General features: G+C 39.0%; 42 protein-coding genes and 9 pseudogenes (1 of these 51 running past the window's edge). 8 read left to right on the top strand and 43 right to left on the bottom strand.

Annotated features, from left to right (window positions below; translation table 11 throughout):
* Window positions 1-241: 241 nt before the first annotated feature.
* The 13 genes and pseudogenes from lplA to trpX form a co-directional block, all read right to left on the bottom strand.
* Window positions 242-1,231 carry a lipoate--protein ligase gene (gene lplA, locus AT575_RS04490; protein WP_102777349.1) on the bottom strand — a complete coding sequence of 330 codons (990 nt, stop codon included), beginning with the start codon at window positions 1,229-1,231 and terminating at the stop codon, window positions 242-244.
* Between the two features lie 257 nt (window positions 1,232-1,488).
* Window positions 1,489-4,252 (bottom strand): annotated as a pseudogene (locus AT575_RS04495) (cation-translocating P-type ATPase).
* Between the two features lie 127 nt (window positions 4,253-4,379).
* Window positions 4,380-6,134, bottom strand: coding sequence for a dihydrolipoyl dehydrogenase (gene lpdA / locus AT575_RS04500; RefSeq protein WP_102777350.1), 1,755 nt, complete (start codon window positions 6,132-6,134; stop codon window positions 4,380-4,382).
* Between the two features lie 103 nt (window positions 6,135-6,237).
* Window positions 6,238-7,656, bottom strand: a complete 1,419-nt coding sequence (locus tag AT575_RS04505) for a dihydrolipoamide acetyltransferase (protein WP_102777351.1) — start codon at window positions 7,654-7,656, stop codon at window positions 6,238-6,240.
* Between the two features lie 113 nt (window positions 7,657-7,769).
* On the bottom strand, window positions 7,770-8,768 hold the full coding sequence (locus tag AT575_RS04510) for an alpha-ketoacid dehydrogenase subunit beta (RefSeq protein WP_102777352.1): 999 nt from the start codon (window positions 8,766-8,768) through the stop codon (window positions 7,770-7,772).
* A gap of 61 nt (window positions 8,769-8,829) precedes the next feature.
* The gene (locus tag AT575_RS04515) at window positions 8,830-9,798 is read right to left on the bottom strand and encodes a thiamine pyrophosphate-dependent dehydrogenase E1 component subunit alpha (protein WP_071792928.1); all 969 of its coding nucleotides are present in this window, start codon (window positions 9,796-9,798) and stop codon (window positions 8,830-8,832) included.
* Between the two features lie 220 nt (window positions 9,799-10,018).
* Window positions 10,019-11,929 carry an ABC-F family ATP-binding cassette domain-containing protein gene (locus AT575_RS04520; RefSeq protein WP_102777390.1) on the bottom strand — a complete coding sequence of 637 codons (1,911 nt, stop codon included), beginning with the start codon at window positions 11,927-11,929 and terminating at the stop codon, window positions 10,019-10,021.
* A 60-nt stretch (window positions 11,930-11,989) separates the two neighbouring features.
* On the bottom strand, window positions 11,990-12,712 hold the full coding sequence (locus AT575_RS04525) for a matrixin family metalloprotease (protein WP_102777353.1): 723 nt from the start codon (window positions 12,710-12,712) through the stop codon (window positions 11,990-11,992).
* Between the two features lie 14 nt (window positions 12,713-12,726).
* On the bottom strand, window positions 12,727-13,512 hold the full coding sequence (locus AT575_RS04530; RefSeq protein WP_102777354.1) for an alpha/beta hydrolase: 786 nt from the start codon (window positions 13,510-13,512) through the stop codon (window positions 12,727-12,729).
* A gap of 137 nt (window positions 13,513-13,649) precedes the next feature.
* Entirely contained in the window at window positions 13,650-15,311 is a 1,662-nt protein-coding gene (locus tag AT575_RS04535) for a ribonuclease J (RefSeq protein WP_102777355.1), read from the bottom strand.
* A 181-nt stretch (window positions 15,312-15,492) separates the two neighbouring features.
* Window positions 15,493-16,251, bottom strand: coding sequence for an ABC transporter ATP-binding protein (locus AT575_RS04540; protein WP_102777356.1), 759 nt, complete (start codon window positions 16,249-16,251; stop codon window positions 15,493-15,495).
* Window positions 16,248-17,116 (bottom strand): annotated as a pseudogene (locus AT575_RS04545) (ABC transporter permease). Before AT575_RS04545 ends, AT575_RS04540 begins: the two are co-directional and overlap by 4 nt.
* Window positions 17,117-17,125: 9 nt before the next feature.
* Window positions 17,126-18,123, bottom strand: a pseudogene (gene trpX / locus AT575_RS04550) (tryptophan ABC transporter substrate-binding protein).
* A 960-nt stretch (window positions 18,124-19,083) separates the two neighbouring features.
* Here trpX and AT575_RS04555 point away from each other — a divergent pair.
* Complete coding sequence (locus tag AT575_RS04555) at window positions 19,084-20,742, top strand: Rqc2 family fibronectin-binding protein (protein ID WP_102777357.1); 1,659 nt, start codon at window positions 19,084-19,086, stop codon at window positions 20,740-20,742.
* A 75-nt stretch (window positions 20,743-20,817) separates the two neighbouring features.
* Here AT575_RS04555 and budA read toward each other — a convergent pair whose 3' ends face one another.
* The 5 genes from budA to AT575_RS04580 all read right to left on the bottom strand — a co-directional run bounded on the left by budA (window position 20,818) and on the right by AT575_RS04580 (window position 26,256).
* Window positions 20,818-21,534, bottom strand: coding sequence for an acetolactate decarboxylase (budA, locus tag AT575_RS04560; RefSeq protein ID WP_102777358.1), 717 nt, complete (start codon window positions 21,532-21,534; stop codon window positions 20,818-20,820).
* Between the two features lie 12 nt (window positions 21,535-21,546).
* Window positions 21,547-23,223, bottom strand: coding sequence for an acetolactate synthase AlsS (gene alsS, locus AT575_RS04565; RefSeq protein ID WP_102777359.1), 1,677 nt, complete (start codon window positions 23,221-23,223; stop codon window positions 21,547-21,549).
* 108 nt (window positions 23,224-23,331) lie between these two features.
* Window positions 23,332-24,564 (bottom strand): tetratricopeptide repeat protein, encoded by a 1,233-nt coding sequence (locus tag AT575_RS04570; RefSeq protein WP_102777360.1) that lies wholly within the window; start codon window positions 24,562-24,564, stop codon window positions 23,332-23,334.
* A complete protein-coding gene (locus AT575_RS04575) occupies window positions 24,554-25,735 on the bottom strand; it encodes an AI-2E family transporter (protein WP_102777361.1) in 1,182 nt (393 codons plus the stop codon). The genes AT575_RS04570 and AT575_RS04575 overlap by 11 nt, the downstream gene beginning before the upstream one ends.
* Window positions 25,735-26,256, bottom strand: a complete 522-nt coding sequence (locus AT575_RS04580) for an NUDIX hydrolase (protein ID WP_102777392.1) — start codon at window positions 26,254-26,256, stop codon at window positions 25,735-25,737. The genes AT575_RS04575 and AT575_RS04580 overlap by 1 nt, the downstream gene beginning before the upstream one ends.
* A gap of 85 nt (window positions 26,257-26,341) precedes the next feature.
* Between AT575_RS04580 and AT575_RS04585 the strand changes: the two genes are divergently transcribed.
* Both AT575_RS04585 and AT575_RS04590 read left to right on the top strand, forming a co-directional pair.
* On the top strand, window positions 26,342-27,355 hold the full coding sequence (locus AT575_RS04585) for a lactonase family protein (RefSeq protein ID WP_102777362.1): 1,014 nt from the start codon (window positions 26,342-26,344) through the stop codon (window positions 27,353-27,355).
* A 69-nt stretch (window positions 27,356-27,424) separates the two neighbouring features.
* On the top strand, window positions 27,425-27,616 hold the full coding sequence (locus AT575_RS04590) for a hypothetical protein (RefSeq protein WP_102777363.1): 192 nt from the start codon (window positions 27,425-27,427) through the stop codon (window positions 27,614-27,616).
* 139 nt (window positions 27,617-27,755) lie between these two features.
* Here the strand turns inward: AT575_RS04590 and rfbB are convergent, their stop codons facing one another.
* The 16 genes and pseudogenes from rfbB to miaA form a co-directional block, all read right to left on the bottom strand.
* Window positions 27,756-28,802 carry a dTDP-glucose 4,6-dehydratase gene (rfbB, locus tag AT575_RS04595; protein WP_102777364.1) on the bottom strand — a complete coding sequence of 349 codons (1,047 nt, stop codon included), beginning with the start codon at window positions 28,800-28,802 and terminating at the stop codon, window positions 27,756-27,758.
* A 45-nt stretch (window positions 28,803-28,847) separates the two neighbouring features.
* Window positions 28,848-29,441, bottom strand: coding sequence for a dTDP-4-dehydrorhamnose 3,5-epimerase family protein (locus tag AT575_RS04600; protein ID WP_102777365.1), 594 nt, complete (start codon window positions 29,439-29,441; stop codon window positions 28,848-28,850).
* A pseudogene (rfbA, locus tag AT575_RS04605) lies at window positions 29,441-30,309 on the bottom strand (glucose-1-phosphate thymidylyltransferase RfbA). The gene AT575_RS04600 and the pseudogene rfbA overlap by 1 nt, the downstream one beginning before the upstream one ends.
* A gap of 54 nt (window positions 30,310-30,363) precedes the next feature.
* On the bottom strand, window positions 30,364-31,464 hold the full coding sequence (locus tag AT575_RS04610; protein WP_102777366.1) for an NAD(P)/FAD-dependent oxidoreductase: 1,101 nt from the start codon (window positions 31,462-31,464) through the stop codon (window positions 30,364-30,366).
* A gap of 9 nt (window positions 31,465-31,473) precedes the next feature.
* Window positions 31,474-32,293, bottom strand: a pseudogene (locus AT575_RS04615) (ZIP family metal transporter).
* A gap of 14 nt (window positions 32,294-32,307) precedes the next feature.
* Window positions 32,308-33,096: a Nif3-like dinuclear metal center hexameric protein gene (locus tag AT575_RS04620; RefSeq protein ID WP_102777367.1), complete on the bottom strand. Its 789-nt coding sequence runs from the start codon at window positions 33,094-33,096 to the stop codon at window positions 32,308-32,310.
* Window positions 33,093-33,770 (bottom strand): tRNA (adenine(22)-N(1))-methyltransferase, encoded by a 678-nt coding sequence (locus AT575_RS04625; RefSeq protein WP_102777368.1) that lies wholly within the window; start codon window positions 33,768-33,770, stop codon window positions 33,093-33,095. The genes AT575_RS04620 and AT575_RS04625 overlap by 4 nt, the downstream gene beginning before the upstream one ends.
* Before the next feature lie 490 nt (window positions 33,771-34,260).
* Complete coding sequence (gene nth, locus AT575_RS04630) at window positions 34,261-34,965, bottom strand: endonuclease III (RefSeq protein ID WP_102777369.1); 705 nt, start codon at window positions 34,963-34,965, stop codon at window positions 34,261-34,263.
* Window positions 34,965-35,645, bottom strand: a complete 681-nt coding sequence (locus AT575_RS04635) for a DnaD domain-containing protein (RefSeq protein WP_102777370.1) — start codon at window positions 35,643-35,645, stop codon at window positions 34,965-34,967. The genes nth and AT575_RS04635 overlap by 1 nt, the downstream gene beginning before the upstream one ends.
* A 54-nt stretch (window positions 35,646-35,699) precedes the next feature.
* On the bottom strand, window positions 35,700-36,218 hold the full coding sequence (locus tag AT575_RS04640; protein ID WP_071792904.1) for an adenine phosphoribosyltransferase: 519 nt from the start codon (window positions 36,216-36,218) through the stop codon (window positions 35,700-35,702).
* 126 nt (window positions 36,219-36,344) lie between these two features.
* Window positions 36,345-38,552, bottom strand: coding sequence for a single-stranded-DNA-specific exonuclease RecJ (gene recJ / locus AT575_RS04645; protein WP_102777371.1), 2,208 nt, complete (start codon window positions 38,550-38,552; stop codon window positions 36,345-36,347).
* A complete protein-coding gene (locus tag AT575_RS04650; RefSeq protein WP_102777372.1) occupies window positions 38,549-39,313 on the bottom strand; it encodes an SDR family NAD(P)-dependent oxidoreductase in 765 nt (254 codons plus the stop codon). Before AT575_RS04650 ends, recJ begins: the two co-directional genes overlap by 4 nt.
* Window positions 39,313-40,242 carry a ribonuclease Z gene (gene rnz / locus AT575_RS04655; RefSeq protein ID WP_102777373.1) on the bottom strand — a complete coding sequence of 310 codons (930 nt, stop codon included), beginning with the start codon at window positions 40,240-40,242 and terminating at the stop codon, window positions 39,313-39,315. Before rnz ends, AT575_RS04650 begins: the two co-directional genes overlap by 1 nt.
* Window positions 40,243-40,247: 5 nt before the next feature.
* Entirely contained in the window at window positions 40,248-40,889 is a 642-nt protein-coding gene (locus AT575_RS04660) for a cystathionine beta-lyase (RefSeq protein WP_102777374.1), read from the bottom strand.
* The gene (hflX, locus tag AT575_RS04665) at window positions 40,882-42,120 is read right to left on the bottom strand and encodes a GTPase HflX (protein ID WP_102777393.1); all 1,239 of its coding nucleotides are present in this window, start codon (window positions 42,118-42,120) and stop codon (window positions 40,882-40,884) included. The genes AT575_RS04660 and hflX overlap by 8 nt, the downstream gene beginning before the upstream one ends.
* A gap of 85 nt (window positions 42,121-42,205) precedes the next feature.
* On the bottom strand, window positions 42,206-43,099 hold the full coding sequence (miaA, locus tag AT575_RS04670) for a tRNA (adenosine(37)-N6)-dimethylallyltransferase MiaA (protein ID WP_102777375.1): 894 nt from the start codon (window positions 43,097-43,099) through the stop codon (window positions 42,206-42,208).
* 131 nt (window positions 43,100-43,230) lie between these two features.
* Between miaA and AT575_RS04675 the strand changes: the two genes are divergently transcribed.
* Window positions 43,231-43,407 carry a DUF3042 family protein gene (locus tag AT575_RS04675; RefSeq protein ID WP_102777376.1) on the top strand — a complete coding sequence of 59 codons (177 nt, stop codon included), beginning with the start codon at window positions 43,231-43,233 and terminating at the stop codon, window positions 43,405-43,407.
* Between the two features lie 20 nt (window positions 43,408-43,427).
* Here AT575_RS04675 and AT575_RS04680 read toward each other — a convergent pair.
* From AT575_RS04680 to trhO, 3 genes and pseudogenes are all read right to left on the bottom strand, one after another.
* Window positions 43,428-44,337 (bottom strand): annotated as a pseudogene (locus AT575_RS04680) (TDT family transporter).
* Between the two features lie 12 nt (window positions 44,338-44,349).
* The gene (locus tag AT575_RS04685; RefSeq protein WP_102777377.1) at window positions 44,350-45,153 is read right to left on the bottom strand and encodes a cation efflux transmembrane domain-containing protein; all 804 of its coding nucleotides are present in this window, start codon (window positions 45,151-45,153) and stop codon (window positions 44,350-44,352) included.
* Between the two features lie 77 nt (window positions 45,154-45,230).
* On the bottom strand, window positions 45,231-46,217 hold the full coding sequence (trhO, locus tag AT575_RS04690; protein ID WP_102777378.1) for an oxygen-dependent tRNA uridine(34) hydroxylase TrhO: 987 nt from the start codon (window positions 46,215-46,217) through the stop codon (window positions 45,231-45,233).
* A 172-nt stretch (window positions 46,218-46,389) separates the two neighbouring features.
* Here trhO and AT575_RS04695 point away from each other — a divergent pair, with 172 nt between their 5' ends.
* Entirely contained in the window at window positions 46,390-46,695 is a 306-nt protein-coding gene (locus tag AT575_RS04695; protein ID WP_102777379.1) for a hypothetical protein, read from the top strand.
* A gap of 114 nt (window positions 46,696-46,809) precedes the next feature.
* Here AT575_RS04695 and glgP read toward each other — a convergent pair.
* The 3 genes and pseudogenes from glgP to AT575_RS04710 all read right to left on the bottom strand — a co-directional run bounded on the left by glgP (window position 46,810) and on the right by AT575_RS04710 (window position 51,715).
* Window positions 46,810-49,074: pseudogene (glgP, locus tag AT575_RS04700) on the bottom strand (glycogen/starch/alpha-glucan family phosphorylase).
* 20 nt (window positions 49,075-49,094) lie between these two features.
* A complete protein-coding gene (malQ, locus tag AT575_RS04705) occupies window positions 49,095-50,597 on the bottom strand; it encodes a 4-alpha-glucanotransferase (protein WP_102777380.1) in 1,503 nt (500 codons plus the stop codon).
* 82 nt (window positions 50,598-50,679) lie between these two features.
* A pseudogene (locus tag AT575_RS04710) lies at window positions 50,680-51,715 on the bottom strand (LacI family DNA-binding transcriptional regulator).
* A gap of 208 nt (window positions 51,716-51,923) precedes the next feature.
* Here AT575_RS04710 and AT575_RS04715 point away from each other — a divergent pair.
* The 3 genes and pseudogenes from AT575_RS04715 (at window position 51,924) to AT575_RS04725 (ending at window position 55,606) form a co-directional block, all read left to right on the top strand.
* Window positions 51,924-53,174, top strand: coding sequence for an extracellular solute-binding protein (locus AT575_RS04715; protein ID WP_102777381.1), 1,251 nt, complete (start codon window positions 51,924-51,926; stop codon window positions 53,172-53,174).
* A gap of 235 nt (window positions 53,175-53,409) precedes the next feature.
* Window positions 53,410-54,771: a carbohydrate ABC transporter permease gene (locus AT575_RS04720; RefSeq protein WP_102777382.1), complete on the top strand. Its 1,362-nt coding sequence runs from the start codon at window positions 53,410-53,412 to the stop codon at window positions 54,769-54,771.
* Window positions 54,771-55,606 (top strand): annotated as a pseudogene (locus AT575_RS04725) (sugar ABC transporter permease). The gene AT575_RS04720 and the pseudogene AT575_RS04725 overlap by 1 nt, the downstream one beginning before the upstream one ends.
* A gap of 106 nt (window positions 55,607-55,712) precedes the next feature.
* On the opposite strand, the gene dltD reads toward AT575_RS04725, so the two are convergent.
* The 3 genes in view from dltD to dltB are tightly spaced (at most 15 nt apart) and all read right to left on the bottom strand, a layout consistent with a single transcriptional unit that may run on beyond the window.
* Entirely contained in the window at window positions 55,713-57,002 is a 1,290-nt protein-coding gene (gene dltD, locus AT575_RS04730) for a D-alanyl-lipoteichoic acid biosynthesis protein DltD (RefSeq protein WP_102777383.1), read from the bottom strand.
* Window positions 56,995-57,234: a D-alanine--poly(phosphoribitol) ligase subunit DltC gene (gene dltC / locus AT575_RS04735; protein WP_071792887.1), complete on the bottom strand. Its 240-nt coding sequence runs from the start codon at window positions 57,232-57,234 to the stop codon at window positions 56,995-56,997. The genes dltD and dltC overlap by 8 nt, the downstream gene beginning before the upstream one ends.
* A gap of 15 nt (window positions 57,235-57,249) precedes the next feature.
* Window positions 57,250-57,671, bottom strand: partial view of a D-alanyl-lipoteichoic acid biosynthesis protein DltB gene (dltB, locus tag AT575_RS04740; protein ID WP_102777384.1) — the final stretch only. The gene runs 838 nt beyond the window's last position; the window shows 422 of its 1,260 coding nt (coding positions 839-1,260); the start codon falls outside the window, past its right edge; the stop codon is at window positions 57,250-57,252.

Here is a 57,671-nt window from a genome sequence, read left to right on the forward strand (position 1 = left end):
ATGAGGTAGCCTTTCTAAAGTGTTTTTAGACAATTCTATTTTATCAAGACTATCGCAACCATGCAAAAAGCAACGGCAAAAACCGTTGCTTTTTTGTTATAGTCGTGTAGACTTTTGTCCCAGACTCCTCTTAAATTTAGGCATAGAATCCTGAAAGGAGTCGCTGCCGTCCCAAGCACTCAAAAAAGTATTTTAACAATAAAGCCCCGAAATCAAATGATTTCAAGGCTTTATTTAATATTTAAGCAACAATTGCTTTAGTAATTTCTTCTACAGTCATGCCTGAGAAGTATTGAGCTGTGTCGATGCCTTGTAATTTTTCAAGAACATCTTTATAGTCGTATTTAGAGCCAATAAGGATTTGTTCAATGTCTTGCACATCTTTAATTCCGAAGAAATCTCCGTAAATTTTGATGTTTTTGATGATAGAATTTTCAACATTAGCAAAGGTATTGATTTTACCTGCTGAATAACGAACATTGCGTTCGATGGTATATTCAGGAGCTTTGCCATATGTCCAGTCCCAGCTTCCAAATTGCTCGTCAGCAGATTTTTGGATTTTCGCCAATTCATCTTCAGAAAGCACGTACTCAGTCATATCTGGGTAAGTTTCTTTCATTTTCTCTAAGATTTTATCTGAGAATTCGTTAACCGTGATTTTTTCTGGCAACTCGTTAAGGATGTTGGTTACGCGAGCACGCACTGATTTAATCCCTTTAGATTCGATTTTATCCTTGCTGACTTTAAGGGCATCGCCCAGCACTGTCATGTCAACATCGAAGAGGAGACAGCCGTGGTGCATCATACGGCCTTTGTAATAGGCTTGCGCATTCCCACAGAACTTTTTACCATTGATTTCCAAGTCGTTACGACCTGTAAATTCTGCTTTTACCCCAAGATCAGCTAGCGTTTCAATAACAGGTTGTGAGAAAGTTTTGAAATCAAAGGCACCCTCAGCTGATTTGTTAGAAATGATGGTGTAGTTAAGGTTGTTGAGGTCATGGTAAACAGCCCCACCTCCAGAAAGACGGCGTACCACGTGGATACCGTGCTCATCAGTATATTCTTTGTTAATCTCTTGGATTGTATTTTGGTGTTTACCAATGATGATGGCTGGCTCATTGATCCACAAAATGAAGATTTCATCTTCTGAAAGTAATTCTCTGAAAGCGTATGCTTCTAAGGCAATGTTATAAGCTGGGTTGTTACTTTTGTTAACAATGTATTTCATTTTTTTCTCCTGTTTTTTTACGTTTGATTACAGTCTCTATTTTAAGCCAAAAACCCCTAAAAAACAAGCCTTTGGCTCTTTAATAGAGCTGACCTTAGGCTTGTTTTTTCTTTGTCTGCTATAAGTTTTAATAATAGACCAAAAATTGGTTAAACTGGCAATTTTTGAATGCAGTCTTTTTTCATGCTGTATTGTAATCTTGAGAATTTTTCATTTCTAGTCTTAGAATATCTAAAAATGTTATCTCTACAAACTTTTTATTTCTTCTTCAACCTTAAGCGAGTCTCTTCCATAGCCATCATCAGGAATGGACAAGTTAACAGATAGAGCCAATGAATTGGTGCTAATGGGGCTGTGTTAAAGATACCATGTAAAAATGGCAGATAGGTCAAGCATAGGAAGAGGATTATTTCCAGGATAATACCTGAATTGATGAGCCGGTTGGCGAAGAATTTAAGACTAAAAATTGATTGTCCATCTGCCTGGCAATCATAACCATGCCCATTTGAGCAAAGATAATAGCTCCTAGAGTAATGGTTGTCGCTTGGTGGTATAGGAGACCGTGATTGACGAAATGATTGAGATGGCCTTGTCTAGGTAATAGACAAAGAAGAATCCCAGCATGGCAATCAATGATTCCAGCAGACCATACCAGCAAAAGGCTTTGATGATCAAGCTGCGATCCAGTAGCCGGTCGGTGATTAACCGAGGTGGTTTATCCATGACTCCTTCAACTGGTGGCTCGATACCAAGCCCCAAAGCCGGTAACATATCTGTTCCCAAGTCAATGGTCAAGATTTGCATAACGGTTAGAGGAAGGGGAATAAAACCTTTGGAGAAGAGGAAGAAGGCTGATGGGACTGCTTCTGGCCCATTGGAGGTAATAATGTAGGACAAAAATTTTTGAATGTTGCGGTAAACAGCCCGACCTTCTTCAACCGCATGAACAATAGATGAAAAGTTATCGTCAGTCAAAATCATATCGGCAGATTCTTTGGCCACATCGGTACCGGTAATGCCCATGGCAACCCCGATATCAGCTTTTTTCAAGGCTGGGGCATCATTGACCCCATCACCTGTAACAGCCACCACTTCGCCCATTTCTTGCAAGCTTTTAACCACTCGGAATTTCTGTTCAGGTGCCACCCGAGCAAAGACCACTTCACCTTGCAAGGCTTCTTTAAGCTCTTGATCGGAGAGATGAGCCAGTTCTGAACCTGAAATCACACGGGCTTGGTCGCCTTTAACGATACCAATTTTTTTGGCAATACTCAAGGCGGTGATGCCGTAATCTCCAGTTACCATAATGATGCGGATAGAGGCCTTATGGCATTTTTCAATGGCCTCAATAACCCCTTGACGCGGTGGGTCACTCATGGAGATTAATCCGATAAAAATTAGTTCCTCTTCCACATCTTGCAGGGACAGTGAATGCTTGTCAGTCTCTGCTGGCCAGTCTCGGTAAGCAATTGCTAAGACGCGGAGCCCCTCTTGAGCGAATTGGTCATTGGCAGCTAGACTGGCTTGGAAATAAGCGTCTGTCATGGGATGGACACCATATTCATCACAATAAAAAGCAGCTTTTTCTAAGATCTCTTTGGGAGCTCCTTTGGTAACGGTGAATAATTTATCCTGCTCAGCTGATTGGTGGAGGGTGGTCATCCGCTTACGAACGGAATCGAAGGGAAATTCCCTCAGTCTTGGGTTGGCTTTTTGGAGAGCATCCAGTTGGAAGCCAGCCTTTTCAGCAAGGACATTGAGGCAGGCTTCGGTGGGGTCACCAAGGACAGTGTAGTTAGCATTTTCAGCATTGGGGGCAAGGACTTTGGCATTTGAGCAAAGGTAAGCATAAGTCATTAAGTTAGTCAGTAGTTGGTCTGACTCTGGCTTAATGGGTTCACCTTCTTCTTGCAGTTCGCCGTGACTATCATAGCCGAGACCAGTAACATCAATTTGACGACCTGTGGTCCAAAGATGGTTGACGGTCATTTCATTTTGGGTTAGTGTCCCTGTTTTATCGGAACAAATGACTGAGGTGGCCCCTAAGGTTTCCACTGAAGACAGTTTCTTAACCAAGGCATGTTCCTTAGCCATTCTTTGAACGGCCATAGCAAGAGATAAAGTAACTGTCGGTAAAAGCCCTTCTGGAATAAAGGCCACAATCATACCTAGGGCAAAGATAAAGGCTTGGGCGAAGGGTTGGCTAACTAAGAACATTGAAGAAATGAGGAAGAAAAGTCCGATTGATACAGCTATTAAGGAGATTTGTTTTGTCAAAAGGTCTAATTCTTTTTGTAAAGGACTCTTTTCTTCCTGCATTTCTTGGGTAAGGTGGGCAATTTGACCAAATTCAGTAGCCATAGCTATGGCAGTTACGATAAATTTACCAGATCCGGCTGAAACACTGGTTCCGGCAAAGACCATATTATCAAATTCTAATGATGTTTTATTAGAATCAAAATCAGCGGCTTCTGATTTTTCTATGGGATTGGATTCACCCGTTAGAGCTGATTGGTTAACTTTTAAGTCATTACTTTGAAGAAGTCGTCCATCGGCTGAGATTTTATCTCCTTCTTCAATTAGGACCAGGTCACCAATTACCAAGTCCTCGGCTAAGAGTTTACTTTCTTGTCCATCTCTGATGACACGACAATAGGAGGGCAACATCCGTTTGAGGGCTTCGGTCGCCTGACTAGCCCGATGTTCCTGGACAAAGCTAAAAAGTCCGTTGATCACATTAACCATCCAAATGGCTATGCCCAGTTCCGGACTATGTGAGAAAATGGCAATAGCCCCTGCAACCCATAAGAGGATTGCCATGAGGCCAGTAAAATTCTTAATAAAAGTGACAAAAAGAGACTCTTTCTTTTCGGCAGCTAAAATGTTCTTACCAATCTTGGCTTGGCGGGCAAGTGCTTCTTGATTGCTCAAGCCTTCTTGGCTTGTTTCTAAGAGGTCGTAAAGGCCTTGTTCATCTGCTTGGTGGACTTCTTCTAAGTTCCCATTATTCCAATTTTTCATGATCAAACCCTCGCTTTCGAAACGTTTACATTTTATGATTATATTATACTCTTAATTGAAAAAAAGAGAACAAAAAAGTTTAGGAAATCCTAAACTTTTTTGATTATTTCATTTTAATAAGATCTTCTTATTTGCGTTTTGGTGGGTTATGGATAGCTTCACCTAATACATCAGCGAATGCTTCGTACATAACTTCTGAGAATGTTGGGTGACCGTGGATTGAAAGTAACAATTCATCAACTGTTAATTCTGCTTCCATGATTGTTGCTGCTTCGTTGATCATTTCAGCGGCAGCAGGTCCAACGATGTGAACACCGAGGATTTCGTGGAATTTAGCATCAGCGATAACTTTTACGAAACCTTGGTCTTCGTTAGAAGCGATGGCACGTCCGTTACCTGTAAAGCTGTTTTTACCGATAAGAACATCACCGTATTTAGCACGAGCATCTTCTTCTGTCATACCAACCATTGCCACTTCAGGGTGAGTGTAAACTGCTGCTGGAGTGAATTCAAGGTTAGCTTTACGAACGTTTCCATGCATTGCATTTTCAGCTGCAACTTCACCCATACGGTAAGCAGCGTGGGCAAGCATTTTAGTTCCGTTAACATCACCAGGAGCGTAGATACCTGGGATTGAAGTTTCTTGGTATTCGTTAACTTTGATACGGTTACGATCCATTTCAAGGTTAAGGTTTTCAAGTCCATTCATTTGTGGTACACGACCGATTGAAAGAAGAGCTTTTTCAGCAACAACTTCTTCACCATTGTTTAATTTCAATGTTAATTGGTTGTTTTCTTCAACAATTTCAGATACACCAACTGATGTTTTGATCTTCATACCTTTTTTAGAAAGGATTTTTTGAAGTTCAGTTGAGATTTCTTTATCCATTGCAGGGATGATGCGGTCAGCCATTTCAATAACGGTTACGTCAACACCGTAAGATGCCCAAACAAGACCAAGCTCGATACCAACAACACCACCACCCATAACTGCAAGTGATTTAGGCATTTCACGTAAGTCTAAGATATCATCTGAAGTTAATACTAATTTAGAATCAATACCTGGGATGTTGATACGTGAAACTTTAGATCCAGTCGCAAGGATAACATTGCGTCCTTTGATTGTTTCTGAACCAATTGTAACTGTCTTATCAGGGTTAACTTGAGCAAGACCATTGTACATTTTAACTTTGTTAGCACGAAGAAGGCCAGATACACCACTTGTCAATTTCTTAACAACAGTGTTTTTGAAGTCTACTGTTTTATCCATGTCGATAGTATAGTTGGTTGAAGCAAGATTAATACCACGACCTGCTGCATGTTTGATACCATCTAGGATTTCAGCATTTTTAAGGTAAGTTTTTGTTGGGATACAGCCGACGTTTAGACATGTTCCACCAAATTCAGATTTTTCAACAATAGCGATTTTTCCGCCAAGTTGTGCACCACGGATAGCAGCGTAGTAACCAGCTGGTCCACCACCAACAACGATAATATCATATTCGTCATCAGCAAGTGGCGCTTTGTCAGCTTTTGGAGCTGCTGCCGCTTCTGGAGCTTTAGGAACTTCAAGACCAGCTGCTTCTAAGTCAGCAGTTGCTTTTTCAGCAGATGCAGGAGCTGCACCTTCTTCAACCACTTCACCTTCTGCACCTAAGTAACCAATAACTTCAGTTACAGGAACAACATCACCAGCTTGGCGAACGATTTTGATGAGGACACCAGCGTCTTCAGCTTCGATTTCCATGCTTGTTTTATCTGAATTGATTTCAAGAAGGATGTCACCAACGTTTACAGTTTCACCTTCTTGTTTTTTCCACTCGATGATTTCACCTTCTTGCATGTCAACACCAAGTTTAGGCATAATAATTTCAACAGCCATTATATTCTCCTTTTTAACTTTACCATAAGCAGATTTCTAACTTATGAACTAATTCTATTATAACTCTTATTTATAAAACTTACTGATTATTTGTTGCTCTAGATCAGATTAATAGACCAAATGGATTTTCCATTAAGTTCTTAAGATCAACCATGAATTTAGCACCATTCATACCATCAACAAGACGGTGGTCAATGGTTAAGCACATTGCCATGATTGGACGAGCCACAATTTCACCATTAACAACTGTTGGTGTTGGAATAGTTGCGCCGACACCTAAGATTGCTGAGTTTGGTTGGTTGATGATTGGGTTAAATGTTTTTGTTCCAAACATACCAAGGTTAGTGATTGAGAATGTTGAACCAGACATTTCAGCTGCTTTCAATTTACCAGCCTGTGTTTTCTTGATGACATCTTTAGATGCAACAACAAAGTCAGCAAGGGTCATTTGATCTGCATTGTGAACAACTGGTACGATCAGTCCATCGTCAAGACCAACGGCGATACCGATGTTAACGAATTTATGCAATTCGATTTCAGTTGCGTCGTTGATTAATGAAGCATTCATGTAACGGTGTTCTGGTTTCATCAATGTTTTAACAACAGCCATACCGATAAGGTCAGTAAAGGATACTTTAAGACCAGTTTTTTCCATGATTGGATCGATTAATTTCTTACGAAGAGCCATCATCTCTGTCATGTCAATATCATAGTTAAGTGTGAATGACGGAGCTGTTAAGTATGAGTTCGTCATACCTTTAGAGATTGCTTTACGCATAGCTGACATCTTGATGATTTCAACACCTTCAGGTAATTCAGCTTTTGGTTTTTCAGCTTCAGCTGATTTGGCAGCAGGTGCTTGAGCAGGTTTGCTTGCTTCGATAGCCGCAAGAATGTCTTCTTTCATAACCTTGCCATTGAAGCCACTGCCATTTACAGCAGCTATATCAAGACCAGCATCTTCAGCCATTTTACGTGCCAATGGTGATGCTTTAGGTTGGGCATTCTTGAAGTTCTCAACGTCTTCGGCATGAACACGGCCTTTTGGACCCGTACCAGGTACTTGTCCTAAGCTGACGCCCATTTCACGAGCCATTTTACGAGCAGCAGGTGTCGCGCGGACAGAAGAATCGTCACCTTGAGGTGCAGCCGCTGTAGCTGGAACTGGAGTTGCAGGACGTTCAACATCTTCTTTTGGTGCTACTGTTGGAGCAGCATCTGCAGAATTTGGAGCAGGAATTTCTGTTGTTTTTTCGCTTGAAGCAATGTTATCAACATTTTCGCCTTCAGCTCCGATGTAACCAATAACTTCTGTTACTGGAACAACATCACCTTCTTGACGAACAATTTTCAAGAGAACACCAGCATCTTCTGCTTCGATTTCCATGTTTGTTTTGTCAGAATTGATTTCAAGAAGAATATCGCCTTCGTTGACGGTATCACCGACTTGTTTTTTCCACTCGATGATTTCGCCTTCTTGCATATCAACACCGAGTTTTGGCATAATGATTTCGACAGCCATAATTTTCCTTTCGATTTCACTTTTCTAAAAATAACAGGGCCATAATGGTCAGATATTTTTATCACGGAATAGACGGAAGGAAGCCTCAGAGTTGAGACTTCATTCTTTATCTATTAGTTACCTTTTTTTGCCATTTTGATAATAGCAGCTTTGATTTTTTCAACATCTGGTAAGATAGCTTGTTCTAAGACACGTGCGTAAGGAACTGGCACATCTTCACTTGCTAAACGAACAATTGGATGATCAAGATAATCAAATGCTTCGCTTTCAGTAATCATCGTTGCGATTTCACCTGTGTAACCACCAGTTTTGTATGCGTCATTGACAAGCATTACTTTACCAGTTTTCTTAACTGATTCAATAATCAATTCTTTATCAAGGGGAACTAAAGTACGAGGGTCAAGAACTTCAACATTGATTCCTTCTTCTGCAACTTCTTCAGCAGCTTGCAGAACACGCTCTAACATACGACCGTAAGAAACGATTGTTAGATCAGTACCTTCACGTTTGATTTCACCTTTTCCAAGTGGAATATAGAAATCAGGGTCTTGGTTAACTTCTTCTTTTTTACCATAAAGCGCTTTTGGCTCCATGAAGATAACAATATTATTATCTTGGATTGCAGATTTCAAAAGACCTTTAGCATCGTTAGCGTTTCCTGGTGCAACAACTTTAATTCCTGGAATATGTGTCATCCAAGCTTCAAGTGATTGCGAGTGTTGAGCTGCTGAACCGATACCAGAACCTGAAGCCACACGGAAAGTAACCGGTGTTTTAAGACCGCCACCAAACATGTAGTTATTTTTAGCACCGTTGTTAACGATAGCATCCATCATGATTGTAAGGAAGTCCATGAAAGTTACGTCAACAATTGGACGTAGACCTGTGATGGCAGAACCGATAGCAGCACCAGAGATAGCAGCTTCAGAAATTGGCGTATCTTTAACACGTTTTGGTCCAAATTCTTCAATCATTCCTACTGATGTACCAAAGTCACCACCATAGACACCAACATCTTCACCCATAAGGTAGATATTTTCATCCTTGCGCATTTCTTCAGTCATGGCAAGATTTACGGCTTCACGCAAAGCCATTAATTTTGTTTCACTCATTATTTACTCCTAGTTTTAATCGTATTTTTGTTAGTTTAAACGTTTACGGCTAAATCCGAACTTAGTCTACCCAAATGTCTTCAAAAGCAACTGAAAGCTCAGGGTCTGGACTATTTTGAGCATATTCATAAGCATCATCAATTTCTTTAACGACTTGTGCTTGAATAGCATCCAACTCTTCGTCAGTAGCGATACCTTCTTTAGTAAGGTAAGCTCTGTATTTGATCATTGGATCTTTTTCTTTCCAAGAAGCAACTTCTTCTTTAGAACGGTATTTACCAGCATCTGCTGTTGAGTGACCGAACCAACGGTATGATTCCACTTCAACGATTGCAGGTCCGTTTCCACCACGTACATGTTTAACAGCTTCATCCATTGTTTCATAAACAGCCATTAAATCATTTCCGTCTTCACAATAGAAACCAGGGATTCCATAAGCTTCTGCACGCGTGTACAAGTGAGGAGTGTTTGTCGCATTGTTAATGCTCATTGAAATACCATAACGGTTGTTGATGATAAAGAAGATAACTGGTAATTTCCAAGTTGCTGCCATGTTAACAGACTCATGGAAAGAACCTTCGTTAGTTGCACCGTCTCCAGAGAAGGCAACAACGATGTTGTTAGTTCCTTTATATTGTTGTGTTAAGGCTGCACCAACTGCAAGTGCATAGCCACCACCAACGATACCGTTAGTTCCGTAGTTACCTTTTTCAAAGTCAGCTAAGTGCATTGAACCACCACGACCTTTTGAGACACCAGTAGCTTTACCAGCTAACTCAGCCATCATTTTGTTAAGGTCCATATCTTTAGCGATTGATTGTCCATGTCCACGGTGATTTGAGAAAATAATATCATCATAGGTTAAATGTGCTACTGCACCAACATTGGCCGCTTCTTCACCTACTGAGAAGTGAGTCATACCTTGTACAAATCCACGACGTACAAGTTTGTTAATACGTGAATCAAATTCACGGATACGTTCCATTTTTAAAAACATATCCAAATGTTGTTCTTTAGAAACTGTTACCATTTTGGCCTCCATTTTTTCATTTTACTCATCCATATTAACCTATTTTGTGATAAGATGCAAGTTTTTAAACCGCTTTCTACGCTTAAAAATAAGCATTTTGCGCCAGTTTATAGTTTGTGAAACGACTAACAATATCTGTTACACTTTTATACCCCATAATATATAACAGATTAAAAAAGAGGATTGCTTTCGCAATCCAATTTCTGAGACTTTATGACAATTAGATGTCAAGTTGTGTACCAATTTCTTCCCATTCTTCCATCAGCATCATTTGTTCTTCTTCTAACTGATCCAATTCTTTTTGACTATCAATCAATTGACTTGGATCATTTATTTGAAACATTTTTTCATTTATAGCGGCCTGCGATGCTTCGATTTCCTCTAAGCGTGCTTCCACTTCTTGCAAACGGCGTGTCAACTTGCGGACTTCTTTTTGGTTTTCTTTTTGCTTTTGGTAATCGTTGGCACTTTCAAGCTGGTCTTGCTGGCTCTCTTCTTCAGGTTGCGTTAGGGCCGCTAATTCTGCCAGCTCAGCTTTTTTCTCAACATAATAATCGTAGTCGCCCAAGAAAAGGCTAGACCCGGTCTCTGTAATTTCTAATACCTTAGAAGCTACGCGATTGATAAAATAACGGTCATGACTAACGAAGACTAAGGTCCCATCATAATCAATGAGGGCATTTTCCAATACTTCTTTACTGTCGATGTCCAAGTGGTTGGTCGGCTCATCCAGAATCAAGAAGTTATTGTTTTCCATTGAGAGTTTGGCCAAAAGCAAACGGGCCCGCTCACCACCTGAGAGCATTCCAACTGTCTTTTTGACATCTTCGCCAGAAAAGAGAAAGGCACCTAGTCGGTTTCTGATATCCAATTCAGGCGTGGTCGGAAAGTCGTTCCACAATTCATCCAAAACAGTATTGCTTGGTGATAAGCGTGATTGGGTTTGGTCATAATAACCCATGGTCACATTGGCACCATATTTGACTTGACCTTTGATGAAGGGAATTTGTTGAATGATGGATTTGATAAGCGTTGATTTTCCAATTCCGTTGGGTCCGACAATGGCGATGGCATCATATTTTTTGACTTCCATTTCAATGGGTTCTGATAGCACCTCATTGTCGTAACCAATGGCCGCTTCTTCAACCATTAAGACCTGATTGCCGGAAGGCTTTTCAGATTGGAAGGTCATATTAGCGGATTTTTTAGAGGCGGTCGGTTTATCCAGTCGCTCTATTTTAGCCAATTGTTTGCGTCTTGCTTGGGCCCGTTTAGTAGTTGAGGCTCTAACAATATTTTTTTGGACAAAATCTTCTAACTTAGCAATCTCTTTTTGTTGCTTTTCATAGTTCTTTTCTTCACTGGCAATTTTGACTGCCTTTAAGTCAACAAACTGTGAATAGTTGCCCACATAACGGTCAATACCATTAGGGCGTAGATCAAAGGTTACAGTGGCTACTTTATCTAAGAAATAACGGTCATGGCTGACAATTAAAAGGGCGCCTTGATAATTGGTCAGGTAATTTTCTAACCAGGCTATGGTTTCAATATCCAAGTGGTTAGTTGGCTCATCCAGTACCAACAAATCAGGTCTCTCTAAGAGCATCTTAGCCAAGGCTAAACGGGTATTTTGTCCTCCTGAAAGGGATTCAATAGGCATGGTCCACATCGATTCGTCAAACTTAAAGCCGTTGAGGATAGCTTTAATATCTGATTCATAGGAAAAACCATTACGGAGACGGAAAGACTCTGTTAATTGGTCGTAAGTTTTCATGAGCTTTTCTAAGTCTTGACCAGTTAGTTGGCCCATTTCCATTTCCATTTGGCGCAATTTAGCTTCGTCCTGACGCAGATCAGCGAAGACAGCTAACATTTCCTCGTAAATGGTTTTTGAGGACTCAAAACGGCTATCCTGAGCTAAATAGGAGAGACTCATGTCTTTTTTCTTGTTGATTTCGCCACTGGTTGGCGCTTCTTCACCGACTAAGATTTTTAAAAGGGTTGATTTACCTGCCCCATTGGGACCAACTAAGGCAATCCGGTCTCTTTGGTCGATTTGTAAATTAATATTTTGAAAAAGAACCTGCCCTGAAAAGGAGCGTTCTATTTTATTAGCTTGTAAAATAATCATACTGTCATTGTAGCAAAAAAATGCCCCTGATAGGAACATTTTTGCCATATTTCTTTCCGCTTAGTTTTGATACAAGTCCTTAGCAGCTTTTACATCAGTGGCAGTAATGCCATAGAAAGAGCCTGCCGACTGCATAACCGATTCCTCATTATCATTGTGGTCTAAGCCCACCGCATGGCCTAACTCATGTTCAGCCGTGTGGACAATTCGGTCTGTGCCATAACCATATTGTTTATCCAAGAGATAATAGCCATTTAAATAGACTTTGGCACTGGTAATCTTTTTGGTTAGAGTCTGGCTCTCAACATTAGCTAAGCCTGCTGCGCTGACACTTTTGTCATTGGATTCATCAGCGATGATATCTGCTTTACTGCTATCATTGACAACAGTAAAGTGAAAGGCACCGGTCTGATTCCAATTATTAATGGCTGCTTGATAAGCATTTAGAAAAATGGGATTAGTGGTTTTGATGAAGACAGTTGCTTCATCCTTTGACCATTTAATACCATGGCTATGCTGGTAATTGTCAGATGCTAAAGCCTGGCTATTCTTTTCAGAATGTGATTCTGAATTTTTCCAAAGATTATAAATCGTCACAATTTGATTGCTGACATTAGAAATCTGATTGGCAAAGGCTGAATCACTATGATTAGAATAATAAATCAATCCAAAAATAATGATGGCCAAAACCAGGATGGTTTGAACAAAGCCCCAAATAATGCGCCAAATCAACTCTAAGATTTTGGTTGGCAGCCAAAGTAAGGCTTTAAAAAATTTTTTCATTTATAACTCCTTAATTAAGAAAGTCTTTCTTCCTTAACATAATTGATTGGCAGCCAGTCTAGCAGCACTTCCAATTGTTGATTCCAATAATACCATTCGTGAGTCCCATGATCTTTCTTATAGATGATATCCATGCCTAAATCCTTGAACTCTGCCACTGCTGATTCATTAGCCTCAAAAAGAAAATCTTCAAAACCGCACCAAGCATAGAATTTCGTCTGACCATCAGCCTCAGGGACCATTGACCGTAGTTGATGTTGCTCAATTTCAGTTGTCTGGAAATCCCCGAAAATACCCTGCCAATATCTCATGGTATTAGGATCCATATCATCAAAGCCATTAGTCGGTGTGGTCAAAGCGCCGGAGAATGAGGCAGCATAGGAAAAACGGTTGGTTTTAAGAGCCAATTTGAAGGCGCCATAGCCACCCATCGAAAGGCCAGCGATAAAGGTTTTTTCACGTTTTTTGGTCATATTTGGGAAAAAGCTGCGCAACACCTCAGGCAATTCCAGGGCTAGCGCTTGGTAATAAGGAAGACCAGAAGCCGTGTCTGTGTACCATCCTAAATCTGTTGAAGGCATAACAACAATCAGATTAGTATGTCTGATAAGGCGCTCAATGTTGGTCCGTTTTTGCCAAGAATTCTCATTGCCACCCATCCCATGCAGTAAATATAAAACAGGAATATCGGTGTCGCCCTGCTCCACCTTAGCCAAAGATGACTGGTCGGGATAAATAACATTGACTTGACGCTCCATGCCCAAAACTTCTGAACGGTATTCAATATTTAAAGTTGCCATAAAACTTCCTTCTCTTTCTAGTGGTAAAAAAGAGCGAGAAGAGCGATTATGAAGAATCGCAGCCTTCCCGCTGCCTGTTTGTCAATTACTTTAATAGTTCTACTATTTAATAGTATAACAAGCCTCTTAAATGAAACTTAACGGACTTCCATGACTACTGGAAGAATGGCTGGGCGACGTTTGGTTTGTTCGAACAAGAATTTTGAAAGTTCATCGCGGACAGAACCTTTTAGTTCCCCCCAATCAAAATTATCTTGAAGCAGGTAGTTGCCAACTGTCTCATTCACTAACTCAGCGCTTTCGCGTAAAATATCACGGCTCTTCTTAACATAGACAAAACCACGAGTATTGACTTTAGCTTTTGAAACAATCTTCTTCTCACGTTTATTAACTGTGATGACAACAATGAAAATACCATCTTCAGATAAGACCTTACGGTCACGAAGAACGATATTACCAACATCACCAATCGCATTACCATCAATCATGACATCAGAGGCAGGAACCCCACCTTCATGTAAGAAACCTTCTGGATTGAGGATCATAATATCGCCACGTTTCATGATGTAGATATTTTCTGGGTAAAGACCTACTTCTTCCGCTAAGTCTGCATGTGCTGCTAAATCACGGTATTCCCCTTGAACTGGGAAGAGGTATTTAGGTTTGATCAAATTGAGCATCAATTGTAAATCACGACCATTAGCATGACCTGAAACGCGAAGGTTTTGAGTAATCAATTTTACACTTGCGCCTGCTTTGTAGATCAAGTTTTCAACACGCGCCACCATTGCTTCTTTCGAAACATTTGGTGTGGTTACTATATAGACCAAGTCACCTTTTTTGATTTCCACATAACGGTGACGGCCCGCTGCCATTTTTTGCAAGCTGTTAATGGGTTCACCCATTTTACCAGCTTCTAAAATGATCAACTCATGGTCTTCATACTTAGCCATATCTTTTGGTTTAATTAATAATTTTTCATCAATAATCATTAATTTTTTCAGACGAATGGCTGTCCGAACAACGTTTTCAACGTCGCTTCCCGTTAAGACAACACGACGACCAAAAGCTGCGGCTGAATCAAAGACTTGTTGAATCCGAACCAAGTTGGAAGCAACGGCTGCTACGATAACGCGACCTTCGGCATCGCCAATGACTTGATTCATCTCTTCGCCAACTTCTGACTCAGAAGCGGTTTGCACTACTGAAGTGGCATTTGCTGAAGCTGAAAGCAAGGCTAAAGTGCCTTCTTTACCAATTTCTGCCAAACGGGCTAAATCAGTTTGGTAGCCTGGACGAGCTGCCTGGTCAAATTTGAAATCACCAGTATAGACAATATTACCTTGGTCAGTCCCAATCACAATTCCTAAACTTTCAGGAATGGAGTGGGTTGTTTTAAAGAAAGAAATCAGTCCATCTTTAAATTCAATTTCGGTTTCACTATCAACCACATGGAAATTGTTAAATTTCTTAGTGGCATTGTTCATTTTGACATAGAGTTTAGCCAATTCAATGGTCAATTCTGACCCAAAGACTGGTACTGGTACTTCTGCCAAGAGATAAGATAAGGCACCAATGGCATCGGCGTGTCCATGGCTAAGGAAAACCCCTTGAACCTTCTCTTTATTTTCAATCACATAATCCAAGTTGGGGATGACTAAATCGACCCCTAATTGTTCATTTTCAGGATATTTTAATCCTGCATCCAAAATAAACATTGATTCGTTGACTTCGACCAAGTAGAAGTTCTTACCATATTCACGAACTCCTCCCAAGGCGATAATTTTTATATCACTCATGTTACTCCTTTAAATTAATTTATTACAAACGGTCCTTACTTTGTAAGTCGAATTACTGCTTTGTAGCTCTGCTACACTCCATATAAGTATAGCATATTTTTGGCTGTTCGTCTTATCTCTCAACCTCTTAGAGCCACAATTTTCCAAAAAAAAAGGCTGAAAAAATTCAGACCTTATCCTTCTATTCAAATAAGAGGTAATAATCAGCAATACTAAGTTGCGATTTGCTGGCCCCATCCAAGTCTTTGACAATTTTGCCGTCCTTCATCACAATCAGGCGATTGCCGTAGGTTAAGGCGTCTTCCATATGGTGGGTAATCATCAAGGCTGTCAGTTGGTCCTCACGAACGAAAGTGTCCGTTAAGATCATTAGAGACTGAGAAGTTTTGGGATCCAGAGCTGCCGTGTGTTCATCCAAAAGCAAGAGATCAGGCCGTTTAAGGGTTGCCATCAAAAGACTTAGTGCCTGTCGTTGTCCACCAGACAAGAGGCCCGTTGGTGTTTCCAAATGTTTTTCCAAGCCATTGCCCGTTTTTGCTAAAAGTTCCGTGAAATGTTGCTGGCGTTCGTTAAGGGAACGGCGTTTCAGCTGACGTTTGTCCCCCCGTTTTTCCGCAATCAAGAGGTTTTCCGCAACCGTCATCCGAGGGGCTGTCCCCATTTTGGGATCCTGGAAAACCCGAGCTAAGTACTTGGCCCGACGCTCAGCACCCATTTTGGTCACGTCGACACCTAGAATCTTAATCTGACCACTGCTTAGAAGTAAGTTTCCAGCAATGACATTGAAAAGGGTTGATTTTCCAGCACCGTTACCACCCAAGATCGTAATGAAGTCATGTTCATAAATGGTGAGAGAAACATCATCCAAAATCGTTTTATGGTCATCAAAACCATTGTTAACGACTACTGAGGCATTGATTAATTCAATTATTTTAGTCATCGTGATAACCTCACTTCCTTAAAGAATCGCTTGCGCAAAACTGGCAAGACTAAGCACATGGCAAGGACAAGTGCACTAAAGAGTTTCAAGTAGTTGGTATTGAAGCCTAAAGCAATAACGGCAGCAATCAGAAATTGGTACAAGATAGAACCCACGACGATGGCCACTAGCCGCTCAAAAAGGGTTAAATTGATAGAATATAAGACTTCACCAATAATGATTGAGGCAAGCCCGATAACAATAACACCAATTCCTTTAGAAACATCGGCATAGCATCTTGTTGACTAACTAATGCCCCAGAAAGACCAATAAGTCCATTAGAAACTACTAGTCCCATTAACTCCATGCGATCCGTATTAATGCCAAAACTTTTCGCCATATCACGGTTATCACCAGTCGCAATGTAAGCTTGACCCAAATCAGTATAGAGGAAGTAAATCAAAAGACTGATTATAATAGTCACAGCCAAGAAACCTAGCAAGAGGTTATTAACATGTGGCGCAAAAGGGAGGTAATCTTGCAGTCTTTTTAAATCCTGCAAGCCAAGATTGGCCCGCCCCATCACCATTAACATTATGGAATTACAAGAGGTCATGACCAGAATACCTGCTAAGATAGTTGGAATCTTACCCTTTGTATAAAGAAGACCTGTCGCTAGCCCAGCTAGTGCTCCTGCCATCATTCCTAAAAAGGTGGCTAAAAAGGGATTAAGCCCCAAATTGATAGCCGTCACGGCAACAGCTCCGCCAAGTGGGAAAGAACCCTCCGTGGTCATATCAGGGAAATTTAAAATTCTGAAGGTCAAATAGATTCCTAAACCTAGGATAGCCCACATGAGACCTTGTGAAACAGATGAAATAATCATAATGACCTCCTACTTCTTACCAACAATTGTTGCTGACTTCTGATATTTTTCTGGAATGCTGATGCCTAGACCTTTGGCAGCTTCCTTATTAATCATGGGCTTACCAGTGTCGATAATCTTAACCGGCACCTGACTAACCGAACGACCAGCAATCAAAGCTTGGACTTGCTTAGCCGTCTCAACGCCCAAATCATACTGACTTTGCGAAATAGACCCTAAACTACCTTGCTCCACCATTGTATCCACACTTGAGTAGACAGGTATTTTGGCAGAATTGCTGGCGCTAATAACCGACGAAAAGGCTGAGGCAATGGTATTATCTTGGGGTACAAAGATAGCGTCAACTTTGCCGGTCATAATTGACATGGTTGAGGGAACCTCATTGGTCGATGGTACCGCATATGGAATGACCTGATAACCTTGTTTCTTAGCTAATTTTGTAAAATCCCTAACCTGAGAAACCGAATTGTCTTCATTGCTAGCATAGAGGATCCCAATCCTTTTAACGTAAGGAGTTAAGTCCTTAATTAAGGTCAATGTTTGTTTTAATGGCACATGATTGGACAAGCCTGTGACATTTGCTTCAGGTTGCTCTAAATCTTTAACCAACTTAGCACCAACGGGATCCGTAATGGCTGACATCACAACTGGAGTGTCTTTAGTAGTTGCTGCTAAACCTTGCGCAGCCGGTGTCGCAATCCCGACAACAATATCATTGCCACCGGCCGTTAATTGGCGGCTCATGGTTTGAATTTTACTTTGGTCGCCTTCTGCGTTCATAAGAGTGATTTCAATTTTTTTGCCAGGAAGGGATTCTTTCTTCAGTTGATCCTCAATCCCTTTTTCAATTTGGTCTAAAGCCTCATGGGTTACTAACTGTAAGATGCCAACCTTAATGACAGGCTTCTGCGCTAAATTGTTTTGCTGCTTGCTTTTTTCCATAAATAAGGAAAAGAAAACCAAACAGAAGATGAGGCGATAGTCGCCATTAAGGGTTTATTTTTCATATGTATTCCTCTTCATTTTCATTTTTTTGCCAAAAGAAAAAGCACTCATTCGGGTATCCCTGAGCGCTTTAATTTTTGAAATCTTAGCGCATAGATAGCTTTTTAGAAGTGCTCTAAAAGTCGTATCTATGCCAATCCATAAACACAACTTACCTATGCCAGCTTTGCCATTTAGTCATTACTTGAGTGTGAGTCATTTTATGGATTTCCTTTCGTGTTTTTTTATATTATAGCTTATCTTCGGAAAAATGCAAGAAGAATTTGCTGAATTTTGGGGATAATAAGAATTGAGTTGACTTAGAATAACTTATTTTTATCGTTTTTAAAGAGTTCTAGAATGTTTTCTTCAACAACTTTTCAAAATTAAGTAATATTTTAAAAAGTTTGCACCATTTATGGACTTAAATCTATAAAAAAGGCAAAATTTTAAAAAGTTCAACTTATTAACTAATAATACTTCAAAAGTTTCCTCTGTTTTCAGAAAACACTAAACAAAAAATGAGGTAAAGGCATTTAGCCTAAACCTCATGAGTTGGTTACCCTTGGGGTACCGTTCATAATGAATATTGTTATTTTCTATTTTTCATCAGTATTTGTCAAGGGAATTATCAATTTATAATTTAATTTTTTTTTAATAAAAAGAAGAGATAAATGTATATTTTTAATATTGAAATTTTAATACTTTTCAATAGTGGTAAAAGTGGCTAAAAATTATTTTTAGTCACACGGAAATCTTGAGACTCAGACTCAAGATTTAGGCATGGAATTCTAAGAGGATGTCGCTGCCTTCCGTAACCACCATTGAAAAGTATTAAATTTAAATTTATGTCTATAATTCTTAAGGGACATAGATTCACTTGATATAAAATAAGTCAGATTATATGCTTAATATAACTTTTTTTCCTATTGCTTGTCTGCTATGATATAATGGTTAAATCAAGCAGACAGAAAGGAGAAACCATGTCTTTTGATGGCTTTTTCTTACATCATCTCACTCAAGAATTATCCGATAAATTAGTCAATGGTCGCATTCAGAAAGTTAATCAACCTTTTGACCGGGAACTGGTTTTGACTGTTCGTAATCATCGCCAAAATTTCAAGCTACTACTTTCAGCTCACCCTGTTTTTGGGAGATTACAAGTTACTGAGGCCGATTTTCAAAACCCGCAATTTCCAAATACCTTTACCATGATTATGCGTAAATATTTGCAGGGGGCCTTGATTGAATCTTTTAAGCAGATTGAAAATGACCGAATTATTGAAATTGGGGTTTCCAATAAAAATGAAATTGGAGATGCTATTCAGGCAACTCTAATTATTGAAATTATGGGTAAACACTCTAATATTATTTTGGTTGACCGAGCTCAGGATAAGATTATTGAATCCATTAAGCATGTTGGTTTTTCACAGAATTCCTATCGAACCATTCTACCGGGTTCAACATACATTGCTCCTCCAAAAAATACTGGCGCAAATCCTTATAGCGTCACTGATGAAAAATTGTTTGAAATCTTGCAAACCAACGAGCTGACACCTAAACAGTTACAGGGCTTGTTCCAAGGCTTAGGTCGTGATAGTGCTCAAGAGTTGGCTAAACAATTAGAAAATGGTCAAAAGTTACCTACTTTTCGTCAATTCTTCGCAGTCCCTACTTGTCCGACTTTGACTGAGAAAGCTTTCGCAGCGGTAGCCTTTTCTGATAGTCAGGAGCAAGCCTTCACAGATCTTTCAAGTTTACTGGACTTCTATTACCAAGACAAGGCTGAACGCGATCGGGTCACTCAACAAGCTAGTGATCTTATCCACCGGGTTCAAAATGAACTAGATAAAAATATCAAAAAATTAGCAAAGCAAGAGGCTGAATTGGCGGCTACTGACAATGCGGAAGATTTCCGACAAAAAGGGGAACTGCTAACGACCTATTTGAGCTTGGTTCCTAATAATAAAGAATCAGTCGTCCTAGACAACTATTATACCGGTGAAAAAATTGAAATAGCTTTGGACTTGGCCTTAACTCCCAATCAAAATGCCCAGCGCTATTTTAAAAAATACCAAAAATTAAAAGAAGCCGTTAAACATCTTTCGGGTTTGATTGCCGAAACAAAGCAGAGCATTGCTTACTTTGAGAGTGTTGAATACAATCTGTCGCAAGCCAGCCGAGACGAAATTGAGGATATCCGAGAAGAATTAATTGAAGCTGGCTTTATGAGGCGCCGTTTAACGGACAAGCGCCACAAACGCAAAAAGCCAGAGCAATATCTGGCTAGCGATGGTAAAACCATTATCATGGTGGGCCGCAACAATCTTCAAAATGAAGAATTGTCCTTCAAGATGGCCAAAAGGGGTGAACTCTGGTTCCATGCTAAGGACATTCCAGGAAGCCATGTCATCATTAAAGACAATCTCGATCCTAGTGATGAGGTGAAGACTGACGCAGCCGAATTAGCGGCCTATTACTCTAAAGGTCGCCTATCTAACTTGGTTCAAGTGGACATGATTGAGGCTAAAAAGCTTCATAAACCAAGCGGTGCTAAACCAGGGTTTGTCACCTATACTGGACAGCGGACCTTGCGGGTAACGCCTGAAAAAGACAAGATTGAAGCTATGAAAATCAAATAAAAAAAACTGAGCTTAATGCTCTCCACTGGCTAACTTCTAGCTGCGGTGAGGAAATACATTATACTCAGTCTTTTTTTATTCTGATGCTGCTATATCTTGACGCAATTGGTCAACATCAAAGTTAGCTTCTTTAAAGGCTTGGCTATTCTTTGGAAAATCCTGAACCAAGGCATCAATTTGAGCAATCTCAACTTGTCCTTCTTGGATTTGGAAGTCCATGACGTGACCACCGAACTGCTTGTCATCGGAAAGAAAATGTAGGTGGTAACCGGCAACACTGACGCCGTGGAAAAGTTCTGGTGTCCAGAATCCAACTAGGGTTCCTTCTACCTCTTCTTCTGTGTATTCAGGTTGGTTTTTGGCAACTTCCGCAAAAGCTGGGCCAATATCCGATTTTTGAATCATGCGGACGTGCATCTTTTTGAAGCGGCCTGTGATTTTAAGTGATTGGAAGAGATTTGCTGTGCCAAAACGAGCTTCTAATTTTTCTTTCAAGTCTAAATCAGACATTTCCTGATTTATGGCAAAGCTTTGGTCAGCGACATGCTTAACAATTGCTGCATAAGGTACGGTTTGACTGCCGTCCAATTCAATAACTTGGGCTTTATCTCCTGTACCAATGGCTTGGTAGGCTTTACCATCTAGAATAATCAATTCGCCATCGATATAATCGAGAGTACCAATACCCAAATCTCCATGCTCCAACAATTGGCTGAGAGGCATGGTCCCGCGATACAAACCTGCCATCAATGAGGCCAGGGTATTATGTTGAAAAAGAACTTTTTCTGCCATTTGGTCACCTGCTTAATAGAATTCGTCTGGTAAAATGGTTTCGCCTAATTGTCCATTATCTTTGTAATCGATTGGAATATCTATCAGAACTGGACCATTTTTAGAGTCTTTAATGGCTTGTGCTAGGGTTTCTTTAAAGCTTGCTTTACTATTGACACGGTATCCTTTAGCACCAAAAGCTTCCGCATACTTAACAAAGTCAACTTCGCCTAATTGAACCCCTGATGAACGACCATATTTCATTTCTTCTTGGAACTCAACCATATTATAACGGCCGTCATTCCAAATCATATGAACGATTGGTAATTTAAGACGTACTGCCACTTCTAATTCTTGAGCTGAGAAGAGGAAGCCACCGTCGCCAGAAACAGACATCACCGTTTTATTAGGACGTACTAATGCTGCCGATATTGCCCAAGGTAAAGCAACACCTAGCGTTTGCATCCCGTTTGAGAAGAGCAAATGACGGGCTTCATAAGATTTGAAGTAGCGGGCCATCCAGATATAATGGCTACCAACGTCAACCGTTACAGTCATATCGTCTTCTGTTTGTTCTTGCAAGACATCCATAACATCTAATGGGTGAACCAATCCTTCTGCAGATTGACGATCAAATTTAAGGTCGCCATCTAGGTTTTTCTTAAGGTTTTGCAAATACTCCACTGAACCTTGAGGAAGGGCATAGCCATTAACTGCTGGTAAAAGCAAATCAATGGTATCAGAAATACTACCGATCAATTCACGTTCTGGTTGGAAGTAAGTATCGATTTCAGCTTGAGCCACATCAATAACAATGACACGCGCCGAAATTTCCGCATTCCAGTTACGGGCTTCGTATTCAATTGGGTCATAACCAATAGCAATCACTAAGTCTGATTTCTTCAATAGCATATCGCCTGGTTGGTTACGGAAAAGACCGACACGACCAAAGAAAGTTTCTTCTTCTAATTCACGCGAAACGATACCAGCCCCTTGGAAAGTCTCAACAACTGGCAATTTCACTGATTCAAGCAAGCGACGAATAGAAGCCGTTACTTTTTCGTCTGATGCGCCATTGCCTAATAGTAGAACTGGTAAAACAGCGTTACGAATGGCTTGCGCTAAATAATTAATATCTTCCACCGAAGCAGATCCAAGTTTTGGAGCAGTCAATGGCTTAATCGCATTGACCTTTACAGGACTGTCAGTGACATCTTGAGGAATGGAAATGAAACTTGCACCTGGCTTACCAGATTTAGCCTTACGATAAGCATTAGCAATGGTTTCTGACAGTGTATCAGCATCATGGACTTCAGCTGAGTATTTGGTGATTGGCTCTAACATTGCCACATTGTTCATGGATTGGTGAGCTCTTTTTAAAAGGTCACTTCTTTTAACCTGACCACCAATTGCTAAAACTGGGTCACCTTCAGCCGTAGCAGTTACAAGACCAGTTGCAAGGTTAGAAATACCAGGACCACTTGTCGCGATGACAACACCTGGTTTACCTGTAATTCGGCCAATCCCTTGCGCCATAAAAGTAGCGTTTTGCTCATGGCGAGAAATGATAAGTTGTGGCCCTTTGTCTTCTAAAGTATCAAAAACACGGTCAATCTTAGCTCCCGGAATCCCAAATACATACTTAACGTCATGATTAATGAGGCTGTCAATTACTAAATCAGCCCCATACATTTGTTTTGAATCTGTCATTTTTTTACTCCTCATTCACAATATGACTTTATTATAGCACTTCAATTTTCAAAGTTCTTGAAATTAATTTGTGAAATTTTTCATGTTTTCTGAAAAACGTTTGCAAAATCACTGGAGTTCTTCTAAGAATTCTTGCATATTAAGATCATCTGGTACCAGATTTATATAAAGCTGACACATTTGTCTTGCTTTCTCGCTTTGACCAAAATCCCTTAAAATATAGGCATAATCATGCAAGAATTCCGGATTTTCTTTTAATTCTGCTTCTAATTCTTGGTAAATGGCCATTGCTTTGTCATCTTCTTCTAAAGCCTGATAACCCTTAGCAATATTCCACTTGCTCAAAAGATTGTCCAATTGGTCATTATCCAAGGCGACTAAATCACTATAGCGCTGACTATCAAGGTAAAGGCTTGATAAACGCATAATAACTTCTTCGGTATCTTCAGCCATGACTTTTGCTTCTAACAGGTATTGCTCTGATAAGTCTGCATCGTGTTCTTCAAAGGCCAATTGCGAAGCTAATAGGAGAAGTTGACTGTCATAAGCATTTTTCCGAATAGCTTGTTGGGTTAAGCGTAGCGCTTCTGCAGTTTTATGTTCTTCATGAAGACTTTGAGCATAGGCATATTCATAGCCTTCATAATCCGGATTCATGGCTTCTAGCTGTTTGAAATAGAGATTAGCTTTTTGATACTCTTCTTGGTCATAAAGTATGGTTGCTAACTCATAGACAGTGTCATCGTCATAAGAAATCTCAACAGCTTTTTCTAAAAACTCAAGAGCAGCTTCAAATTTTCCCAAGCTAGCATAGGCACGACCGATCCGTTGGTAGGTTGAGACACCAGTGCTTTCTAGAAAATCACGATTATCCAGTTGGGCGTAATGGTTAATGGCTTCTTGGAATTGACCTAGGTCCATTTCTAATTCTGCCAATCCATAAATGATAAGTGGGTCATCACTTAAATTTTCTGCTTCTAATAACTTTTCGTGGGCAACATCGGTCAAGCCTTCCATATCATAAAGATCAGCCATAATGATTAAGGCATGCAGATAATCCGGACTATCGCTTGGAATTTTGTCTAAATAGAGGAAAGCCTCTTCGATGAGGCCATCTTCTGCTACTATCTGGGCTAAGTTTAAATTAACTTCTGGATAATCTGATTCAATTTGAGAATAAAGGCGTTTAGCATGTGGTAAAAAGCCAATGCCTTCTAAGTATTGACCAAGAGCCAAAAGACTTTCAGAGTCATCATATTTCAAGGCTTTTTCAAAATACTTTTCAGCATGCTCTAGATCACCTTGATCAATAGAGGCTATCATTTTTTCACTATTTAACACGGTCTTTTTTCTCCTTCACAATAATTTTGTTGTCGACATAGAGGTTACTTACTGATTTGTACCAATCAAAGAGTTCTTTTACGACAACTTTCAAGGAGGCATAAATCGGAATAACTAAGAAGACTCCCCAAACACCAAACATGGCGCCTGATGTTAATAAGAGGAACATGATGGTAATTGGGTGAATACTTAATTTATTCCCTAATACTAATGGGGTGACAAAACGCCCTTCAATGGTTTGTTCGACCGTAAAGACCATTAACACTTTAACGAGCATGAGTGGCCCTTGAACCATGGCCATGATAATAACTGGCACCATGGCTAGAAATGACCCTAAATAGGGAACCATATTCAAGAAACCTGCGACAATAGCGAAAGTTATCGAATATTTTAGACCAACCATGCTAAACATGATGGCAAACATGAAACCAACGATGATGGCAACAGTTACTTGTCCCTGAACATAGCCAGAGAGCTGTTTATTGATATCCCCAAGAACGCGGGCAATTGGGATTCTTAAACGTGTCGGTAAAACATTAACCAAACCATCTTTCATCTTGCCACTATCTCTGAGGAAATAGAAAACAATGAAAGGTGAGATGATAATGGAAACAGCAATTCTGGCAATGGCACTAGCAAAAGTACCAACCCAATCAAGAGCATTCTTAGAGAAGCTTTCCGCATAATCCAAGGCTTTCTTGCTGACATTTGTCAGCATGCTTTGCAATTCTGAACGGTAACTAACCAACCAATCATTTTCCAAAAGTTTATTAGCCTCTTTATTAACAGTCTCAACGTATTTAGGAAGGTCTGAAATAAAGGTCGTTGTCTGTTGACTAATCATTGGAATCAATCCTGAGAAGGCCCAAATAAGCATCAATAAAATCAATGAGAAGACTATAAAGATGGAAACTGTTCGGTTAGGTCCCAGGGCTTCAATGCGGTCAACTAATGGTTTGGTCAAATAATAAAGAAGTGTTGAGATGACCAAAGGTAACATTAAGATTGTCAAAAATGCACCAACTGAGGTAAATAAGAAGGAAATTTTCGTAAAGACAAAAATAATACAAAAAACCAGCAAGATAACAAGTAAGCTTACAACGGCCTTATTATTGAGAATCCATTTGTAAAACCAACTTTCTTCTAACTGATTATCTATTTTTTTATTCATTAATAACTTGTCCTCCCTTTTTCCACTTCTTTTCTATTTTCTGTGCCATAAAAGGTCACTTCTTTATCGAGTAGTTGATGATTTGGTGCATAACTGAATTTTGCCGAGAAAAATGGTCTGTCTTCCAAAATCCATCTAAAGATATCGTAATCGCCCTCCCAAGTTGGCTTCGATAGTACTTGGTCATAAGGCACCCATTCCAGTGTTCCTTCACGCGATTCTTCATCTGAAATTAATTGACCACTGAAATCTGTCACCTTAAAGACATAGGTGTACCAGTCATGACCAGGTGTAAAGTCAGGGAAAGTAATAACCCCTTTGAAATCCATTTTTTCAACTTTGAGATGGGTTTCCTCATAGATTTCTCTGATAGCACATTGGTCAGGGCTTTCACCAGCTTCCAATTTACCACCAACCGATATCCATTTTCCCTCATGGACATCATTTTCTTTTTTATTGCGATGGAGAAGCAATAAGGATTCTCCATTATCTATATAACAGATTGTTGCCAGTTTTGTCATTATTGTATCCTTTATTTTCTTTGTATCTATTATACCAAGAACCGTAAAATATGCTATCATTAAATCAGCAGGAGGCAAAGAAAGCATGAAAAAAGACATTTATTTTGGCACCTATACCAAAGGCCATTCAAAAGGCATCTATAAAGCACAATTTGATCAAAGCAATGGTCACTTATCTGACCTGGAAAATATTATTGAAATAGATTCCCCTACATATTTAGTAACCTCTCAAAAAGGCAATCTCTATGCTATTCGCAAAGAGGGCAATCAAGGGGGCATTGCTGCTTTCGACGCTGAGGGAAAATTTATTAATAGTGTCCTCCTTGATGGGGCGCCCCTCTGCCATCTAGCCATTGATGAAAAGCGTCAATTGCTTTATGGAGCAAACTACCACAAGGGAGAAATTATTGCCTACCAGATTGAAGAAAATGGCGCTATAAAACTCGCTGATTTGGTCACACTACAAGGCTCTGGTCCACACCAAAATCAAAAATCTGCCCATGCTCATTATGTCGGCCTCAGCCCAGATAAATACTTGATTACCTGCGACTTAGGTAGTGACAAAGTGAGAAGCTTTGCTATTTCCGAGCAAGGAAAATTAGAATTGATTACAGAATATCAATCAATTCCTGGTGCTGGTCCCCGTCACTTGGTCTTCCACCCCAACCAGAAAATCGCCTACCTTCTTTGTGAGCTCAATTCCACAGTTGAAGTATTGATTTATAATGGCTGTGGCTACTTTGAGCGCCTGCAAACCATCTCGACTTTGCCGGATGACTTTACTGACTTTAATGCGACCGCTGCTATCCGGATTAGTCCAGACGGCAAGTTCCTCTATGCCAGCAATCGTGGCCATGATTCCATTGCTGTTTTTGCGGTTGATAAAGATGCCCAGTTAAGTTTGCGTGAGATTGTTCCCTGCCAAGGCAAGAACCCGCGAGATTTCAATCTCAGTCCTGACCAGAATTATCTGATTGTAGGACATCAAGATAGCAACAATGCTACTGTCTTTAAACGGGATGCTGAAAGCGGCCAACTGAGCCTTATTTCAAAGGATTTTTACCTACCCGAAGCAGTTTGTATTTATTTTCCAGAATAGCATCAAATCGTTTGCTATTTAGGTCGCTCTGTGATTAAATAAGATATCAAAATATAAGAGGTATTTCACATGAACCCACAAGAACTATTTGATCAAGTCAAAGAACTTATCGCCAACAAAGATTTAGCCGGTGCTAAAGACTTTATCGAAACAAACAAAGATGACCTAGGAACTTACTTCGAAGAAGCTAAAGGCTTATTAGATGGTTCAGAAGGTCTTTCAGGAGTCCTTGATCAAGTTAAAGGCCTATTTGGTAAATAATATTGAAAAAAGAGCCCTAGGGCTCTTTTTTCTTGAAATGAATATATATTTTAATACTTTTCGATGGAAATTTGGGCATCAGCGAATCCCGAGGTGATTCTTAGAAATAATACAAAAAAGAGCCATAGGCTCTTTTTTGTTATTTAATCACTTCTTGCGTTTGTGCATATTTTGCTTCGACGGCTTCTTTTTCAGCTTTCCACCAGTCTTGGTTTTCTGTGTACCAATTGATGGTTTCTTCTAAGCCTGCTTCGAAGTTAGTGAATTCTGGTGTCCATCCTAATTCATCGCGTAATTTGCTTGAATCGATGGCATAACGAAGGTCATGGCCGGCCCGGTCAGTGACATGATCGTAAGCATCTTTTGGTTGACCCATTTTTTCAAGAATTAATTCTAGCACTTCTTTATTGTTTTTCTCACCGTCAGCCCCGATTAAGTAGGTTTCACCGATGCGGCCTTTTGTTAGGATGGCCCAAACACCTGTTGAGTGGTCATTGGTGTGGATCCAGTCTCTGACATTTTTCCCTTCACCATAAAGCTTAGGTTTGATGCCAGCTAAAATATTGGTGATTTGGCGAGGAATAAATTTCTCGATGTGTTGGTATGGTCCATAGTTGTTTGAGCAATTTGAAAGAGTTGCTTTAACGCCAAATGAACGCACCCAAGCCTTAACGATCAGGTCTGATGCTGCTTTGGTTGAAGAATATGGTGAAGATGGGTTGTATTTTGTTTCAGCGGTGAATTTTTCCCCTTCGCCTTCGCCATGCCCTGGTAAATCTTCCCTTAAAGGAAGGTCTCCGTAGACTTCATCAGTCGACACGTGGTGGAAACGAATGTCGTACTTACGCGCTGCTTCCAATAAAGTGTAGGTTCCGATAAAGTTAGTGTGGATGAATGGACTTGGGTCATTGAGGGAATTATCGTTATGACTTTCTGCCGCATAGTGAACGATAGCGTCTGCTTTGGCAGCTAATTGATCAACTAGGGCTGCATCAGCGATATCACCAACCACTAATTCAACACGGTCTCCAAGAAGTTCTTCAATATTTGCTTTGTTACCAGCATAGGTTAATTTATCTAAGACAGTAACATGAACATCTGGATGGTTATTGTAGACATAATGCACAAAGTTAGAACCGATAAAGCCTGCTCCACCTGTGACAATAATATTTTTGTATTCTGACATGAATCTTTTTTCTCCTCATTTTAGAACAAGGTCTAAAATTAACTTTTATAAATCTTCTTTTTTAAGGGGCTTAACATCTTTTAAGAAAGGATGGTTCTTATCTGCTTCAGAAACCTCTGCTTGCTCTAAGTTTTCCCACTTAATGCCAAGACTTGGGTCTGCATAGTTAACAAAGGCATATTTAGGTTTTAATTCTAAAGCCCAATAGTCATTAACTAAGTAGCTGTATGATACTTTTTCAGATAAGACTTGGAAACCATTAGCAACACCACGAGGGACAAAAATGCCTTTCGAAGCATCAATAACTGTTTGGTAAACATTACCAAAGCTTTCCCCTTCACGTAAGTCAACCCATGAGCCAAGCACTTTTCCTTCGTCAGCAACTGAAATATATTTATCCCATGGTTCTGCATGAAGACCACGAAGAACGTTTTGACGTGAGAAAGAAACGTTGTTTTGTAATTTTCCTTCCGCAAAGAAAGTTTCAGGGAATCCTAGCGGAACCATTTTGGCTTTTTGGAAGTTTTCTTTAAACCAACCACGGTTATCCCCATGAACAGGAATATCAAATTCCAATAATCCTGGAATAGCTTCGATTGGACGGCAGGCTAATTCTTTTTCAAAAAATTGTTCAGACATTAAGCTTCTCCAATCAAACGTAAAAGGTATTGACCATATTCATTCTTCTTCAATGATTGAGCAAGATTATGGACATCTTCTTTTGTGATGTAACCCATGCGGTAGGCAATTTCCTCTAGGTTGGCTACTTGAGCGTTTTGGAGGCGTTGTACAGTTTCAATGTACTGTGCTGCTTCGAGAAGACTTTCATGTGTACCTGTATCAAGCCAAGCGAAGCCACGGCCCATTAATTCAACAGAGAGGTCACCACGGTCTAGATATGCTTTGTTAACATCGGTAATTTCCAATTCACCACGGTCACTTGGTTTAATGTTTTTAGCAATTTCAACGACATCATTGTCATAAAAGTACAAACCTGTTACGGCGTAGTTAGATTTTGGTACAGCAGGTTTTTCTTCGATGGAGATGGCATTCATATCTTGGTCAAATTCAACCACACCAAAGCGTTCTGGGTCTTTAACTTGGTAGCCAAAAACAGTCGCCCCTTTTTCTTTAGCGGCAGCCTTTTGAAGCATTTTTGTCAGACCATTGCCATGGTAAATGTTGTCACCTAAGATAAGGGCAACGCGATCGTCACCAATAAAGTCTTCACCAATGATAAAGGCTTGGGCCAATCCATCTGGGCTTGGTTGTTCAGCATAAGTCAGAGAAATTCCGAATTCAGAACCATCGCCTAATAGATCCTCAAAACGTGGTAAATCTTGAGGTGTTGAAATAATTAAGATGTCTTTAATCCCAGCCAACATTAATGTTGATAGTGGGTAATAAATCATGGGTTTGTCATAAATTGGCATCAACTGTTTTGATGCTGCTCTGGTTAATGGATAAAGCGAGTGCCTGAACCTCCGGCAAGAATAATACCTTTCATGTATAATCTCCTATTCTTTAATCCTTATTATTTTATCACTTTTTTAAGTCAATGTCACTTCCGGCCTTGGGAGATATAGTTTTCGATTGGGTAATCTGAAGCATTTAAGATGGTCTCTCGTCCCAAAAAGAGGTTGACCAATTCAAAGGCAATAAGCGGTCCAACTGTTAAGCCTGATGACCCTAAGCCACTGGCAGCGTATAGTCCTTTTCGGCCTGGTACTTGACCATAGAAGGGAGAAAAATCACTGGTGTAGGCCCTGGTTCCGACTCTTACAAAGCTAGGCTTACTATTAGCTAAGGCTGGGTAATAGGTTTCCGCTGATTCTGCTAGAGTCTTCAAGACAGTCTCGTCTTCTGTCAGGTCAAAACCTTTGTCATTTTCATGGCTAGCTCCAATGGAAAATTTTCCACCAAAGAAAGGAATTAAATCAATTTCACCTTCAGGCATGACGACAGGGAGTTGATCAGTGGTTAAATCTTGCAGCTGATAATCAAGGAGTTGCCCTTTTTGAGGACGGATATCGACCTGATAACCTAAAGGTTCTAGAATCTGTCCTAGCCAAGCACCACTGGTTAAAAATACTTGGTCGTAGTTTTGACCTTTTATCTGGTACTTGTCTTCACTTAGCTCAAGAGACACTTTTTCCTCGAGAATCGGGTAAGGTGTTGCGTCAAGTAGACTTTGACAGAGGGCTGCTCCATCGACCCGAGCTGCGCCTGATGCATAAAGCACTCGTTCAAAGCCTTCTAAGCCAGGGAAAATTTCTAGAGCTTGAGCTTTTTCTAAGATTCGCAATTCTCCAATTATCGGAGAACTTTCCAAGCGAGCTTGAGCTATCTCAAGAAGCTCTTCTAATTTACTGTCATTTTTCTTGAGTAAATAAACACCGTTTTGCTGATAAAAATCCGTTGACTGCCCCTGTTCTTGCATATCAGCCACTAATTTCTGGTAAAAATCGGCACCCTTACTAGCCATTTGATACCAAGCCTTATTGCGTCTTTTAGAAAACCAGGGACAAATGATACCAGCTGCTGCCTTTGTTGCCTGGCCTTGCCCGTCATCATAGATAGTCACATCCTCAATCTGATTTTGGTGCAGGTAGTAAGCTAGCGTTGAGCCCACAATCCCCGCACCGATAATTGCAATTTTCATTTTTTCTCCTTAGCCTAAGGCAACATCCATGACCATCATAATGACGAAGCCTAACATCAAGCCCATGGTGCAAGGTCGGTATTACCATTTGTCTGCGACTCGGGAATTAATTCTTCCACCACAACAAAGAGCATTGCACCAGCAGCAAAAGACAAAGCATAAGGTAAAACAGGCATCATTATCAAAACAAGTGCTGCCCCCACCACTGCACCGACCGGTTCAACAATGGCTGACATGGAACCCCAGTAAAAAGCTTTAAGACGACTTTTACCATCTGCCTGATGGGAATGGACAAAGCAGCTCCTTCAGGAATGTTTTGGAGACCAATCCCCATAGCTAAGCTAAGAGCTCCAACTAAAGCCAAATTTGAAAAGCCAGAGTGTCCAAGTGCCCCAAAGGTGACACCAACAGCCAAACCTTCAGGGATATTATGAATAGTAATGGCTAAAAATAAAAGTGCTGTTTTAGATAATTTCTTTTCGGGCTGAATCCCTTCCATATCAACCATTTCCTTGTCTAAGTGCAAGTGAGGGACAATGGCATCAATACTTCGAATAAAAAGGGCACCCACCATGAAACCAACAGCAGCCGGAATCCAGGCCCACTGACCATAGGATTTTTCTGCATAAGAAATTGATGGTGCTAGGAGGGACCAAAAACTGGCTGCAATCATAACGCCAGCAGCAAAGCCCATCATGACATCCAATAACTTACGACTAATATTCTTAAAGAAGAAAACAATTGCTGCCCCTAAAATGGTACAACCCCAAGTAAAAAGTCCTGCCAAAAAAGCTAAGAAAACAGGACTTTGCTGACTCAACCAATTCATTTCAGTATCCTCTCTTACAAGTGACTAAATGGATTGCTTGATGCTTGACTTCGCAAAACAGTAATTGGCCAACCTTCAGTTTCTTTCCAACTCTCAATCAATTCTGCTACTTTATCAATAAAAAGCACTTCAATATGATGACCAGGATCTAGGGCGTAAAGTCCCTCTGTTAGCATTTCCTGAGCTGTATGATAGTAGATATCACCAGTAATATAAAGATCAGCTTCTTCTTTTAAGGCAGCTTTATAGAAATCATCGCCTGAACCCCCACAAATAGCAACCCGTTTAATTAAGGGATTGTCATTATTGTAGCGAACTAGACGAATAGCATCTAAATTAAAAGTAGATTTAACTTTAAGAGCAAAGTCTTCAAGAAGCATAGGTTCAATGGTTCCCACTCTGCCAATCCCATAACTAGGTTGTGTTTCAGATAAAGGCTGGGTATCCTTTATGTCCAATAGTTGGCAGAACCAGTCATTCAAGCCATTTGGCACAATATCAATATTGGTGTGACTGACATAAACGGCAATATCATGTTTAACCAAATCTAAAAGGATATTACGCTGCGGACTTTGCACTAAATCTTTTATACCCTTAAAAATGGGTGCGTGCTTGGTGATAATCAAATCCACTTGGCTGGCAATGGCTTCCGCAACTGTTCCTTCGCGCACATCCAAGGTCACCATGACCCGCTTGATTTCCTTATCTAAAGTGCCAATTTGCAGGCCGACCACATCACCAGCCATTGACAATTCCGGTGGACAAAAGGCTTCATATTTTGCAATTAAGTCACGAGCTTTCATGAAATTATCTCCTCAATAGTTTTAATTTTTTGGGAAATGGCTGAGCGGTCCAGTTGATTATCCTCCGGGACACAAGACAAAGCATATTGCAGTTTGTCTAACTCTCTTTGCCATTTGGCGATAAAAATTGGTGATTTTTCTTTAAGCAAAAAAGGACCAAAACGACAGTCTAAGGCATTTAAAGAGGCAGAGCCGTGAACAGCCTGAATAATCTCGTAGTATTTGCCGTTTTCCTCGAGAATTTGCTCGGCTTGGATGCTAAAGTCATTATCTCGTAACCAACGACGCAAATCGTCTTCGCGGTTGTTGGGTTGTAGTATTAAAGTTTCTACCGCTTCTAATTTATCCTTGCCAGCTTCCAAAATCTCCGCAATCAGACGACCGCCCATTCCACAAATAGAAATAGCTGTGATGCCGTCTTCTAAGGTCATGGCAGCTAAGCCACTAGCCAAACGGGCTTCAATTTGTTGGTCAAGACCAGAAGCCGCAATGTTTTTTTGAGCCGATTCAAAAGGTCCCTTGACCACTTCACCGGCAATTGCCGCATCAATATGACCAGCCTCAACTAAAGCAATAGGCAAATAAGCATGATCGCTACCAATATCTAATAGTTTACTTTTTTTCGGAATAAAGTCTGCAACCAACCGCAGACGTTTTGATAAAATTGTATCCATTATCTCATCTTTCTAGTCTTACTTGCTCTATTATAACAAAATCAAGACCTAAACAAAAGAAAGCCCATTAGGCTTTCTTATACAGAAAAAATCAGTTTTTATGATACTTTACTTAAGTAGCTCGGACGGTAGCGACTTCCTTCAGAATTCCATACCTAAATCTTAAGCCCCCTCGCTTTTTAGTTTTTATGCTCGGGCAGAAATCATCCTCAGGATAATTTCTCTCTCAAGATTTCCGAATGTCAGAAACACAAAGTTTCTGACATTTTTGCTACGGCGTAAAGTATCCGTTTGACTCTTTTCACTCGTAAGCTTTGCAATATAATGATTTAAGACTTATAAAATAATGATACTTACTTTGTTAGTTCTTATTATAAACTGCTTTAGAATAAATTTATTTTAAGACTTCTATTCGATTTGATTATTCAATTGATAAAATAAAAAATTAGACCCAATCTAAATATGAAAGTGCTCAATTATTATTTTTGAATTAACTATTAGAATATAAAATTTTTAAGAATATTATATCAAAAAGAAAGCCTTTAGGCTTTCTTTTTGATGTTTTCTTTGTAATAAAGCAGGAATCTTGCAAAGGGCATGTAGCACATTTAGGATTCTTAGCCAAGCAATGATAGCGACCGAAGAATATCAAACGATGGTGGGTAATAACCCAATCCTTTTTGGGGATTTTAGCCATCAAATCAGCTTCGATTTGCGTAACATCTGCGTCAGGTGCTGAAATATTGAGACGTTTCGCCACGCGCGACACATGGGTGTCTACTGCAATGGAAGGAATCCCATAAATTTCACCTAAGACCACATTAGCTGTCTTCCGTCCTACGCCCGGTAAACTTTCTAATTCTACATGTGTTTTAGGTACCTGTCCATCAAAATCACTTAAAATCACTTGAGCCGTTTTGATGATGTTTTTAGCCTTATTTTTATAAAGACCAATAGTCCTTAAGGCATCTTCGACATCGGCTAATTGAGCATTGGCCAAATCCTCAATCTTTGGGTATTTGAGCCAAAGTTGCGGGGTAATTTTATTAACGGCCTTATCGGTCGTTTGCGCCGATAAAATGACAGCAATCAGCAATTGAAATGGTTGTTCCCAATCCAATTCTCCCTTAGCTTCCGGAAACATGACCGCAATTGTTTCAAGGATTTGCTTTAATTTTTTGCGTCCGACTCTCATTAGTCACTCCATAAATTCATAGCTGAAAGAAAATCATCCGAAACTTGGACATTAGCAGGATTGTTTTGCTCACGAGCCCTTTTTCTTTCCTCTACTTGATAGAGATTAGTGATGCCTTCTTTGCGCCAATTTCTCAGAATAGCTTGAATATATTTCCAGTTAGTCTTGCCATTAAAGACAGCTTCTTTCAGAGCTTCGCGGACCAAATCCAGGTCCATCTTATCTTCTGAAATGGTTTTCTCCAAGTCTTCCAATTCAAAGGGACTAAGAAAACGACCTAATTCCCGTTCAAAATCGGAAACCAAGGCTTTAAACTGATTACCATTGTCTGGAACTTCTTGGTCTTTTTGATTCTCTTTTGCAACTAAAAGATCCAATTTATGCAAAACTGGACTGGCATCAATCAAGGTCTCAATCTCATCAGCAACCGTAATGGTTTTCATATCCAAAAGTTCTTGATTACTAAGATTTGAAATGGAACGATTTATTTCAGCTACAGTTTTTCCTAAGGCATTAGCAATTTGACTTGGAGCCAAAGTGTCATGTCCAGTTGTGTTTTGTAGATAGAAAAATTGCCATACCAAATAGTCATCAGTACTGGTAAAAATATCTTTATAATGAAAAAGCAAGGCACTTGGTAAGACCAAATTGCCTGACTTGTAATGATCCAAATAAGTCATAAAACCTCTATAAAGACTTGATTGTAAGTCTTTTCTGTTAGTAATTACTCTTGCTTAACCTGGGAAATTCATAAGAACTTTATAGTCGATATCTTTTAATGCTTCACGACCATTTAAGCCATCTAATTCAATCAGGAATGCACAACCTGCAACTACACCACCAAGTTTTTCAACCATTTCAATAGTGGCTTTAACAGTACCGCCAGTTGCTAACAAGTCGTCAACAATCATGACGCGTTGACCAGGTTTGATGGCATCTGCGTGCATTGTTAAAGTATCTAAGCCATACTCTTTTTCATAATCAGCTGATACAACTTCACGTGGTAATTTTCCTGGTTTACGGACAGGTGCAAAACCAATTCCTAGCTCAACTGCAACTGGACAACCAATGATAAATCCACGAGCTTCTGGACCAACAATCATGTCAATCTCTTTATCGGCTGCATATTGGCAAATTTCTCTAATAGCATAGCTGTATGCTTTACCATCAGCCATTAAAGGTGAGATATCACGGAAAGTAATCCCTTCTTTAGGGTAGTTTTCAATAGATGCGATGTAAGGTGTTAAGTTCATATTACTTTATTTTCTTTCTAGTTTAACTTTCTGTATCAATGTCAATACGCTTTATTATAGCATGAAATCGCATTTTCGTAAATGAAAGGATAAGGTATTAGCCATTAGCTAATACCTGTAAAAATCTCAGTTTTCGTCATCTTTCAAATAAGCATAAATCTCTTCTGGCTTAGCCAGAGCCATGATTTCCTGAAACTTAACTAATTCTTTTAGGTCCTGGTAAATCTTGCTATCAGAAATAGCCCGTTTCTCTGCTTCTTTATTAACTGTCATGAGGCCATTCTCAATGGAAACAAAACCCAACTCTTCAAAAATTTGAATCATCTTCACTAATAAAATTTTCTCAATTTTTAAATAGGTGCTCAGCTCTTGTAGCTTGTAGCGGATATCAAATTCCGGAAATTGATAGATGGTTTTGTAGAGGCGGGCAAATTGGTCCTTATTGCCATAACCAGTTAAATAATAAGGTTTTTCAATGCTATTTTTAAAGTAAACAGCCTGGTAATCATTTTTTGAGAAGGCTTCTTTAAATGCTGGAATCTCTTCTGGAATCTTATCAAGTACCACGACCTGGCTGTTTGGATTTTCTGAAAAGAGGGAAATCTGATCAGGTATTTTTGCGGCTTTAGAACGGATATCAATCAATTGGACCCCATCTACTCGAGCATCGACAAGCATTAGTTGCAGACTGGTATTTCCATTCCAAACATTTACAGATAAGGTTACTGCTAATTCCAAACCTTTAGCCTGTTGAAATTCCAGGGCCAAATGCCCTTGATTAAAGGCCAGGAGATCGGTTTCCAAATTACCTTTTTTCAGTCGCAATTTTAAATGCGTGTTATTGGTGCCAAGGGTTCTTGCCTGACTTATTTGAAAATCAGTCACTCTAAAAATGGGTTTGCGATTATCCATTCCAAAAGGTGCTAATTTCTGAATGCTTTTAATGAGGTCTAAGGATAAGTCTTGTAAATCCAAATCTTGGTCAATACTTAACTGATTTTTTTGATGGACATCAATTTGCTGGTCAAGGATATATTCGCAGAGAACTTGAGATAAGGCCTCCAAGTTATCAACTGGTAAAGTCATCCCAGCAGCACCAGCATGACCTCCAAAGGCCGTCATAATGTCCCGATGTGGATTAATGGCCTGGAAGATATCGACCGCATCAATACTTCGAGCCGAACCTTTAGCAAAGCCATTGTCAATATTTAAAACAACCACCGTTTGGCTAATTTTCTCCATAATCCGGCCAGCAACAATGCCGAGAACCCCAGGATGCCAACCGGCTTTAGCCAAAACTTGCACTGGTTTTTCTGAGTCAACCATTTGCAAAGCTTCTTGGAAAATGGATTCCACTAATTCCTTACGTTCTTCATTTTTTTGATAAATCATCTGGGCAATTTCTTGAGCTTCCTCATCATCAAAACCAGTCAAAAGCTCAATAGCTGGATTCGGATCATCCAAACGACCTAGAGCATTGAGTTGAGGGGCAATTTTAAAACCAATGACATCTTCGTCAAACTGCTCAAAATCAACCTTAGAAAGAGCCATCAATTCTTGCAAACCAACCCTTTCACTGGATCGGAGAATTTGCAGCCCATTCTTGACAAAAATCCGATTTTCATCGCGTAAACTTACCATATCAGCCACAGTTCCAATAGCTACTAAATCTAAAAATTCCGTCGGAACTGATTCTAATAGGGCTGTCGCTAATTTAAATGCAACCCCACAACCAGCCAACTTTTTAAAAGGATAGTCAGCTTCTGGATGTTCTGGATGGATAATAGCAAAAGCTTCTGGCAAGGTGTCGGGTAGGCCATGGTGGTCGGTAACGATAACATCAACACCCTTGGCTTGCGCGAAAGCAATAGCCTCATGACCAGAAACTCCATTGTCAACAGTAATAATTAAAGAGATAGCTTCCTGTTCAATAAAATATTTATAGACGCTTAGATTTGGGCCGTAACCATCGGTAAAGCGATTTGGTAGATAAATCCGCACTTCTGCTCCCATCATTTCTAAGGTTTCCTTCATAATAGAAGCAGAGGTCATGCCATCAGCGTCATAATCCCCATAAATGAGGATATTTTCGGCATTTTCAATTGCCTGTCTAATTCTCGGAACTGCTTTTTCCATATCGTGTAAAAGATAAGGATCATGTAAGTCTGATAAATCCGCATTCAAAAAGGCCAGCATCTCTACTTCACTTCTAATCCCCCGTTGAAAAAGAAGTTGAGCTGACTGTTTAGATAAGCCTTGAGCTTTCGCAAGCTTAAAAAAGCCAGCTTCTGGCTCTTCTTGTTTGATCTCCCATTGATAATTAGCTTTAATCATTTATAATTAAAAACCTTTCTTGCAAGATAATCGGATAAACCTGGGCAGAGTGTATAAAAAAGATGGGTTAGTGATAAGGTCCAAGGCAGATTGATCTCCCGTTTTTGCTTACCAAAAACGGCTACCACTTTTTTAGCTACCTGGTCTGGATCCAAGGCAAAAGTTGATACTTTTTCCAAATAAGTACCTGTTGGGTCAGCCTCTTTGAAGAATGCTGTTTTAATGGGACCAGGATTGATGCTGGTAACAATAACACCTTTTTCTGCTAATTCTAAGCGTAAAGCGTTGGAATAGCCAATCATTGCAAATTTGCTAGCTGAATAAAGACTAGACTTGCTAGAAGCAACTAAACCAGCCATGGACACGATATTAATAATATGACCACTACCACGCGCAGCCATTCTAGCACCAATCAAGCGGCAAAAATCCATGGAAGCAAAGGTATTAACTTTAAACATGCTTTCAATTTCCTGATGGCCATAGTCATCAAAAGCCTTGAAGGCACCATAGCCTGCATTGTTAATCAGAATATCAATGTGTCCAAATTCTTGATACAATTCCGCCACTAAATTTTCTATAGCGTCTGCATTCGTAATATCAATTTGATAACATTTCTTTTGCTTGCGAATCTGATAAATTTCTTCAAGTTGTGCTTTATTGCGCCCTAATAAAATCAGAAAATCTGATTCTTTTATGTGTTTAACCATAGCTTGGGCTAAACCACCAGAAGCACCCGTTATGACAATGATTTTTCCAGACATTAAATCGTCACTTCCTCAAAATCTTTGACCATTTTAACAGCCTCAAATACTTGAGCTGCATCTTTTTCCATTTGGCGACAATCGCGCCCTAAAAAGCGAGCTGAAACATGGTTCAATAATAAGCGTTTGACGCCAGCAGCCTTGGCAATTTCCGCCGCCTGCATATTCGTTGAGTGACCATGATTTTTAGCGATTCGGTCATCACCTTTGCCATAAGTTGACTCATGGACCAAGACATCCGCATCCTTGGCTAGATTAATGCTGGCATCCGTTTTTCGTGTATCACCAAGAATCGTAATGACTTTACCTTTTTTAGGTGCTGAAATAAAGTCTTTGGCAAAAAGAACACGACCATCTTCCAAGGTCACGTCTTGTCCATTCTTGATTTTCCCAAATAGGGGACCGAAAGGAAGACCTGCTGCTTTTAAAGCTTCAGCGTCTAAAGTACCTTCTAGATCTTTTTGGACAACCCGATAACCCATACAAAAGACTGTATGCGCCAGTTTTTCCGCATAGACGGTAAACTTATCAGTTTCTAAAATCTTGCCCAAGTTTTTTTCTGAAAATTCATGGTAAAAAATCTTGTATGGCAAACGACTACCAGAAACAGCTAAACTTCCTTGAACAAAGTTTTTTATACCAACTGGCCCGTAAATTTCAATATCCGTTTGTTCTTCACTTGCTTGGAAAGCGCGGCTTGACAAAAAGCCAGGGAGACCAAAAATATGGTCACCATGAAGATGGGTAATAAAAATTTTTTTAATCTTACGAGGTTTAATGGTTGTTTCTAAGATTTGTCTTTGGGTACCTTCACCACAATCAAACATCCAAACTTCATTAATTTCATCTAGAAGCTTTAATACTAAACTGGAAACATTACGCTGCTTGGCTGGTTGGCCCGCGCCCGTTCCTAAAAATTGTAATTCCATAAATCCTATACTTTCTCTTCGATAATGTAAACTTGGCATTCTCGTTGCTGGAAGCCATAATATTTTTGCCCTGAAAAGGACTGACTGAGACTGATGACTTCGTCAGCATTGTAACCTGATAAAAGCACTATCTGACCTGATTGGAAGGCCTTAGTCAGTAAAGCACCTTCAAGTTCGAGTAGCTGAGGATTTTCAAAAGTAAAGTCTTGCTTAGCCATTTTGACCATTCCTTCTTCCTGAAAAATCAGATAGTTGGGGAAAATTTGGGCCAGTTCAAAGAAAAATCTTTCTGTAAGGTTTTCTGCTTCCTCAGCAAAAACAATAGCAATTTCCCGGTCATCTTGGTAGGTGAAACCGTAAGCCTTGCCTGACAAATTTAAACGGACAAAAGGCTTTTGCTCAGCAAAAGTTGGTTGCTGTTGAAATAAATCCAGAGCTTTGCATAAGTCAAAATAGTAGTCACAGGCTTCTTGTGGAGATTGCTTTTGATAAATTTCTGCAAAGTAAGCATTAATAACACTTGGTGGCGGTGTGATAAAGGCCATCTTCTGCTCATGGCTTAACCCTTGCAAACTTTCTTTCAGATAATTTAAATCAAGTGTGGTGTAGCCACCATGACTTGTTGCTAGAGCAAGATAATCAGTCATATAATTCTTCTAATCTCCATTTTTGTTTAGGGGAAATATAACCCGAAATTTCTTCCACTTGATCTTCAAAACTGTAAGCATCTAATAGAGCCACTTTATTTAATTCATAAAGTTTATAAGCCTTATCCTGATGAACTTTTATTGAGAAAGGCAGGTATAAATCCCGAATATGATCAATAATGATGCGTCTCAAAAGACTACGACTTTCAGGATCTTTGGCCGATAGTCTGACGTTGGGAAAAGCTGTTGCAGTTAAGCTAGTGGCTTGATCCATTTTATTGTAGATGGCTAAACGTGGGATGTCTAGCATCTCTAAATCCTTCAAAATATCGAGGACCACTTTTTCTTGTTCAGAATGATTGGGGTCACTGGCATCAATAACATGCAGCAGCAAATCAACATGACGACTCTCTTCTAAGGTTGATTTAAAGGCCGCAACTAACTCGGTTGGTAAATCCTGAATAAAACCAACCGTATCGGTTAAGGTCGCCTTAAATTGATTTTGCAAATAAATCTGTTTGGTCGTTGCATCAAGTGTCGCAAAGAGTTCATTAGCTTCATATTGACCATCATCAGTTAAGACATTCATGATGGTAGACTTACCAGCGTTGGTATAACCAATCAAACCAATTTTAAAGGTTTCTGACTGAATACGACGGTCCCTAATGGTTTGACGATTTTTCTCCACTACAGCTAGTTGGCGTTCAATATCCGAAATTTGATGACGAATTGACCTCCGGTTTAATTCCAACTGACTCTCACCTGGACCACGACTTCCAATCCCACCAGCCTGGCGACTCAGCATTATCCCTTGTCCAACCAAACGTGGTAACATGTATTTTAGTTGTGCTAAATGAACTTGTAACTTCCCCTCATGACTGCGTGCACGCATGGCAAAAATATCCAAAATCAACTGCATCCGGTCAATGACTTTAACTTCTAGAGCAGTTTCTAAGTTCGAATTCTGTCTAGGTGTCAGTCGATTATTGACCACTACCGTATCAATTTCTTCAGCATCAATGATGGCTTTTATTTCTTCTAATTTGCCAGATCCAATAAAGGTTTTACTATCATATTTATCACGTTTTTGTACATATGAATCGATGACCATAGCACCAGCTGTTTTTGCCAAACTTGCTAGTTCTTCCATGGACATGTCAAAATTCTCACTGGTCTGCAAGGCAACGCCTAACAGGATAATCCGTTCTTGTTCTGTCTTTGTTTCTGTCATTGCCATAGCTTTTCCTCCGAATTCCGTAACCTTTATTATACCATAAAAACCCATCTTTCTAAAGAATAGAACTCCCTTTTTGGGGCTACTTATCTGCTAAAAACCTTGTCACTTCTTCCATAACGGCTTGGGGATAATTGTCTGCCGTGATGGGATAAAATGAAACGGCCATGCGATTTCTAAACCAAGTTAATTGGCGTTTGGCAAAGCGACGACTATTTTGCTTCAATTGGTCACTGACTTCTTCCAAACTTGCTTCTCCTTTGAAATATGGAAAAAGTTCTTTATATCCGATTGCTCTTGCTGCTTGAACATTAGGATGATTATCATAAAGCCACCTAGCCTCATCCAATAAACCTTCTGCCATCATCCAGTCAACTCGTTGATTGATACGGTCATAAATGACCTGACGGTCATCATTTAAGCCAATCAACAAATAGTCATAAGGAAAGTCCTGATTGCTTAAATCTTTCCCAAATCGATCTAACTCTAAGGCTCTGATTGCCCGACGGCGGTTAAGTTCTGGAATCTCAATTTGTTTTTCAGCAATCATCTTAAATAAGTCTTCTGTCTCTAATGTTTCCAACTCTGCCCGATAAGTGAGTAAGGCTTCTTGATCAAGCTGACCACCAAGGTGATAGCCTTCAAGCAAACTTTGCAAGTAGAGGCCTGTGCCACCAACCAAAATGGGAAGTTTTCCCTTTTCTAAAATGTCTTGGATAGCTTTATTGGCGTCGGTCACAAAATCAAAAGCTGAATAATTATCAGTAACCTCACGGATATCGATTAAGTGGTGGGGGGCTGCTGCTTGTTCTTCCTTTGTCGCTTTAGCAGTTCCAATGTCTAACTGACGATAGACTTGCTGACTATCTCCAGAAATGATTTCGCCATTGAAGGCCTGGGCTAAGCGAATACCTAAGTCTGTCTTACCAACAGCAGTTGGACCGACAATAACGACTATCTTGTCTTTTTTTCTCATGACTTTTTCTTTTCTTCTTCTCTTTCAAAAAACATCTTTTTCTTGATATTTATAGTAAATTTAGTTACCATATATTATAACATAAGAGCAGGATGAACTAGAGTCACTTGTTATAGAAACGGAGAAAAGTTATGTCTAAGAAATATCTATTTGCTAAGGGTTTAGCAACTGGTGTTGTTGCAACTGTAGCTACTGTTGCTGGTGCTGTTTTCGCAGTTAAGAAAACCATTATCGACCCAGAAGAAGAAAAAGAAGCATTTATCGAAGAAAATCGTAAAAAAGCAGCACGTCGTCGTGTAGCTCGCTAAGAAGAAAAAGATTCAAGGACTTATCCTTGAATCTTTTTCTTTGTTAAAAATATCATATAATTAATAAAAACATAGGTAACTAAGACAGTAGCAATAAGTGTTTCAGTCAAAATTAATATTTGAAAATTCTCTTCTAAACCTAAGAAAATGAGTGAAGCCCGACAAGCTGTAGCACTTATAACAAAAGGAAAAGTAAAGGCAGCAAAGCCCGGATTAAAGGCTCTCTTTATTAAGACTGGCAATTGGGCCAAGACAAAGAAGTAAACTACTTGTGAGGAAATCACTAAAAAGATGACCATCCCTTCAGCAGGTTGGGGGAATGTCGCCAAATAGGCCGCTGCTAGCAAGGATAAAGGGGCACAAAAAGTAGAAATGTTAGGTTTTGTGGCCCCTTCTAAGCCAATTTTATAGGTTTTGTAAGTCATAAAAGGCAGAACTAAAAAGGTTAGAAGGAGACCCAGCCAAAAAATAGCTTGTCCTAGTCTAAAATGTTGGCTGGCTGGAGCTGTTAAGGCTGCTACTGCGATTCCCACAAACAAAACCGACCAGGAAGGAAAGACATTAGACCATTTAAAAGGAATGACGAAAGTCCAAATATAGTAAAGCATGAGCCGATATTTCCGATTAGGAATAGGCACCAGAGACTGTGACCTAGGCTAAAATGGCCACTTTTGATGATTAGTGACGAAAATAAGAGCCTGCCATAAAGAAAGTGGGGAAAACTGAGGCAATTAAGGGAGATTTGAGTTCCTGTAGTGCTCTTTTCGGTTCTTTAATAATTGAAAATATTAAATAAAGGTAAAGAATAGCCGCTGGGATTTGAAAGAGAAACCTCAAAAACTGGCTAAAGTTTCCTAGTAAGTTGCCTAAGGCAGTCATGCCTAGGATTAATCCTGATAGGACTAAGGGTGGTTGATGAAAATGTCGCATATTGTCACTTTTCTAACGGGATAATGAAATTATTTTGAAGGCTCCTCTGATGACGAGTACAAAAATGGCGAACCCTATGATTAAATCGGGAATTGGCGATTGCAAGATTGCCACCAAAAGACTGGTCAACATAAGGCCTAAATTGATAAGAATGTCATTAGAGGTGAAAATTTTGCTGGCTTTCATATGGAGACCTTGATTTTTGGACTTAGCAATTAAATAATAGGCCAAACTATTGGCCAGCAAAGCCATGAGTGAAACCAAAAACATACCGGTCACAATAGGGAGATAATGGGGCTGAGTCACCCGTAAATAGACATTTATCAAACCTAGCAAGGCTAAAACGAGTTGGAAATAACCGGCAAGCCGAGAAACCATCTTTTGTCTAGCCAGACTAGATCCGACAGCGAATAAAGCCATAGCATATACCAAACTATCTGCCAGCATATCTAAACCATCAGCTGCGATGCCCAAAGATTGGAAAAGTAGGGAAGCCACTTCTTCAATCAAGAAAAAACCAGCATTAATGGCTAAGACCTGCCATAAAATCTTGCGGTCCAAACCTGATTCTTCTTGAAGCACTTGTCCTTCTTCTAAGGCTTTGGTGAATAGCAGTTGCGTTCCTAGTTTATGTGGCATTAAAGCTTGTAAAATATCCTGGTCACTTTCTTGGTGAATCAGCTCCGCTTCTCTCTTGTCTAGGTCAATCCGAATCGATTCAACGGTCTCGAAGGATCCAAGAGCCATCCGTACCATTTGTTCCTCACTGGCACAATCCATTTTAGGAATCGCCAACCATGTGACTTGTTTTTGCATTGTTAAACTCCTTACAAGCCTTTATTATAGCACAATGCACATAAAAAAGGACACCTTCCGGAGTCCTTTTTAGGAAATTAAACGGTTTCTAAAGCAGGTAATGTTTCACCAATTGCTTCTAAGCGACTAGCCCATTCTTGACGGCTTAGCCCGTTCTCAGCAACATAGCGATTGCGTTCGTGGGCGCGACATTCAGGCGAGCAACCACGAACATATTTAGCCTCATTTTCCTCAGAAGCAAAGATTTGCTCATTACAGAAGGGATTTGCACAATTGACGTAACGTTCACATGGTGTGCCATCGAAATAATCTTTGGCTACTACTGTTGGGTCTACATGGTTGATTGGCACAGCAATGCGCTCATCAAAGACGTACATGGCACCATCCCAAAGTTCACCTTGAACCTCTGGGTCTTTACCGTAAGTAGCGATTCCTCCGTGTAATTGTCCGACATCTTTGAAGCCTTCACGAACCATCCAACCTGAGAATTTTTCACAACGTACCCCACCAGTACAGTAAACAACAACACGTTTTTCCATGAATTTTTCTTTGTTATCACGAACCCATTGTGGTAAGTCACGGAAATTACGGATATCTGGGCGAATAGCACCACGGAAATGACCTAAATCGTATTCATAGTCATTACGCGTATCTAGGACTACTGTATCCTCATCTAAAAGTGCTTCCTTAAATTGTATAGGGTTAAGGTATTCACCAGTTACTTCTAATGGATTAATATCGTTATCAAAGTCGTTATCCTCTAAACCAAGGTGAACGATTTCTTTTTTATAACGGACAAACATTTTTTTGAAAGCTTGCTCATCTTCTTCGTCCATTTTGAACCAAAGGTCAGCAAAGCGTTCATCACTATGAACCCAATCCATATATTTTTGTGTTGTTTCATAATCACCAGAAACAGTTCCATTAATACCTTCGTCGGCAATTAAAATACGGCCTTTAAGACCAATTGATTTACAAAATGCTAAATGTTCTGCTGCATATTCTTGGGCATTTTCAATAGCCACATATTTATAGTAGAGAAGAACTCTAATTTTTTCTGACATGATATCTCCTATGTTATCAAAAGTTTTACATATCATTATACCGTCTCTTAAGAAGGCAAAGCAATCAATTAGCTTGCTCAAAAAATCACAAAATGCCAAATAATTGACTGACTGATATAAATATGAAAGAATGAAAGTGTTACCAATCTTATTGACGATAAAGGAGAAAAAAATGTCTTACGAACTATGTCTTGAATATGGTACTTACCCTCTTACTGTGGTGGATGCACAACTTGGGGAAGATAAAGAGATTCCTGAGTTTATTCAGAATGATAAAGCACTCCTGGAAAAATTGGAAAAGTTAAATACCCTTTTCCACGAGCTCTTTTTAACTATCGAGTGCCAGTTCCACTACATTGGTCATGAATACCCAGAGAAAAGAAAAGCCATTAAAGACCTATACCAAGAAGTCGTCAATGATTTAAAGGAAAACTATGCTGATCAAGACATCAAAATTCATCATTTGTTGATTTCATAATAAAACTTAAGATAATAAAAGCATTCAGTTCAAATGAACTGAATGCTTTTTGTTTAGGAGCTTTGTTGTAATGATTTTGTTTTTGGAATTTAGCTTGAATGTATTTTTAGAAGTTTAGTTTGAATGCCAGATTTCTTGATTGTACTGTTCAATGGTCCGGTCTGAAGAGAAGAATCCAGCTTTAGCAATATTGTTAACAACTTTTGTCATCCACAAGTCTTGATCTTCATAATCAGCTAACATTTTTTCTTTAACCTCAATGTATTCAGCTAAATCAATCAATGTCATGAACCAGTCTTTATTAATTAATTCTTTGTATAGACGTTCAAGTCGTGTAACATTACCTAAGTCCAACATTTCTGGACTGATGATAAAGTTAACAGCTGCTTTGATGTCTGGATGAATGTCATAATAATGCTTAGCCACATAGCCACCATCAGCATAAAGATTGATAATGGTATCTGAATCTTTACCAAAAGTATAAATGTTATCCATTCCTGCTAATTCTGCAATCTCAACATTGGCACCATCCATAGTACCTAGTGTTAAAGCACCATTGAGCATGAATTTCATATTACCTGTTCCTGATGCTTCTTTAGAAGCTAGTGAAATTTGTTCAGAAATATCAGTGGCTGGAATTAAGTGTTCCGCAACAGTTACATTATAGTTTTCGACTAAATGAACATTTAAGTATGGGCTTACTTCTGGATCATTGTTAATGAGTTCAGATAAGCAAAGGATTAAATGAATAATATCTTGAGCAATAATGTAAGCTGGAGCTGCTTTACCACCAAAGATTACCGTAATCTTACGTTTTGGTAGGTTTCCTTTTTTGATGTCCAAGTACTTATGAATAACATATAGGGCATTCATTTGCTGACGCTTGTACTCATGGAATCGTTTGATTTGAGTGTCAATGATTGAGTTCTCATCGAGTTCGATTCCCTTGTTATCTTTAAGGTAACGTTTCAAGGCTAATTTATTGTTATATTTAATCTCAGCCAATTTCGCATGCACTTCTTTATTATCAGCAAAGGCTAATAATTTTTCAAGTTTAGCAGCATCAGTTAAGTAGTCATCACCGATTAATTCTTTAATATAATCAGCCAAGTCCTGGTTAGCAAATTCTAACCAACGACGGAAGGTAATTCCGTTTGTTTTGTTATTAAATTTCTCAGGGTATAATTGATAGAATGCTTTAAGTTCACTGTTCTTAAGGATTTCAGTATGAAGGGCAGCAACACCATTAACACTTGTAGCAAAGTGGATATCCATATGAGCCATATGGACACGACCAGATTCATCAATGATTTGAACAGCTTTGTCAGACACTTCGGAAGCCACTAAAGCATGTAATTTTTCAATAATAACAACTAAATGTGGAACAACTTCATTCAAGTAGTCTAATGGCCATTTTTCAAGGGCTTCTGCCAAGATGGTATGGTTTGTATAACCAACCATTTGTTTAACAACTGAAACAGCTTCTTCAAAGTCAAATCCATGTTTTTCAGTCAAAAGACGGATTAATTCTGGAATGACCATTGATGGATGGGTATCATTGATTTGAACGTAGGCATAATCAGCTAAATCATGAAGATTTGAACCACGTTCAATAGCTTCTTCAATCAATAGTTGCGCTGCATTAGATACCATAAAGTATTGTTGGTAAATCCGTAGTAACTCACCATTACGATCTGAGTCATCAGGGTAAAGGAAGAGGGTTAAGTTCTTTTTGATTTCAGTTTTATCAAAAGAAATACCATCTTTGATAAGACCATAGTCAACACCCTCAATGTCAAATAAATTGAGGTAATTTTTTGTATCGCGTTTATAACCTAAAACATCAATGCGGTCTAAACGAGATTTTAAAGTAAAGTTTTTAAAAGGAACATCATAAGAAATAGTTGTTGGAACCAACCAAGATTCATCTTCAATCCAGTAATTTGGCTCTGCTTCTTGTTCATTATTATTAAAGACTTGTTTGAAAAGGCCACAATGGTAGTTAAGACCAACACCTTCCCCATTAATTCCTAAGCTAGAAATGGAATCAACAAAACATGAAGCTAGGCGTCCAAGCCCACCATTACCTAATGATGGTTCTAACTAAACATCTTCTACTTCCGCAATTGATTTGCCAGCAGCTGCTAATTCGTCTTTAACTTCTTTGTAAATACCTAAGTTGATTAAGTTATTTGATAATAATTTACCAATAAGAAATTCTGCAGAAATATAGTAAACTTTACGTTTAGCAGTATTTTTACTTTTTTCAGCAGCAGCTTCTTTAACATAACTTAACAATGATAAGTAGATTTCTTCATTTTGCGCTTGCGCTAATGATTTCCCTAGACGGTTCTCAGTGTAAGTTGTAAATGTTGACATGTTTTCCTCTTTTCAAAAAATTAATTATTGCTTCTAGCTCTACCGTATAACTCTGTTAAATGAGTCAGGTAAGCTTTATGTTCTTCTGTTAAGTCTTCAGCAAGCATCCGCCATTGCCAGTTGCCACCAACTGTATTAGGCATGTTCATGCGACTATCTGCAGGTTTATCCAATAAATCTTGCATACAGAGTATAGCATAGTCACAAACAGATGCAAAAATTGTTCGTAACATTGCTTTATTTATTGGTTCCTGATCTGCTTGTCCAAGGTATTCTTTAACAAAACGAGCTTGTTTAACCGTTAAGTTTTCGTACCATCCATTAATCACTTCATTATCATGAGTTCCAGTGTAGGCAATATTATTGGCACTATAATTATGTGGTAAGTCGAAACTTTGACTCGTTTCGTCATAAAGACCGAATTCTAATATTTTCATTCCTGGGAAGCCAGTCTCAGACAATAATTTTTCTGCCCGAGCATCAATGTATCCTAAGTTCTCAGCTATGATTGGCAGGTCACCCAAGGCCTCTTTGACTGCTGTAAAGAGTTCAAAGCCAGGCGCTGAAGCCCAATGTCCATTCTTAGCTGTCTTATCACCCCCAGGGATTTCCCAAAAGTCAGAAAAGCCTTTAAAGTGGTCGATACGAACATGGTCGTACATTTTGCAACTTTCTTGGATACGGAAAATCCACCATGCAAAGTCTGTCGACAAATGGTTGTTCCAATCGTAAATCGGATTGCCCCAAAGTTGACCGTCTTCACTAAAGCCATCAGCAGGAACACCAGCGATATACATCGGTTTCTTGTCTTGATCAACCTTGAATAATTCAGGCATTGTCCAGACTTCAACACTATCAGCTGAAATGTAGATAGGCATATCACCAATAATTTCAATACAATTATCGTTAGCATAAGTCTTCAATTCAAACCATTGTTGGAAGAAGAAATATTGACAAACTTTATGGTAATTAATGACATCTTTAAGCTCTGAACGATATTTAGCTAAAGCCGCTTCCTCACGTTTAATGATGGCCACATCTGACCATTCTTGTAAAGCTCTGTTTCCAAAGTGCTCTTTTATGGCCATAAATTCAGCAAAGTCAGTAACCCATGTCGCAGATTGTTCAAAAGCTGCTAAAGCTTCTGGTCCCTCGGCTGACTCTAGAAAATTAGCTACTGCTGTTTCCAAAATAGGACGTCTAGCATGGAAAATTTTTGCATAATCAACAGCTTCTGGGTCAGTTCCAAAATCAACACCTGCAAAATCAGATACTTTTAGGTAGCCTGCTCTTACTAATAAAGTAAAATCGATAAAATGTGTATTACCTGCTATTGCTGAAAAAGATTGATAAGGTGAATCACCGAAACTAGTCGTTGATAGTGGCAAAATTTGCCAAAAAGTTTGTTTTGTTTCTTTCAAAAAATCGACAAAGTCATAAGCAGATTTGCCAAAAGTTCCAATTCCAAATTCTCCTGGTAGAGAACTGATATGCATTAGAACTCCACTTGCACGTTTTTCCATACGAATACCTCTCATAATAATGACTATGATGAAATTATAACGCAACCGTTTGCGTAAGTCAACAAGAAAAAACAATATTTTTTTAAATACTGTTTTTACTTTTTGTTAAATTACGGACGCTTTCACGTTTTTTTAGGGTAAAGGGAACCAGAATTTTTTGACTTAAACCGCTGCCCTTAGCATTGATAATTTCCATTAATTGTTTAAAAGAAGTAACTCCCAAATTCTCTACATTAATATCAAAAGTCGTTAAGTAAGGATGTACTAATTTACAATAAGTAGAATTATTAAAAGTAATCAATGAAATATCATCAGGGACTTTTAAACCATAGAAAGATAAAAGTTGAATCATGCGAACAGTAAGAACATCACCGATAACAATCAGAGCTGTCGCTTTAAAAGTCAAAAATGGTTTGAACTAGATCTTCAACATTTAAGGCATCACTACGATCAAACAAGACCATGGGTTTTGATTCTAACTTTAAACGAATACAACCTTTTAAATAGCCAATATAACGTTCAGAAGCAACTTCAGACTCCAAATCATCCGTAATAAATAGGATTTTCTCATGGCCATTTTCATGTAAATAATTGACTGCTGTCTTTGCCATCAATTGGTTGTCATTATCAATATAGGTAATACTATTTTCATCCCCTTCAGGGGCTCCGACAATGACAAATGGTATATTATTAGCCATTAAATATTTTTTAACGGGATCATTGAGTTCACTATATAAGATAATAAAGCCATCGACACGTTTTTGCAAATGCATCAATTTTACTTGTTCTTCTAATGCTTCAACTGACATACCTGTTGCTATGGAAATGGTAAAATGATATTTTTTGGCTTCATTTGTAATAGTAGACAGAATTTGCATGAAAAAAGGCTCAGATAGACGGTCGCTAAATGTAATTGGTGGAAAAACCAAGCCAATATTGTGAGTTAGTCCACTGGCCAAAATTTGAGCCGCCACATTTGGTACATAGCCTAATTCCTGCATAGCCTTGCGTACTTTGTCTTTTGTTTTTTCCGAAATGGATTTATTATCTTTTAATACGCGACTAACTGTTGAAGGATTGACACCAGCCTTTTGCGCAACATCTTTAATTGTTACCATTTAGAACCTCGTCCATGTGATTTTCTTGATATGAATTAAATCATATGTTTAAACCATTATACAATTATATAGTGAAAAATCAAACAGTCTTTAAAGACTTCTAAAGACAATTATTAAGATTTTTAAAATATTTTTCAAAAAACTATTGACAGAATCTGCAAACGGTTGCATAATAGAGATATAAAATATTTCTTAGGAGGAAATAGCTATGAAATCATGGCAAAAAGTTATCGTCAGCGGAGCAAGTCTTACACTTGCTAGTACTCTTCTAGTTGGATGTTCACAAGGTTCAAACGCTAAAAGTGAATCTGCTTCATCAGACTCAAAAACAATTAAATTATGGGTCCCAACTGGATCTAAAAAATCATACGCAGATACAGTTGCAAAATTCGAAAAAGATTCTGGCTACAAAGTAAAAGTTGTTGAATCTGAAGATCCAAAAGCACAAGAAAAAATCAAAAAAGATGCAAGTACTGCTGCTGATGTCTTCTCACTTCCTCATGACCAATTAGGTCAATTAGTTGAATCAGGTACTATTCAAGAAGTTCCTGCTAAATACACTGAAGATATCACTAAAAACGATACTGACCAAGCTATCGCTGGTGCACAATACAAAGGTAAAACTTACGGTTTCCCATTTGGTATTGAATCACAAGTTCTTTTCTACAATAAAGAAAAATTAAGTGCTGAAGATGTTAAATCATACGAATCAATTACATCAAAAGCTACTTTCGGTGGTAACTTCAAACAAGCTAATGCTTATGCTACTGGTCCTTTATTCATGTCTGTTGGTAACACATTATTTGGAGCTAACGGTGAAGATGTTAAAGGTACAAACTGGGGCAATGAAAAAGGTGCAGCTGTTCTTAAATGGATTGCAGACCAAAAAAATAACAAAGGTTTCGTAAGCTTAGATGCTAACAACGGAATGTCTAAATTTGGAGACGGTTCAGTTGCTGCATTTGAATCAGGACCATGGGACTATGCCGCTGCTCAAGAAGCTATCGGTAAAGATAAACTTGCTGTAGCTGCTTATCCAAAAGTGACTATCGGTGGTCAAGAAGTTCAACAAAAAGCTTTCTTGGGTGTTAAACTTTATGCTGTTAACCAAGCACCAGCTAAAGGTGATGCTAAACGTATCGCTGCAAGCTACAAACTTGCTTCATACTTAACAAATGCAGAAAGCCAAGAAAACCAATTCAAAACTCGTAACATCGTTCCTTCAAACAAAACAGTTCAATCTTCTGAAGAAGTTCAATCAAACGAACTTGCTAAAACTGTTATCACAATGGGATCTTCATCAGATTACACAGTTGTAATGCCAAAACTTAGCCAAATGGGTACTTTCTGGACTGAAAGTGCAGCTATCCTTAGCGATGCCTTCAACGGTAAAATTAAAGAAGGCGATTTCTTAGCTAAATTACAACAATTTGACAAAGATATTGCAGCAACTAAATAATCATTAATGACATTGAACAAGTTTGGAGTTGCTAACTATTAGATTACTCTGTTATCTTCTCCGATAGGGAGTGGATCTAAGTCTCCATTAACATAGAGATTTAGACCACTCCTACTTGTTTTTCTATAGAAAGCTATATGCTACTTAAATTTTTAAATGTTCTTAAAAATTTAAGTAACATTTTAGCGACCAGGGCATTTTTTCTGGTAAACTGTCCTAAAAGGAGAAATTTTTTATGACTGAAAAAAATTTGGCAAGGCAAGTTAGCCTTTCTGAAGCATTTAAAAAAGGTGGAGTAGATATTAAACTATCCGCATTGATTATGGGGTTTGCTAACCTTGCAAATAAACAAATTATCAAGGGACTTTTATTTCTAATCAGTGAGATTGTTTTCCTAATCGCCTTTATTAGCCAAATTATCCCAGCCTTTTCAGGTCTTATTACCTTAGGTACACAAACACAAGGGATGGTAACCAAAAACATCGATGGCATTAAAATGCAGGTTGCAGTCGATGGCGATAATTCAATGCTTATGCTTATTTTTGGATTAGCCGCTATTATTTTCTGTTTGGTTTTTGCATATATTTATTGGTGCAACCTTAAGAGTGCCCATAATCTCTACATGCTAAAAAGCCAAGGCGAAAAAATCCCAACTTTTAAAGATGATTTCATGACCTTAGCAAATGGTCGTTTCCATATGACCTTGATGGCTATTCCATTAATTGGTATTTTACTCTTCACCATCTTGCCACTTATTTACATGATTTGTTTGGCCTTTACAAACTTTGACCATAATCATTTACCGCCAAAATCACTCTTTGATTGGGTTGGACTTACTAACTTTGGTAATGTATTGACCGGACGTATGGCTGGTACTTTCTTCCCTGTCTTCTCTTGGACTTTGATTTGGGCTGTCTTTGCAACAGTAACAAACTTTTTCTTCGGTATTGTACTAGCATTACTAATCAATACTAAAGGTTTGAAATTGAAAAAAATGTGGCGAACAATTTTTGTTATTACCATCGCTGTTCCACAATTTATTTCACTTCTTATCATGCGTAACTTGCTTAATGATGAAGGACCTGTTAATGCCCTACTATACAAACTAGGTATTATCAAACACGCACTTCCATTCCTATCTGATCCAATCTGGGCGAAATTCTCAATCATATTTGTCAATATGTGGATTGGTATTCCCTTTACCATGCTAGTTGCTACTGGTATTATCATGAATTTACCGAGTGAACAAATTGAAGCGGCGGAAATCGACGGAGCAAGTAAATTCCAAATTTTCCGTTCTATCACTTTCCCACAGATTCTTTTGATCATGACACCAAACTTGATTCAACAATTTATTGGTAATATCAATAACTTTAATGTTATCTATCTCCTCACTGGTGGTGGACCAACAAACTCTGAATATTACCAAGCAGGTACGACCGATTTGCTTGTAACTTGGCTCTATAAATTAACAGTAACAGCTGCTGACTATAATTTAGCTTCCGTTATTGGTATCTTAATTTTCGCCGTTTCAGCTATCTTCAGCTTACTAGCCTATACACGTACCGCATCATACAAGGAAGGAACAGCTAAATAATGAAAAATAAACGACGCTTCCAACTTGGATTAGTTTATGCAACCCTAACAGTTTTGGCCATCATTTGGCTCTTCCCAATCGTTTGGGTAGTTCTTACAAGTTTCCGTGGTGAAGGTACAGCCTATGTCAATTACTTCATGCCTAAAACCTTTACCCTTAAAAACTATATTATGTTATTTACCAATGAGTCCTTCCCATTCGGACGGTGGTTCTTAAACACTTTCATTGTTGCAACTGCAACATGTATCATTTCAACTTTTATCACCGTAGCATGGCTTACTCACTCAGCCGGATCAAATTTAAGCATCGTAACGGATTTTTAAAATTAGCTTTAGTCTTGAATATGTTCCCAGGTTTCATGAGTATGATTGCCATCTATTATATTCTTAAAGCAATTGGCTTAACTCAGACGCTAACAGCATTAGTTTTGGTTTACTCAGCAGGTGCTGCGCTTGGTTTTTACATTGCTAAAGGATTCTTTGATACCATCCCATATTCACTAGATGAATCAGCTATGATTGATGGCGCAACACGTATGGATATCTTCTTCAAGATTACCCTCCCCTTGTCAAAACCAATCATCGTCTATACTGCTCTTCTTGCCTTTATGGGACCTTGGATTGACTTTATCTTTGCCCAAGTTATTCTAGGTGACGCCACAAGCAAGTATACCGTAGCTATTGGTCTCTTCTCAATGCTTCAACCTGATACCATAAATGAATGGTTCCGAGCATTTACAGCAGGATCAATCCTCATCGCTATCCCAATCACCCTACTCTTCATCTTTATGCAAAAATATTATGTTGAAGGCATTACAGGTGGGTCTGTTAAATAGTAAAAAAAAGAAATTACTGATGTAATTTCTTTTTTCGGCTTTATAATTTGGCTCTATAATTCTCTAGTGGGTAAATCCACAAAAGAAATTATAGGGTCTTTTTATTTTATGGAGCTGCTTTGATTACAGGATTCTTGAATTCCTTACCAGTTACATAATCTAATGCAGCCCATCTGTCTGAATAAAATTCAGGATTGAGTTTGTAGTTATAACTGTTGTGTTCAAGCTCTAAGAAGGGCTGTACAACCTTATCTACTGCTAGCCAACCATTCCAACCCATATGAATAGTATCTTCCATAAAGTAGGCTTCACCACCATTGTTAGAAAAGTCTACAATGTTGTCAAAACCTTGGGACTTCAGTTGGTACTTAATTTTATAGACTGCCTTTAAATATTTCTCTTGATCAAGTCCGGTATATTTAGCCCAATGTTGATTGACAGGTGGAATAATGAAAAGAACGTCTGTATTTTCTTTCGCAAATTCTGACAAGACTAATTGGAAATCATTGTATTCAGGTGAATTGATATAAACATTGTTGCGTTGGAAAGATTTGTATTTTCTAAGACTAGAGCCAATACGTTTTCTATAAAAGGAATTTTTTATGCCAAATGGATTATTGGAAGTGGCAACTTCCCCACGTTTAATCGCTAATTCTTCTAATCTATTGTAGGAGAATTTTTTTGGCAAGCCATTTACGCGTGGAATGATCCGATTTTCGAAATTATCCGAAGTAGCTAAGAAGCTAAACATTGATTCTTCATGCAAAGCAATGCGATATTGCAATTTTAATAGTTGTTTGTCCCAAGTAGACAAAGATTTTCCTGCAGCAACTTTTTCCAAAAGTCTAGTCTTTGAGACACCCGGATTCATAACTAGCATTCTTTTAGCCGCAAATTGTGATTCCTGATCTTGTTTAGCATGAATCAGAAATTCGAATATCTGTGATTTGGAAAGGTAGGTTTGAACTGCTCCACTATCCGTTCCTTGTGGTGTAAACCATTGTGGCGAGATGACAAAGACAGCTTTTTTATTTTTCAAATTCCCCTTCATTTGTTGCATTCCATAGTAATGGATAAGAGATTGCGATCCTCTATTACCAATTAAAAATGGCCGATAAGAACGGTGGTATTTTTCAGCAATAACTGAGGGATGCATGGAATCCATCCGACTCCACTCACTAGATCCAAAAAAGGGTACAAATTGATGTTTTGGGTCCTCAAGTGCCTGTTTTTTAATCAGACTGTTTTTAAAACTAGCATTGCTAATAGTGACAGCTGTTTTCTTTTCCGCTAGATAATCATGTGAAAGATGATTCGGAAAAGCGAATATCGTTGCTGCAACTAATATTAAGGCTAGTGTAACAGGCCCTAATACATATGCTAATTTTTTAAGCATTTTGCAGTTCCTTTACACCTTCTACGATTTTAGTAACAGTATTCCAATCTTCCCGTCCAAATTCTGATATGGGCACCTTGATGTCAAAAAGTGATTCCAATTCAACGATTAATTCAACAGTTCCAAGACTGTCTAGCACGCCAGCATCAAACAAATCCTCGTCCAACATATCGGAAACATCTTCCATAAATAGGCGGTCAAAAGCGTCAATAATTTTTTCTTCAATAGTCATGATAATTTTCCTTCTTTAGAAATGAATAGGATGGAACCAAAAATGGTCCAAGAATCCTGAGAATAATAGTAATGAGACCATTACGACATGGAATGTGAATACAATCGAGACATAATGATAGGTTTTACTGGTAAATAGGGGAGCTAGGCCTTTTTGCTTTCTTTGGCGATTGATGGTTTTCTTCCGCCTAATCCAAGCATCTGTCAGAACAAGTCCAAGCCCATGAAAAATGCCATAAGCGATATAATACCAAGTGATGCCATGCCAGAATCCCATGATGGTCATATTGACCAAATAAGCAAACCCTGACGTCACATTGCGGTTTTTAAAAACTTTATGCTTAATGAGAAAATGGACTAAACGCATAAAGACAAAATCTCTAAACCAGAAAGATAAGGTCATATGCCATCTATTCCAAAATTCTTTTAGGTTTGGTG

Origin of the sequence: Streptococcus penaeicida (assembly GCF_002887775.1) — a bacterium.
Taxonomy (GTDB): Bacteria; Bacillota; Bacilli; order Lactobacillales; family Streptococcaceae; genus Streptococcus; species Streptococcus penaeicida.

What these genes read in the sequence shown, in the direction of transcription:
- AT575_RS04610 (WP_102777366.1), bottom strand. Translation starts at nt 31,464, where the DNA reads ATGAAAATTGCAATTATCGGTGCGGGGATTGTGGGCTCAACGCTAGCT.
- AT575_RS04685 (WP_102777377.1), bottom strand. Translation starts at nt 45,153, where the DNA reads ATGCAAAAACAAGTCACATGGTTGGCGATTCCTAAAATGGATTGTGCC.
- malQ (WP_102777380.1), bottom strand. Translation starts at nt 50,597, where the DNA reads ATGGAAAAACGTGCAAGTGGAGTTCTAATGCATATCAGTTCTCTACCA.
- lpdA (WP_102777350.1), bottom strand. Translation starts at nt 6,134, where the DNA reads ATGGCTGTTGAAATTATTATGCCTAAACTTGGTGTTGACATGCAAGAA.
- AT575_RS04580 (WP_102777392.1), bottom strand. Translation starts at nt 26,256, where the DNA reads ATGACAAAACTGGCAACAATCTGTTATATAGATAATGGAGAATCCTTA.
- AT575_RS04555 (WP_102777357.1), top strand. Translation starts at nt 19,084, where the DNA reads ATGTCTTTTGATGGCTTTTTCTTACATCATCTCACTCAAGAATTATCC.
- AT575_RS04625 (WP_102777368.1), bottom strand. Translation starts at nt 33,770, where the DNA reads ATGGATACAATTTTATCAAAACGTCTGCGGTTGGTTGCAGACTTTATT.
- nth (WP_102777369.1), bottom strand. Translation starts at nt 34,965, where the DNA reads ATGAGAGTCGGACGCAAAAAATTAAAGCAAATCCTTGAAACAATTGCG.
- AT575_RS04590 (WP_102777363.1), top strand. Translation starts at nt 27,425, where the DNA reads ATGAACCCACAAGAACTATTTGATCAAGTCAAAGAACTTATCGCCAAC.
- AT575_RS04520 (WP_102777390.1), bottom strand. Translation starts at nt 11,929, where the DNA reads ATGATTATTTTACAAGCTAATAAAATAGAACGCTCCTTTTCAGGGCAG.
- AT575_RS04640 (WP_071792904.1), bottom strand. Translation starts at nt 36,218, where the DNA reads ATGAACTTAACACCTTACATCGCATCTATTGAAAACTACCCTAAAGAA.
- budA (WP_102777358.1), bottom strand. Translation starts at nt 21,534, where the DNA reads ATGGCAGAAAAAGTTCTTTTTCAACATAATACCCTGGCCTCATTGATG.
- AT575_RS04600 (WP_102777365.1), bottom strand. Translation starts at nt 29,441, where the DNA reads ATGTCTGAACAATTTTTTGAAAAAGAATTAGCCTGCCGTCCAATCGAA.
- AT575_RS04525 (WP_102777353.1), bottom strand. Translation starts at nt 12,712, where the DNA reads ATGAAAAAATTTTTTAAAGCCTTACTTTGGCTGCCAACCAAAATCTTA.
- AT575_RS04575 (WP_102777361.1), bottom strand. Translation starts at nt 25,735, where the DNA reads ATGAATAAAAAAATAGATAATCAGTTAGAAGAAAGTTGGTTTTACAAA.
- AT575_RS04515 (WP_071792928.1), bottom strand. Translation starts at nt 9,798, where the DNA reads ATGGTAACAGTTTCTAAAGAACAACATTTGGATATGTTTTTAAAAATG.
- AT575_RS04720 (WP_102777382.1), top strand. Translation starts at nt 53,410, where the DNA reads ATGACTGAAAAAAATTTGGCAAGGCAAGTTAGCCTTTCTGAAGCATTT.
- AT575_RS04650 (WP_102777372.1), bottom strand. Translation starts at nt 39,313, where the DNA reads ATGTCTGGAAAAATCATTGTCATAACGGGTGCTTCTGGTGGTTTAGCC.
- AT575_RS04715 (WP_102777381.1), top strand. Translation starts at nt 51,924, where the DNA reads ATGAAATCATGGCAAAAAGTTATCGTCAGCGGAGCAAGTCTTACACTT.
- AT575_RS04535 (WP_102777355.1), bottom strand. Translation starts at nt 15,311, where the DNA reads ATGAGTGATATAAAAATTATCGCCTTGGGAGGAGTTCGTGAATATGGT.
- AT575_RS04540 (WP_102777356.1), bottom strand. Translation starts at nt 16,251, where the DNA reads ATGACTAAAATAATTGAATTAATCAATGCCTCAGTAGTCGTTAACAAT.
- lplA (WP_102777349.1), bottom strand. Translation starts at nt 1,231, where the DNA reads ATGAAATACATTGTTAACAAAAGTAACAACCCAGCTTATAACATTGCC.
- dltC (WP_071792887.1), bottom strand. Translation starts at nt 57,234, where the DNA reads ATGACTATTGAAGAAAAAATTATTGACGCTTTTGACCGCCTATTTATG.
- AT575_RS04620 (WP_102777367.1), bottom strand. Translation starts at nt 33,096, where the DNA reads ATGAAAGCTCGTGACTTAATTGCAAAATATGAAGCCTTTTGTCCACCG.
- hflX (WP_102777393.1), bottom strand. Translation starts at nt 42,120, where the DNA reads ATGACAGAAACAAAGACAGAACAAGAACGGATTATCCTGTTAGGCGTT.
- trhO (WP_102777378.1), bottom strand. Translation starts at nt 46,217, where the DNA reads ATGTCAGAAAAAATTAGAGTTCTTCTCTACTATAAATATGTGGCTATT.
- dltD (WP_102777383.1), bottom strand. Translation starts at nt 57,002, where the DNA reads ATGCTTAAAAAATTAGCATATGTATTAGGGCCTGTTACACTAGCCTTA.
- rfbB (WP_102777364.1), bottom strand. Translation starts at nt 28,802, where the DNA reads ATGTCAGAATACAAAAATATTATTGTCACAGGTGGAGCAGGCTTTATC.
- miaA (WP_102777375.1), bottom strand. Translation starts at nt 43,099, where the DNA reads ATGAGAAAAAAAGACAAGATAGTCGTTATTGTCGGTCCAACTGCTGTT.
- AT575_RS04530 (WP_102777354.1), bottom strand. Translation starts at nt 13,512, where the DNA reads ATGGCAACTTTAAATATTGAATACCGTTCAGAAGTTTTGGGCATGGAG.
- AT575_RS04695 (WP_102777379.1), top strand. Translation starts at nt 46,390, where the DNA reads ATGTCTTACGAACTATGTCTTGAATATGGTACTTACCCTCTTACTGTG.
- recJ (WP_102777371.1), bottom strand. Translation starts at nt 38,552, where the DNA reads ATGATTAAAGCTAATTATCAATGGGAGATCAAACAAGAAGAGCCAGAA.
- AT575_RS04635 (WP_102777370.1), bottom strand. Translation starts at nt 35,645, where the DNA reads ATGACTTATTTGGATCATTACAAGTCAGGCAATTTGGTCTTACCAAGT.
- alsS (WP_102777359.1), bottom strand. Translation starts at nt 23,223, where the DNA reads ATGACAGATTCAAAACAAATGTATGGGGCTGATTTAGTAATTGACAGC.
- AT575_RS04675 (WP_102777376.1), top strand. Translation starts at nt 43,231, where the DNA reads ATGTCTAAGAAATATCTATTTGCTAAGGGTTTAGCAACTGGTGTTGTT.
- AT575_RS04660 (WP_102777374.1), bottom strand. Translation starts at nt 40,889, where the DNA reads ATGACTGATTATCTTGCTCTAGCAACAAGTCATGGTGGCTACACCACA.
- AT575_RS04585 (WP_102777362.1), top strand. Translation starts at nt 26,342, where the DNA reads ATGAAAAAAGACATTTATTTTGGCACCTATACCAAAGGCCATTCAAAA.
- rnz (WP_102777373.1), bottom strand. Translation starts at nt 40,242, where the DNA reads ATGGAATTACAATTTTTAGGAACGGGCGCGGGCCAACCAGCCAAGCAG.
- AT575_RS04510 (WP_102777352.1), bottom strand. Translation starts at nt 8,768, where the DNA reads ATGAGTGAAACAAAATTAATGGCTTTGCGTGAAGCCGTAAATCTTGCC.
- AT575_RS04505 (WP_102777351.1), bottom strand. Translation starts at nt 7,656, where the DNA reads ATGGCTGTCGAAATCATTATGCCAAAACTCGGTGTTGATATGCAAGAA.